The 56952-nt window shown below is 72.0% G+C and carries 52 protein-coding genes (2 of these 52 only partly in view); 20 read left to right on the top strand and 32 right to left on the bottom strand.

Features of this window, described 5'->3' with window-relative positions:
• Together pepN and ACIHAR_RS06535 are read right to left on the bottom strand one after the other, a co-directional pair.
• Nucleotides 1-2253: the 5' portion of an aminopeptidase N gene (pepN, locus tag ACIHAR_RS06540; protein WP_365468886.1), read on the bottom strand. Its footprint begins 261 nt before the window's first position; 2253 of the gene's 2514 nt are visible here — the first part of the coding sequence; the start codon lies at nt 2251-2253; its stop codon lies off the left edge, out of view.
• A 167-nt stretch (nt 2254-2420) separates the two neighbouring features.
• Nucleotides 2421-2759, bottom strand: coding sequence for a chorismate mutase (locus ACIHAR_RS06535; RefSeq protein WP_365468889.1), 339 nt, complete (start codon nt 2757-2759; stop codon nt 2421-2423).
• Nucleotides 2760-3474: 715 nt separating this feature from the next.
• On the opposite strand from ACIHAR_RS06535, the gene ACIHAR_RS06530 reads away from it, so the two are divergent.
• On the top strand, nt 3475-4362 hold the full coding sequence (locus tag ACIHAR_RS06530; RefSeq protein WP_365468892.1) for a hypothetical protein: 888 nt from the start codon (nt 3475-3477) through the stop codon (nt 4360-4362).
• Nucleotides 4363-4367: 5 nt separating this feature from the next.
• Here the strand turns inward: ACIHAR_RS06530 and ACIHAR_RS06525 are convergent, their stop codons facing one another.
• The 5 genes from ACIHAR_RS06525 to ACIHAR_RS06505 form a co-directional block, all read right to left on the bottom strand.
• Nucleotides 4368-4973, bottom strand: coding sequence for a TetR/AcrR family transcriptional regulator (locus ACIHAR_RS06525; RefSeq protein ID WP_365468895.1), 606 nt, complete (start codon nt 4971-4973; stop codon nt 4368-4370).
• Between the two features lie 45 nt (nt 4974-5018).
• Nucleotides 5019-5747 carry a vWA domain-containing protein gene (locus tag ACIHAR_RS06520; RefSeq protein WP_400017360.1) on the bottom strand — a complete coding sequence of 243 codons (729 nt, stop codon included), beginning with the start codon at nt 5745-5747 and terminating at the stop codon, nt 5019-5021.
• Nucleotides 5748-5893: 146 nt separating this feature from the next.
• A complete protein-coding gene (locus ACIHAR_RS06515; protein ID WP_365468901.1) occupies nt 5894-7357 on the bottom strand; it encodes a glutamate synthase subunit beta in 1464 nt (487 codons plus the stop codon).
• The gene (gene gltB, locus ACIHAR_RS06510) at nt 7350-11948 is read right to left on the bottom strand and encodes a glutamate synthase large subunit (RefSeq protein WP_400017357.1); all 4599 of its coding nucleotides are present in this window, start codon (nt 11946-11948) and stop codon (nt 7350-7352) included. Before gltB ends, ACIHAR_RS06515 begins: the two co-directional genes overlap by 8 nt.
• 382 nt (nt 11949-12330) lie before the next feature.
• Nucleotides 12331-13062: a VIT1/CCC1 transporter family protein gene (locus ACIHAR_RS06505; RefSeq protein WP_365468907.1), complete on the bottom strand. Its 732-nt coding sequence runs from the start codon at nt 13060-13062 to the stop codon at nt 12331-12333.
• A 268-nt stretch (nt 13063-13330) separates the two neighbouring features.
• Here ACIHAR_RS06505 and ACIHAR_RS06500 point away from each other — a divergent pair, with 268 nt between their 5' ends.
• From ACIHAR_RS06500 to ACIHAR_RS06470, 7 genes are all read left to right on the top strand, one after another.
• The gene (locus ACIHAR_RS06500; protein WP_400017355.1) at nt 13331-14353 is read left to right on the top strand and encodes an ADP-ribosylglycohydrolase family protein; all 1023 of its coding nucleotides are present in this window, start codon (nt 13331-13333) and stop codon (nt 14351-14353) included.
• Between the two features lie 782 nt (nt 14354-15135).
• Nucleotides 15136-16419 carry an ADP-ribosylglycohydrolase family protein gene (locus ACIHAR_RS06495; RefSeq protein ID WP_400017400.1) on the top strand — a complete coding sequence of 428 codons (1284 nt, stop codon included), beginning with the start codon at nt 15136-15138 and terminating at the stop codon, nt 16417-16419.
• Between the two features lie 197 nt (nt 16420-16616).
• Nucleotides 16617-17756 carry an ADP-ribosylglycohydrolase family protein gene (locus ACIHAR_RS06490; protein ID WP_365468968.1) on the top strand — a complete coding sequence of 380 codons (1140 nt, stop codon included), beginning with the start codon at nt 16617-16619 and terminating at the stop codon, nt 17754-17756.
• Nucleotides 17744-19111: an ADP-ribosylglycohydrolase family protein gene (locus ACIHAR_RS06485; RefSeq protein ID WP_400017353.1), complete on the top strand. Its 1368-nt coding sequence runs from the start codon at nt 17744-17746 to the stop codon at nt 19109-19111. Before ACIHAR_RS06490 ends, ACIHAR_RS06485 begins: the two co-directional genes overlap by 13 nt.
• Nucleotides 19108-20001, top strand: a complete 894-nt coding sequence (gene rbsK / locus ACIHAR_RS06480; RefSeq protein ID WP_400017351.1) for a ribokinase — start codon at nt 19108-19110, stop codon at nt 19999-20001. The genes ACIHAR_RS06485 and rbsK overlap by 4 nt, the downstream gene beginning before the upstream one ends.
• The gene (locus ACIHAR_RS06475; protein WP_365468919.1) at nt 19998-21212 is read left to right on the top strand and encodes a CoA transferase; all 1215 of its coding nucleotides are present in this window, start codon (nt 19998-20000) and stop codon (nt 21210-21212) included. Before rbsK ends, ACIHAR_RS06475 begins: the two co-directional genes overlap by 4 nt.
• Entirely contained in the window at nt 21209-22018 is an 810-nt protein-coding gene (locus ACIHAR_RS06470) for an HpcH/HpaI aldolase/citrate lyase family protein (RefSeq protein WP_400017348.1), read from the top strand. Before ACIHAR_RS06475 ends, ACIHAR_RS06470 begins: the two co-directional genes overlap by 4 nt.
• Before the next feature lie 78 nt (nt 22019-22096).
• On the opposite strand, the gene lgt is transcribed toward ACIHAR_RS06470, so the two are convergent.
• From lgt to hisI, 11 genes are all read right to left on the bottom strand, one after another.
• Nucleotides 22097-23128: a prolipoprotein diacylglyceryl transferase gene (gene lgt, locus ACIHAR_RS06465; RefSeq protein ID WP_400017346.1), complete on the bottom strand. Its 1032-nt coding sequence runs from the start codon at nt 23126-23128 to the stop codon at nt 22097-22099.
• A gap of 82 nt (nt 23129-23210) precedes the next feature.
• On the bottom strand, nt 23211-23987 hold the full coding sequence (locus tag ACIHAR_RS06460; RefSeq protein WP_365468928.1) for a thioredoxin domain-containing protein: 777 nt from the start codon (nt 23985-23987) through the stop codon (nt 23211-23213).
• Between the two features lie 164 nt (nt 23988-24151).
• Nucleotides 24152-24970 (bottom strand): tryptophan synthase subunit alpha, encoded by an 819-nt coding sequence (gene trpA / locus ACIHAR_RS06455; protein ID WP_400017343.1) that lies wholly within the window; start codon nt 24968-24970, stop codon nt 24152-24154.
• Entirely contained in the window at nt 24967-26250 is a 1284-nt protein-coding gene (gene trpB, locus ACIHAR_RS06450) for a tryptophan synthase subunit beta (RefSeq protein ID WP_400017341.1), read from the bottom strand. Before trpB ends, trpA begins: the two co-directional genes overlap by 4 nt.
• Nucleotides 26251-26354: 104 nt before the next feature.
• A complete protein-coding gene (gene trpM, locus ACIHAR_RS06445; RefSeq protein WP_365468937.1) occupies nt 26355-26528 on the bottom strand; it encodes a tryptophan biosynthesis modulator TrpM in 174 nt (57 codons plus the stop codon).
• A gap of 21 nt (nt 26529-26549) precedes the next feature.
• On the bottom strand, nt 26550-27359 hold the full coding sequence (gene trpC, locus ACIHAR_RS06440) for an indole-3-glycerol phosphate synthase TrpC (protein WP_365468940.1): 810 nt from the start codon (nt 27357-27359) through the stop codon (nt 26550-26552).
• A gap of 139 nt (nt 27360-27498) precedes the next feature.
• Nucleotides 27499-27945, bottom strand: coding sequence for a DUF2752 domain-containing protein (locus ACIHAR_RS06435; protein ID WP_365468943.1), 447 nt, complete (start codon nt 27943-27945; stop codon nt 27499-27501).
• Between the two features lie 82 nt (nt 27946-28027).
• Nucleotides 28028-28279 carry an HGxxPAAW family protein gene (locus ACIHAR_RS06430; RefSeq protein WP_365468945.1) on the bottom strand — a complete coding sequence of 84 codons (252 nt, stop codon included), beginning with the start codon at nt 28277-28279 and terminating at the stop codon, nt 28028-28030.
• 158 nt (nt 28280-28437) lie between these two features.
• The gene (locus ACIHAR_RS06425) at nt 28438-29088 is read right to left on the bottom strand and encodes a TIGR02234 family membrane protein (protein ID WP_365468948.1); all 651 of its coding nucleotides are present in this window, start codon (nt 29086-29088) and stop codon (nt 28438-28440) included.
• A 71-nt stretch (nt 29089-29159) separates the two neighbouring features.
• Nucleotides 29160-30638 (bottom strand): anthranilate synthase component I, encoded by a 1479-nt coding sequence (locus ACIHAR_RS06420; RefSeq protein ID WP_400017336.1) that lies wholly within the window; start codon nt 30636-30638, stop codon nt 29160-29162.
• A gap of 11 nt (nt 30639-30649) precedes the next feature.
• Nucleotides 30650-31051 carry a phosphoribosyl-AMP cyclohydrolase gene (gene hisI / locus ACIHAR_RS06415; protein WP_400017334.1) on the bottom strand — a complete coding sequence of 134 codons (402 nt, stop codon included), beginning with the start codon at nt 31049-31051 and terminating at the stop codon, nt 30650-30652.
• A gap of 82 nt (nt 31052-31133) precedes the next feature.
• Between hisI and ACIHAR_RS06410 the strand changes: the two genes are divergently transcribed.
• Both ACIHAR_RS06410 and ACIHAR_RS06405 read left to right on the top strand, forming a co-directional pair.
• Nucleotides 31134-31769 carry a TIGR03085 family metal-binding protein gene (locus ACIHAR_RS06410; RefSeq protein WP_365468956.1) on the top strand — a complete coding sequence of 212 codons (636 nt, stop codon included), beginning with the start codon at nt 31134-31136 and terminating at the stop codon, nt 31767-31769.
• A gap of 11 nt (nt 31770-31780) precedes the next feature.
• Nucleotides 31781-32179: a VOC family protein gene (locus ACIHAR_RS06405; RefSeq protein ID WP_365468959.1), complete on the top strand. Its 399-nt coding sequence runs from the start codon at nt 31781-31783 to the stop codon at nt 32177-32179.
• Nucleotides 32180-32400: 221 nt separating this feature from the next.
• Here the strand turns inward: ACIHAR_RS06405 and hisF are convergent, their stop codons facing one another.
• Genes hisF through hisD form a run of 8 tightly spaced genes read right to left on the bottom strand, consistent with a single transcriptional unit; the run spans nt 32401 to nt 38099 of the window.
• Complete coding sequence (gene hisF / locus ACIHAR_RS06400) at nt 32401-33156, bottom strand: imidazole glycerol phosphate synthase subunit HisF (protein ID WP_400017330.1); 756 nt, start codon at nt 33154-33156, stop codon at nt 32401-32403.
• Nucleotides 33153-33557 (bottom strand): RidA family protein, encoded by a 405-nt coding sequence (locus ACIHAR_RS06395; RefSeq protein WP_365472487.1) that lies wholly within the window; start codon nt 33555-33557, stop codon nt 33153-33155. The genes hisF and ACIHAR_RS06395 overlap by 4 nt, the downstream gene beginning before the upstream one ends.
• Entirely contained in the window at nt 33554-34279 is a 726-nt protein-coding gene (gene priA / locus ACIHAR_RS06390) for a bifunctional 1-(5-phosphoribosyl)-5-((5-phosphoribosylamino)methylideneamino)imidazole-4-carboxamide isomerase/phosphoribosylanthranilate isomerase PriA (RefSeq protein WP_365472490.1), read from the bottom strand. Before priA ends, ACIHAR_RS06395 begins: the two co-directional genes overlap by 4 nt.
• Nucleotides 34276-34920 carry an imidazole glycerol phosphate synthase subunit HisH gene (hisH, locus tag ACIHAR_RS06385; RefSeq protein WP_384651379.1) on the bottom strand — a complete coding sequence of 215 codons (645 nt, stop codon included), beginning with the start codon at nt 34918-34920 and terminating at the stop codon, nt 34276-34278. The genes priA and hisH overlap by 4 nt, the downstream gene beginning before the upstream one ends.
• A complete protein-coding gene (locus ACIHAR_RS06380) occupies nt 34917-35081 on the bottom strand; it encodes a hypothetical protein (protein ID WP_365472495.1) in 165 nt (54 codons plus the stop codon). The genes hisH and ACIHAR_RS06380 overlap by 4 nt, the downstream gene beginning before the upstream one ends.
• Nucleotides 35078-35671, bottom strand: a complete 594-nt coding sequence (gene hisB, locus ACIHAR_RS06375; RefSeq protein ID WP_015661105.1) for an imidazoleglycerol-phosphate dehydratase HisB — start codon at nt 35669-35671, stop codon at nt 35078-35080. The genes ACIHAR_RS06380 and hisB overlap by 4 nt, the downstream gene beginning before the upstream one ends.
• Nucleotides 35668-36777, bottom strand: coding sequence for a histidinol-phosphate transaminase (locus ACIHAR_RS06370; protein ID WP_365472498.1), 1110 nt, complete (start codon nt 36775-36777; stop codon nt 35668-35670). The genes hisB and ACIHAR_RS06370 overlap by 4 nt, the downstream gene beginning before the upstream one ends.
• Nucleotides 36774-38099: a histidinol dehydrogenase gene (hisD, locus tag ACIHAR_RS06365; RefSeq protein ID WP_365472501.1), complete on the bottom strand. Its 1326-nt coding sequence runs from the start codon at nt 38097-38099 to the stop codon at nt 36774-36776. Before hisD ends, ACIHAR_RS06370 begins: the two co-directional genes overlap by 4 nt.
• Before the next feature lie 180 nt (nt 38100-38279).
• Here hisD and ACIHAR_RS06360 point away from each other — a divergent pair, with 180 nt between their 5' ends.
• From ACIHAR_RS06360 to ybaK, 4 genes are all read left to right on the top strand, one after another.
• Nucleotides 38280-39857, top strand: coding sequence for an oxidoreductase (locus ACIHAR_RS06360; RefSeq protein ID WP_400017325.1), 1578 nt, complete (start codon nt 38280-38282; stop codon nt 39855-39857).
• A 291-nt stretch (nt 39858-40148) separates the two neighbouring features.
• A complete protein-coding gene (locus ACIHAR_RS06355) occupies nt 40149-41186 on the top strand; it encodes a hypothetical protein (RefSeq protein ID WP_400017323.1) in 1038 nt (345 codons plus the stop codon).
• 11 nt (nt 41187-41197) lie between these two features.
• Entirely contained in the window at nt 41198-41938 is a 741-nt protein-coding gene (locus tag ACIHAR_RS06350; RefSeq protein WP_400017321.1) for an LON peptidase substrate-binding domain-containing protein, read from the top strand.
• 20 nt (nt 41939-41958) lie between these two features.
• Complete coding sequence (gene ybaK, locus ACIHAR_RS06345; protein ID WP_400017320.1) at nt 41959-42462, top strand: Cys-tRNA(Pro) deacylase; 504 nt, start codon at nt 41959-41961, stop codon at nt 42460-42462.
• A 566-nt stretch (nt 42463-43028) separates the two neighbouring features.
• On the opposite strand, the gene ACIHAR_RS06340 is transcribed toward ybaK, so the two are convergent.
• The 4 genes from ACIHAR_RS06340 to ACIHAR_RS06325 all read right to left on the bottom strand — a co-directional run bounded on the left by ACIHAR_RS06340 (nt 43029) and on the right by ACIHAR_RS06325 (nt 46948).
• Nucleotides 43029-43712, bottom strand: coding sequence for an AAA family ATPase (locus ACIHAR_RS06340; RefSeq protein WP_400017319.1), 684 nt, complete (start codon nt 43710-43712; stop codon nt 43029-43031).
• A 34-nt stretch (nt 43713-43746) separates the two neighbouring features.
• Nucleotides 43747-44571 (bottom strand): ABC transporter permease, encoded by an 825-nt coding sequence (locus tag ACIHAR_RS06335; RefSeq protein ID WP_365472518.1) that lies wholly within the window; start codon nt 44569-44571, stop codon nt 43747-43749.
• A gap of 73 nt (nt 44572-44644) precedes the next feature.
• Nucleotides 44645-45619 carry an ABC transporter ATP-binding protein gene (locus ACIHAR_RS06330; protein WP_365472521.1) on the bottom strand — a complete coding sequence of 325 codons (975 nt, stop codon included), beginning with the start codon at nt 45617-45619 and terminating at the stop codon, nt 44645-44647.
• 108 nt (nt 45620-45727) lie between these two features.
• On the bottom strand, nt 45728-46948 hold the full coding sequence (locus ACIHAR_RS06325) for an NYN domain-containing protein (protein ID WP_365472524.1): 1221 nt from the start codon (nt 46946-46948) through the stop codon (nt 45728-45730).
• Between the two features lie 223 nt (nt 46949-47171).
• Here ACIHAR_RS06325 and ACIHAR_RS06320 point away from each other — a divergent pair, with 223 nt between their 5' ends.
• Nucleotides 47172-47339 (top strand): hypothetical protein, encoded by a 168-nt coding sequence (locus ACIHAR_RS06320; protein ID WP_365472527.1) that lies wholly within the window; start codon nt 47172-47174, stop codon nt 47337-47339.
• Between the two features lie 120 nt (nt 47340-47459).
• Here the strand turns inward: ACIHAR_RS06320 and dnaE are convergent, their stop codons facing one another.
• A complete protein-coding gene (gene dnaE / locus ACIHAR_RS06315; RefSeq protein WP_400017316.1) occupies nt 47460-50999 on the bottom strand; it encodes a DNA polymerase III subunit alpha in 3540 nt (1179 codons plus the stop codon).
• 204 nt (nt 51000-51203) lie between these two features.
• On the opposite strand from dnaE, the gene ACIHAR_RS06310 reads away from it, so the two are divergent.
• From ACIHAR_RS06310 to ACIHAR_RS06295, 4 genes are all read left to right on the top strand, one after another.
• Entirely contained in the window at nt 51204-52544 is a 1341-nt protein-coding gene (locus tag ACIHAR_RS06310; protein WP_365470846.1) for a DUF2252 domain-containing protein, read from the top strand.
• Nucleotides 52545-52629: 85 nt separating this feature from the next.
• The gene (locus tag ACIHAR_RS06305; protein WP_400017313.1) at nt 52630-53325 is read left to right on the top strand and encodes a hypothetical protein; all 696 of its coding nucleotides are present in this window, start codon (nt 52630-52632) and stop codon (nt 53323-53325) included.
• Between the two features lie 144 nt (nt 53326-53469).
• Nucleotides 53470-54282: a thioredoxin domain-containing protein gene (locus tag ACIHAR_RS06300; protein WP_365470852.1), complete on the top strand. Its 813-nt coding sequence runs from the start codon at nt 53470-53472 to the stop codon at nt 54280-54282.
• Between the two features lie 147 nt (nt 54283-54429).
• Nucleotides 54430-56112: an alkaline phosphatase D family protein gene (locus ACIHAR_RS06295; RefSeq protein ID WP_400017311.1), complete on the top strand. Its 1683-nt coding sequence runs from the start codon at nt 54430-54432 to the stop codon at nt 56110-56112.
• Between the two features lie 3 nt (nt 56113-56115).
• Here ACIHAR_RS06295 and ACIHAR_RS06290 read toward each other — a convergent pair whose 3' ends face one another.
• Nucleotides 56116-56688 carry a dienelactone hydrolase family protein gene (locus tag ACIHAR_RS06290; RefSeq protein ID WP_365470857.1) on the bottom strand — a complete coding sequence of 191 codons (573 nt, stop codon included), beginning with the start codon at nt 56686-56688 and terminating at the stop codon, nt 56116-56118.
• Nucleotides 56689-56810: 122 nt separating this feature from the next.
• On the opposite strand from ACIHAR_RS06290, the gene ACIHAR_RS06285 reads away from it, so the two are divergent.
• Nucleotides 56811-56952, top strand: the beginning of a protein-coding gene (locus tag ACIHAR_RS06285; RefSeq protein ID WP_400017308.1) for a mechanosensitive ion channel family protein. 977 nt of this gene lie beyond the right edge of the window; the window shows 142 of its 1119 coding nt (coding positions 1-142); the start codon lies at nt 56811-56813; its stop codon lies beyond the right edge, outside the window.

The following is a 56952-nucleotide window of genomic DNA, read 5'->3' as shown; positions in this document are numbered from 1 at the left end:
GAAGCCCTGGGCGGTGGCGGTGAAGAGGTAGTTGGAGAGGTCGTCGCTCTCGAACATGGCCGCCCACGCGGTGCGCTTGGCCTCCGGGTCGGGGAGGGCGGCACGGCAGCGTGCCGCGCCCTCCTGACCGGTGGCGGAGGGGTCGCGGTCGAGTTCCGCGGCGATCGTGGTCTCGTCGGTGGCGCCGAGGACGGCGAGCCGGGCGAGGACGCGCCAGCGCAGGTCGGGGTCGAGTTCGGGGCCGCCGGGCACGGTGCCCTCGGCGAGCCAGGCGGCGATGGTTTCGGGGTGCGCGGCGACGTCGATGAAGTGGCGTACGGCGATGAGGCGCAGGCCGGGGTGGTCGCCGTCCTCGGTGCGGCGGATGAGGTCGCGGCACAGGGAGGAGAGGGTGGCGAGGGCCGCGGGGCGTTCGGCGGCGGTGACGTAGCGGTCGGCGACCTGGGTGGAGGCGAACGCGAGGACGCCCTGGACGAGCGCGAGGTCGGTCTCGTGCGGGAGGTGGGTGCGGGCGATCTCCAGGAAGGCGGCGGGGGGCATCGGGGGTTCGGTGGTCGCTCCCCGATGAGTACTGCCGCCGTCGCGGACGGCGTCGCGCAGGGCGTTCCAGACGACGGCCCGGGTCAGCGGGTCGGGCACGTGGCACAGGCCGGTTCGGAGGGTTTCGAAGGACGCGGGGTCGAAGCGGACCTTGGCGTAGGTGAGGTCGCCGTCGTTGAGGAGGAGCAGGGCGGGGCGCTTGCCGATGGGCTGCGGTTCGCTCTGCGGGAGGTCGAGCTCGCGGCGTTCGCGCAGGGTGAGGCTGCCCTCGTCGGCGAGGTCGCGGTCGTAGAGGCCGACGGCGATGCGGTGCGGGCGGCTGCCGGCGCGGTCCACGGTGAGGGTGCAGGTGCCGGCGTCGGTCGTGACGGTGGGGGTGAGGGTGTCGACGCCGGTGGTGCGCAGCCATGCGTCGGCCCAGGCGTGGACGTCGCGTTCGGTGGCGCCGGCGAGGGAGTCGATGAAGTCGGCGAGGGTGGCGTTGGCGAACTTGTGGCGGGCGAAGTGGGCGTTGATGCCGGCCAGGAAGTCCTTCTCGCCGAGCCAGGTGACGAGCTGGCGCAGCGCGGAGGCGCCCTTGGCGTAGGAGATGCCGTCGAAGTTGAGGAGGGCGGAGGCGGTGTCCTCGACCTTCTCGGGGGCGACGGGGTGGGTGGAGGGGCGCTGGTCGGCGTCGTAGCCCCAGGCCTTGCGGACGACGCCGAAGTCGACCCAGGTGTCGGTGAAGCGGGTGGCCTCGGTGAGGGTCTGGTAGCCCATGTACTCGGCGAAGGACTCGTTCAGCCAGATGTCGTCCCACCAGCGCAGGGTGACGAGGTCGCCGAACCACATGTGGGCCATCTCGTGGGCGATGACCATGGCGCGGGTCTGGCGTTCGGTGTCGGTGACGGCGGAGCGGTAGACGAACTCGTCGCGGAAGGTGACGAGGCCCGGGTTCTCCATGGCGCCGGCGTTGAACTCGGGGACGAACGCCTGGTCGTAGGAGTCGAAGGGGTAGGGCTCCTCGAACTTCTCGTGGTAGCGGTCGTAGCACTGGCGGGTGATCTCGAGGATCTCGTCGGCGTCCGCGTCCAGGTAGGGGGCGAGGGAGCGGCGGCAGTGGATGCCGAAGGGCAGGCCGCGGTGCTCGGTGCGGACGGAGTGCCAGGGGCCTGCGGCGACGGCGACGAGGTAGGTGGAGATCAGGGGGGTGGGCGCGGCCTGCCAGCGGCCGTCGCCGAGGTGTTCGGTGATGCTGTTGGCCATGACGGTCCAGCCCTCGGGGGCGGTCACCCTGAGCTCGAAGACGGCCTTGAGGTCGGGCTGGTCGAAGGCGGCGAAGACGCGCTGGACGTCGTCCATGAACAGCTGGGTGTAGACGTACGTCTCGCCGTCGGTGGGGTCGGTGAAGCGGTGCATGCCCTCGCCGGTGCGGGAGTAGCGCATGCTCGCCTCGATGCGCAGTTCGTGTTCGCCGGCGGGGAGGTTCTTCAACGGCAGCCGGTTGCCGTCGAGGGTGTCCGGGTCGAGGGGCTCGCCGTCGAGGGTGACGGAGCGCAGGTCGGCCGGCTTGAGCTCGACGAAGGTGTCCGCGTCCGTGCGGGCGGTGAACCTGATCGTGGTGTCGGAGTCGAAGGTCTCGTCCCCGGTCGTCAGATCGAGGTTGATCGTGTAGCGGTGGACGTCGATGAGCTTGGCACGGGTCTGCGCTTCGTCGCGCGTCAGTACGGACATGCAGGCCATGCTGCCTGATGGCGTCGGCGGGGCACAGGGGCGGATCGGTACGTGCTGTTTGTCCTTGCGGGGTGGAGGGTTCGGGGGGCGGGGCCCGGTGTCGGGTGGGGGGCGGGGCCCTGGGGACGGGTGCGGGTCCGGGGCTCGGGGTGCGGGGGCCGTTGTCGTCAGGGGCGGGTGTGGACGGCGTCCTCGGCGATGCGCTCGTGGTGGCGGATCACCTCGGCGATGATGAAATTGAGGAACTTCTCGGCGAAGGCCGGGTCCAGCTTGGCGTTCTCGGCGAGGGTGCGCAGGCGGGCGATCTGGCGGGCCTCCCTGGCCGGGTCGGCCGGGGGGAGCTGGTGGCGGGCCTTGAGGTGGCCGACCTGCTGCGTGGCCTTGAAGCGCTCGGCGAGCATGTGGACTACGGCCGCGTCGATGTTGTCGATGCTGTCGCGGAGGCGGGCGAGTTCCTCGAGGACGGCGGGGTCGACGGTGTCGGGTCCGGTGTTGCTGGTGGTCATGGGGGTTCACCCTAGTGGCTTGCCGTGTGGGAGCGGTTGCCTGCGGCGGCGGGCGGGGGGCCTGCGGGGTGGTGGGTGGGTCGGGGTCGTGGGGGGGGGGGGGGGGCGGCCCCGGGGGGGGGGGGGGGGGGGGGGGGGGGGGGGGGGGGGGGGGGGGGGGGGGGGGGGGGGGGGGGGGGGGGCCCCCGGGGTCGTGGCGGTGCGGCGAGCCCGTCGCCGGTTGGGCGTACGGCCGCTTGCCGGAATTGGCTGCCCTTGGCCGTGCAACGCTACGCGACGGACTGCGCCGCACCGCCACGCCCCACTCCCCGCCACTGGCGGCTGCGGGAGCGTGCCGCGTGCGCTGCGGTCCCGTGGTTCGGTCCGATGCGAGGGCGGCTGCGGGAGCGTTTCGGCTGCGCGCCGGCGCCACGACCCGCTCCAGCCGGAGGGCGAGTGCGGGAGCGTCCGGGCTGCGCGCCGGCGCCATGAGCCGTCCCGCCTCCGGGCGGCTGCGGGAGCGTTTCGGCTGCGCGCCGGCGCCACGACCAGCTCCAGCCGGAGGGCGAGTGCGGGAGCGTCCGGGCTGCGCGCCGGCGCCATGAGCCGCGGGCCGGTGCGAGGCGTTCGGCGCCGCGCGCCGGTGCCATGACCGGTCCGGCTGCCGGTGGTCCGGCGTGTGGGTGGGGAGGCTCGTAGAGTGGAGGCGGGTTCGCGGCGTCTTGGGGGTGCGGGCGTGGGCAGCGGTGGAGCGGTCGAGCACGGGTTTCCGCATCTGGAGACGGTGCGGGGCGCCATCACGGCGCTCTACAGGCGGTTGTCCTACGACACCGTCCATCTGTTCGACACGAGTGTGGCGCCGGTCGACGTGGCGTTCTGCGACACCGATGATCTGCATCTGGGGGCGCAGCGGGTGGCGCGGGAGCTGGTGCGGCACTTTCGGCTGCCGGACGCGCGGATGGTCGTGGGGTTCCGGAAGATGACGTACGCGGCGAACGTGGAACTGGCGGCGGGGCCCGAGTACTTCGTGGAGCTGAACGACCGGTTCCGTACGCATCGGCGGGACATCGGGGCGGCGCTGGCGCACGAGATCACGCATGTCTTTCTGCATCGGCTGGATCTCTCGTTCCCGGGCACGCGGGACAACGAGATCCTGACGGACACGGCCACGACGTATCTGGGGGCCGGGTGGCTGTTGCTCGACGCCTTCCGGGAGGACGCGGACTCGTCGCAGAAGCTGGGGTACCTGACTCCGGAGGAGTTCGGGTACGTGCTGGCCAAGCGGGCGGGGGTGTTCGGGGAGGATCCGTCGGTGTGGTTCACCAGTCCGCAGGCGTACACGGCGTATGTGAAGGGGCGGGAGCGGGCTCGGCTGGATGAGCAGCAGCCGCCGTTGACGGGGGCGGGGTGGGCCGGTCGGCGGCGTTACGCGCGGGATCGGCGCCATGCGCAGGATCGGCGGCCCGTGGCTGCCGGGGACGTTCCGTACGCGTTCGACGCGCGCGAGCCGCTGCGGGTGTCGTTTCCGTGCCCGACCTGTCATCAGCGGATCAGGGTGCCGGTGCGGGGGCGGGTGCGGGCGCGGTGTGCGCTGTGCAGGACGGTGCTGGAGTGTGACACGTAGGACGGTTATGCGCTGATGCCGTCCAGCACCATCGTCAGGTACTGGCGGGCGATCTCCTCGGGGCTGTGGTGTCCGCCGGGGCGGTACCAGGAGGCGGCGACCCAGACGGTGTCGCGCACGAAGCGGTAGGTGAGCCGGACGTCGAGGTCGGAGCGGAAGACCCGGTCGGTGATCCCGCGCTCCAGTGTGGACAGCCACGCCTTCTCGAACCTGCGCTGCGACTCGGCGAGGAACGCGAACCGGTCCTGCGCCACGAGCTGCTTGCTCTCCTTCTGGTAGATCGCGACGGCGGCGCGGTGCCGGTCGATCTCCCGGAACGACTCGGTGACCAGCGCTTCGAGGGTCTCGCGGGGTCCGAGCCCGGCGTCCAGGACGGTGTCGTAGCCGTCCCAGAGCTCGTCGAGGAAGGTGCGCAGGATCTCTTCCAGCATCGATTCCTTGGAGTCGAAGTGGTAGTAGAGGCTGCCCGCGAGCATGCCCGCGTGGTCCGCGATCTTGCGCACGGTGGTGGCGTTGTAGCCCTGCTCGGCGAAGACCTCGGCGGCGGTGTCGAGGATTTCGCGGCGGCGGGCGGGCGCGGCGGTCACCTGGGGCTTCTTCTTGGTAGGCACGCGCACATTCTCGCCTTCCGCCTCGGGCTGCCGGCGGACACCGCCTCACCGGTCATGACGGACGATGCCCTGCGCGCGGGCGGCCACCAGCCATTTCGGGAACTCCCCGACGAGCCGGTCGTAGAGCTCGGTGTCGGAGACCTTCCGGGGATCCGCACCGGCGTGGAAGAAGCCGGCGTTGTCGACGATCCGTTTGTCCGGGACGGACAGGTCGTCGAGTTTGCGCAGGTATTCGAACTGCCGGCTGCCCGGGTCGCCGAAGCCGATGAACTGCCAGAACAGCGGCAGTTTGGCGGCCTTGCACAGGTACCGCTCGGCGGCGAGTTTGTTGATCGGGCCGCCGTCGGTCTGGAAGACGACCAGTGCGGGAGCGGTGGAGCCGCTGTCGAGGTAGTGGTCGATGACGGCGTCCATCGCCAGGTGGTAGCTGGTCTTGCCCATGTGGCCGAGGCCCGCCACGATCCGCTCGATGCGTCCCCGGTGGTCGGCGAGCGCGATGTCGGTGACGGCGTCGACGTCCGTGGAGAAGAAGACGACCGGGACCCTGCCGTCGTCGTCGAGGTGCGCGGACAGCCCGAGCACCCGGTCGGCGAGCGCCTGCACACTGCCGTCCTTGTAGTACGGCTTCATGGACCCCGAGTAGTCGACGACGAGGTAGACGGCGGCGCGCAGGCCGTCCAGGCCGTGTTTCGTGAGGGAGACCCCGGCGGTCTTGTAGAGGCTGACCAGCGTGGGTGCCGTCTCCTCCATCTTTGTGAGACTGATCGCCGCCATGCCGTGCCCCCCTCGTGACCGTCCTGGAGGCGAAGATTACCGCTCGTGGACATGCGACGGCGCCTGCCCGGTCGTCCGGTCGGGGACAGTGGGGCAGGCGCCGTCTGTGTTCCGTACGCCGTTGTACGGGACGTTCTGGGGGGCCGTCAGACCATCAGTGCGCGGTCCGTCGGGCGGATCGGCGCCGGCAGGTCGCTGGCGCCGGTGAGGAAGCGGTCGACGCCGCGGGCGGCCGAGCGGCCCTCCGCGATGGCCCAGACGATGAGCGACTGGCCGCGGCCGGCGTCGCCGGCGACGAAGACGCCCGGCACGTTGGTCTGGAAGTCGGCGTCGCGGGCGATGTTGCCGCGCTCGTCGAGGTCCAGGCCGAACTGGTCGACCAGGCCGTTCTCACGGTCGGTGCCGGTGAAGCCCATGGCGAGGGTGACCAGCTGGGCGGGGATCTTGCGTTCCGTGCCCGGCTTCGGGGTCAGCTTGCCGTCGACGAACTCGACCTCGGTGAGGTGCAGCCACTGGACGTTGCCGTCCTCGTCGCCTTCGAAGTGGGTCGTGGAGACGGAGTAGACCCGCTCGCCGCCCTCCTCGTGCGCGGAGGTGACCTTGTACAGCATGGGGAAGGTCGGCCAGGGCTGGGCGACCGGGTGCCGCTCGTCGTTCGGGCGGGGCATGATCTCCAGCTGGGTGACGGAGGCCGCTCCCTGGCGGTGGGCGGTGCCCACGCAGTCGGCGCCGGTGTCGCCACCGCCGATGACGACGACGTGCTTGCCCTCGGCCGAGATGGGCGGGGAGACGTAGTCGCCCTCCTGGACCTTGTTGGCCAGGGGGAGGTACTCCATCGCCTGGTAGACGCCCTTGAGTTCGCGGCCGGGGACCGGCAGGTCGCGGGCGGTCGTCGCGCCGGCGGCGATGACGATCGCGTCGTACCGCTTCTTCAGGTCGGTCGCCTTGAGGTCGCGGCCGATCTCGACGCCGGTGCGGAAGCGGGTGCCCTCCGCGCGCATCTGCTCGATACGGCGGTTGATGTGCCGCTTCTCCATCTTGAACTCGGGGATGCCGTAGCGGAGGAGGCCTCCGATGCGGTCCGCGCGCTCGTAGACGGCGACCGTGTGGCCGGCGCGGGTGAGCTGCTGGGCGGCGGCGAGGCCCGCCGGGCCCGAGCCGATGACGGCGACGGTCTTGCCGGACAGGCGCTCGGGGATCTGCGGGGCGACGTCCCCGGTCTCCCACGCCTTGTCGATGATCGAGACCTCGACGTTCTTGATGGTGACCGGCGGCTGGTTGATGCCGAGCACGCACGCCGATTCGCACGGTGCGGGGCACAGGCGGCCGGTGAACTCCGGGAAGTTGTTCGTCGCGTGGAGCCGCTCGGAGGCGGCGCCCCAGTCCTCGCGGTAGGCGTAGTCGTTCCACTCGGGGATCAGGTTCCCCAGCGGACAGCCGTTGTGGCAGAACGGGATGCCGCAGTCCATGCACCGGCTGGCCTGCTTGCTGATGATCGGCAGCAGCGAGCCCGCGACGTAGACCTCGTTCCAGTCCCTGACGCGCTCCTGCACGGGGCGGGTCTTGGCGACCTCGCGGCCGTGGTTGAGAAAGCCCTTGGGATCAGCCATTGGTCGCCGCCTCCATCATCTTCTCGGTGATCTCGGTCTCGGAGAGACCGGCTCGCTCGGCGGCGTCCTTGGCGGCGAGCACTGCCTTGTACGTGCTGGGGATGATCTTGCTGAAGCGCTGCACGGACGCGTCCCAGTCGGCGAGCAGCTTCTCGGCGACGGTGGAGCCGGTCTCCTCGGCGTGGCGGCGCACCACGTCGTGCAGCCACTGCTTGTCCGTGTCGTCCAGGGCCTCGATGGCGCCGAGGTTGCCGACGTTGACGTTGTCGCGGTCGAGGTCGATCACGTAGGCGACACCGCCGGACATGCCGGCCGCGAAGTTGCGGCCCGTCTCGCCGAGGACCACCGCGTGACCGCCGGTCATGTACTCGCAGCCGTGGTCGCCCACGCCCTCGGAGACGACCGTCGCGCCGGAGTTGCGGACGCAGAAGCGCTCACCGGTGCGGCCGCGCAGGAACAGCTCGCCGCCGGTCGCGCCGTAGGCGATGGTGTTGCCCGCGATGGTGGAGTACTCGGCGAGGTGGTCGGCGCCCCGGTCGGGACGGACGATCACCCGGCCGCCGGAGAGGCCCTTGCCGACGTAGTCGTTGGCGTCGCCCTCCAGGCGCAGCGTGACGCCGCGCGGGAGGAAGGCGCCGAAGGACTGGCCCGCGCTGCCGGTGAAGGTGATGTCGATGGTGTCGTCGGGCAGACCGGCCCCGCCGAACTTCTTGGTCACCTCGTGGCCGAGCATGGTGCCGACCGTGCGGTTGATGTTGCGGATGGCGACCTGGGCGCGCACCGGCTGGGCGTCGGTCGCCGAGTCGGCGGCCAGGGCGTCGGCGGCGAGCTTGATCAGCTCGTTGTCGAGGGCCTTCTCCAGGCCGTGGTCCTGGGCGACGAGCTGGTGGCGCACCGCGCCCTCGGGCAGCTCGGGCACGTGGAACAGCGGCTCCAGGTTCAGGCCCTGCGCCTTCCAGTGGTCGACCGCGCGGGTGACGTCGAGGGCCTCGGCGTGGCCGACGGCCTCCTCGATGGAGCGGAAGCCCAGCTCGGCGAGGAGTTCGCGGACCTCCTGGGCGATGAACTGGAAGAAGTTCACCACGTACTCGGCCTTGCCGGTGAACCGGTCCCGCAGCGTCGGGTTCTGGGTGGCGATGCCGACCGGGCAGGTGTCCAGGTGGCAGACGCGCATCATGACGCAGCCGGAGACGACGAGCGGCGCGGTGGCGAAGCCGAACTCCTCGGCGCCGAGCAGCGCGGCGATGACCACGTCACGGCCGGTCTTCAGCTGGCCGTCGGTCTGCACGACGATGCGGTCGCGCAGTCCGTTGAGCAGCAGCGTCTGCTGGGTTTCGGCGAGGCCGAGCTCCCAGGGGCCGCCCGCGTGCTTCAGCGAGGTCAGCGGGGAGGCGCCGGTGCCGCCGTCGTGGCCGGAGATGAGCACGACGTCCGCGTGGGCCTTCGACACACCCGCGGCGACCGTGCCGACGCCGACCTCGGAGACCAGCTTGACGTGAATCCGCGCCTGCGGGTTCGCGTTCTTCAGGTCGTGGATCAGCTGGGCCAGGTCCTCGATGGAGTAGATGTCGTGGTGCGGCGGCGGGGAGATCAGACCGACGCCCGGGGTCGAGTGACGGGTCTTGGCGACCCACGGGTAGACCTTGTGGCCGGGGAGCTGGCCGCCCTCGCCGGGCTTGGCGCCCTGGGCCATCTTGATCTGGATGTCGTCCGCGTTGACCAGGTACTCGGACGTCACGCCGAAGCGGCCGGAGGCCACCTGCTTGATCGCCGAGCGGCGCACCGGGTCGTACAGGCGCTCCGGGTCCTCGCCGCCCTCACCGGTGTTGGACTTGCCGCCCAGCTGGTTCATGGCGATGGCGAGGGTCTCGTGCGCCTCCTTGGAGATGGAGCCGTACGACATGGCGCCGGTGGAGAAGCGCTTGACGATCTCGGAGACCGGCTCGACCTCGTCGATGGAGATCGAGGGACGGTCGGACTTGAAGCCGAACAGTCCGCGGAGCGTCATCAGGCGCTCGGACTGCTCGTTCACACGGTCCGTGTACTTCTTGAAGATGTCGTAGCGGCCGGTGCGCGTGGAGTGCTGGAGGCGGAAGACCGTCTCCGGGTCGAACAGGTGCGGCTCGCCCTCGCGGCGCCACTGGTACTCGCCGCCGATCTCCAGGGCGCGGTGGGCCGGCGCGATGCCGGACGCCGGGTACGCCTTGGCGTGGCGGGCGGCGACCTCCTGGGCGATGACGTCGATGCCGACGCCGCCGATCTTGGTGGCGGTGCCGTCGAAGTACTTCTCGACGAAGGTCTCGTCGAGGCCGACGGCCTCGAAGACCTGGGCGCCGCGGTAGGAGGCGACGGTCGAGATGCCCATCTTGGACATGACCTTCAGGACGCCCTTGCCGAGGGCGTAGATCAGGTTGCGGATGGCCTTCTCGGGCTCGAGGCCGTTGAGGAAGGTGCCCGCGCGCAGCAGGTCCTCGACGGACTCCATCGCCAGGTACGGGTTGACGGCGGCGGCGCCGTAGCCGATCAGCAGGGCGACGTGGTGGACCTCGCGGACGTCGCCGGCCTCGACGAGCAGGCCCACCTGGGTGCGCTGCTTGGTGCGGATGAGGTGGTGGTGGACGGCCGCGGTGAGCAGCAGCGAAGGGATCGGCGCGTGCTCGGCGTCGGAGTGGCGGTCCGACAGGACGATCAGGCGGGCGCCGTTCTCGATGGCGGCGTCGGCCTCGGCGCAGATCTCGTCGATGCGCGCGGCGAGGGCGTCACCGCCGCCGTGCACCCGGTACAGGCCGGACAGGGTCGCGGCCTTGAAGCCGGGCATGTCGCCGTCGGCGTTGATGTGGATGAGCTTGGCCAGCTCGTCGTTGTCGATGACCGGGAAGGGCAGCACGACGGAGCGGCAGGAGGCCGCGTTCGGCTCGAGCAGGTTGCCCTGGGGGCCGAGGGAGGAGCGCAGCGAGGTGACGAGCTCCTCGCGGATCGCGTCCAGCGGCGGGTTGGTGACCTGCGCGAACAGCTGGGTGAAGTAGTCGAAGAGCAGCCGGGGGCGCGAGGAGAGCGCGGCGATCGGCGAGTCGGTGCCCATCGAGCCGATCGGCTCGGCGGCCGACTTGGCCATCGGCGCGAGGATGACGCGCAGCTCTTCCTCGGTGTAGCCGAAGGTCTGCTGGCGGCGGGTGACCGAGGCGTGGGTGTGCACGATGTGCTCACGCTCGGGCAGGTCGCTCAGTTCGATCTCGCCGGCCTCGAGCCACTCGGCGTAGGGCGCCTCGGCGGCGAGCTGGGCCTTGATCTCGTCGTCTTCGATGATGCGGTGCTCGGCGGTGTCGACGAGGAACATCCTGCCGGGCTGCAGGCGGCCCTTGCGGACGACCTTGGCGGGGTCGATGTCGAGGACGCCGACCTCGGAGCCGAGGACGACGAGGCCGTCGTCGGTGACCCAGTAGCGGCCGGGACGCAGACCGTTGCGGTCGAGGACGGCGCCGACCTGGGTGCCGTCGGTGAAGGTGACGCAGGCGGGGCCGTCCCAGGGCTCCATCATCGTGGAGTGGAACTGGTAGAAGGCGCGGCGGGCCGGGTCCATGGAGTCGTGGTTCTCCCACGCCTCCGGGATCATCATCAGCACGGAGTGCGGCAGCGAACGGCCGCCGAGGTGCAGCAGCTCCAGGACCTCGTCGAAGGAGGCGGAGTCGGAGGCGTCCGGCGTGCAGACCGGAAAGATGCGCTCGATGGCCTTGTCGTCGGAGCCGAAGAGGTCGGAGACGAGCTGCGACTCGCGGGCGCGCATCCAGTTGCGGTTGCCTTTGACGGTGTTGATCTCACCGTTGTGCGCGACGAAGCGGTAGGGGTGGGCGAGCGGCCAGCTCGGGAAGGTGTTGGTGGAGAAGCGCGAGTGGACCAGGGCGACGGCCGAGGCGAAGCGGCGGTCGGACAGGTCGGGGAAGAACGGCTCGAGCTGGCCGGTGGTCAGCATGCCCTTGTAGACGATGGTCCGCGCGGACAGCGACGGGAAGTAGACGCCGGCCTCGCGCTCGGCGCGCTTGCGCAGCACGAACGCCTTGCGGTCGAGGGCGATGTCCTTGCTCGAGCCGTCGGCGACGAAGATCTCCCGGAAGGCGGGCATCGTCGAGCGCGCGGTGGCGCCGAGGAGTTCGGGGGCGACGGGGACCTCGCGCCAGCCGAGGACGGTGAGGCCCTCCTCGCCGGCGATCGTCTCGATCTGCGAGACGGCTTCGGCCGCGGTGTCCTCCGGCAGGAAGGCGATGCCGACGGCGTAGGCGCCGGCCTCGGGCAGCTCGAAGCCGGCCACCTCACGGAAGAAGGCGTCGGGGACCTGGGTGAGGATGCCCGCGCCGTCGCCGGAGTCCGGCTCGGAGCCGGTGGCGCCGCGGTGCTCGAGGTTGCGCAGAACGGTCAGCGCCTGCTCGACCAGCGTGTGGCTCGCCTCTCCGGTGAGGGTGGCCACGAAGCCGACGCCACAGGCGTCGCGCTCGTTGCGGGGGTCGTACATACCCTGCGCAGCAGGGCGAGCATCCATGAAGGACCAGTTTCGGCCATTCGTGGAGTGCTGGGACGGCTGGCGCGGCGTACGCATCGGCTCTCCCGTCGTCGTCAAGTGGCATATGCAGATTGCCGAGGGACGACGTTGGCCCTCTGCGTGAGTGCAAAATTTCGTGCAGGTTACATGATGGAGCGGTTCTCGGGAACCGGATACTCCGTTCCAACATGCGGACGCCGCGGGGTGCGACGGGTGCCGCGCACAACGGCTCGAAGTGTGTGGGGACCGAACCGGACGAGATCGATCAGATCGGGTGTCCATCGGTCCGAGGGGGGCGGGAGGGGCGTCTTCGCCCACCCCGCGAGTGCGCCCCAGGCGTCATTGCCCACAGCGCTTACGGCTCATGCCCAGTGGTTAAGCGGCCGAAACCAGGGAGTAACGGCTACTTATGCGGCCCAACGCATAAGTACCAGTCGACCTATCCTACGGCCGTTCCGAAGAAACTGCCCAGGGCGTACGTCACACCGGCCGCGGCGCCGCCGAGCGCGAGCTGACGCAGACCGCTGAACCACCAGGTGCGCGCCGTCACCTTGGCCACGACGGCGCCGCACAGGAAGAGTCCGAGCAGCGCGAGCAGCACGGCCGGCCAGAGCGCCTGGGCTCCCAGCAGGTAGGGCAGGACGGGCAGCAGGGCGCCGAGGGCGAAGGAGCCGAAGCTGGAGACGGCGGCGACCGTCGGCGACGGCAGATCGCCGGGGTCGATGCCCAGCTCCTCCCGGGCGTGTATCTCCAGGGCCTGCTCGGGGTCACGGGAGAGCTGCCGCGCGACCCGTCGGGCGAGATCCGGCTCCACGCCCCGCGCCTCGTAGAGCGCGGCCAGCTCGGCCTCCTCGTCCTGGGGGTGCTTCCTCAGCTCACGACGTTCGACGTCGAGCTCGGCCTCGACCAGCTCGCGCTGGGAGGCGACGGAGGTGTACTCGCCGGCGGCCATGGAGAAGGCGCCGGCGGCCAGGCCCGCGAGGCCGGTCAGCACGATGGTCTGCTGAGCGACCGCCCCGCCGGCGACACCCGTCATCAGGGCGAGGTTGGAGACCAGGCCGTCCATCGCGCCGAAGACGGCGGGGCGCAGCCAGCCGCCGTTCACATCCCGGTGCGTGTGGTTGTCACGGTGCGCTTCGTGCAGCGCGGCCTCGGTTTCGATGATGGCCATACGTCCCCCAGAAGCTAAGGCAAAGCTAACTTTGGATTGGTTCTACTTTTTTACAACGCCCAGAGTACGCTCGACATTTCCCCGTCACCAGCAAGGAAAGGCTCCCCTCACCTGCGGCTTTACCGTCGAATGCTCATACGATCAAGGAGTCGCACAGATGTCGACCGGGTGACATGGGGGCACCCGAGGCTCGGGTCAACCGCCGACGGTGGGACACATCCGCAAAGGGCTCCGCGCCCGGGCGGAACCCCCCTCAGGAAGGCCCCGTATGGCATCGATCGCCTGCATCCCACCGGTCCCGGCGCCGGGGGACGCCGTCGAACTCCGCGAACGGGCCCGCGGCGCACTGCTCGGCCTCGCCGTCGGAGACGCCCTCGGCGCACCGGCCGAGAACATGAAGCCCTCGGAGATCCGCGCCCGCTGGGGCCGCATCACCGGTTACGTCAGCGAGAAGCCGGCCGGCACCGACGACACCGAGTACGCGATCTTCTCGGGCCTTTTGCTGGCCCGCCACGGCTCCGCGCTCACCCCGGCCCACGTCGAGGCGGCCTGGCACGAGTGGATCGCCGACCGCGCCGAGGGCCCCTTCCGCGGAGCGGGATTCAGCGAGCGCGGCACCCTGGAGAACCTGCGACGGGGCCTGGCCGCCCCCATCTCCGCCCAGCACCGGCACGCCTGGAGCGACGGCCTCGCCATGCGCGCGGCCCCCTTCGGCGTCTTCGCCGCCGGCCGCCCCACCGAGGCGGCCCGCCTGGTGGCGATCGACGGCTCGGTCAGCCACGACGGCGAGGGCATCTACGGCGGCCAGGCGGTCGCGGCGGGCGTGGCGGCGGCGATGGCGGGCGCACCGACGGTCGCGGTGGTCGCCTCCGCGCTCGCCGTCGTCCCCGACGACTCGTGGACGGCCCGCTCCCTGCGCCGCGCGGTGGCGGTCGCCCACCGCGGTGAACGCGCGGTCCGCTCGGCGGTCGTGATCGGCGGCTACCCGTGGACCGACCTCGCCCCCGAGGCCGTCGCCCTCGCCTTCGGCGCGTACGCGGCGGCCGACGGCGACTTCACGCAGGCGGTCCTCACGGCAGTGAACATGGGCCGCGACGCCGACACCACGGCGGCGGTGGCCGGCGCCCTGGCCGGCGCGACCCGGGGCGAGTCGGCCATCCCGGCGGAGTGGGCGGCGGCCATCGGTCCGGCGCGCGGCAGCTGCCTGCCCTCGATGGCGGGCCACCACGTGCTGGACGTGGCCGAACTCCTGACCACTCCCGCACGCCAGGCCACGGAGGCACACTCATGAGGCCGCCGGGGCCCTTGGAGGAGGGCATGGCGCTGGGGGCGAGCGAGGCACCGGCCCCGGCGGAGCCGAGCGCGGCGACGGCGGAGCCGAGCGACGCGGCCACCGCGGCGGAGCCGCAGGCCCTCGCCGACCAAGCGGAGTCGTGCGAAGTGACGACCACGGCGCAGCCGCACGCCCTCACCGTCCCGGCGGAGCCGGGCGCCGCGACCATCACGACGGAGCCGAGCCCGGCTACGACAACCACCGCGGAGCCACACGCCCTGTCCGTCTCGGGGCGGCCACACGCCCCCACCATTCCGGCGAAGCCGGGCGTCGCGACCATCACGACGGAACCGAGCGCGGCTACGACAACCACCGCGGAGCCACACGCCCTGTCCGTCTCGGGGCGGCCACACGCCCCCACCATTCCGGCCAAACCACACGCCTCCACCCTCCCGGCCGAGCCGCACGCCCTCACCGCCCCGGCGAAGCCGAGCGAAGTGACCACCACGACGGAGCCGAGCGAAGTCACCACCACGACGGAGCCGAGCGAAGTCACCACCACGAGGGAGCCGAGCGAAGTGACCACCACAGCGGAGCCGCACACCCTCTCCATCTCTTCGCAGCCACAGGAAGCCACCACCACGGCGCAGCCACACTCCCCCACCATCCCGGCCAAGCCCCACGCCCTCACCGCCCCGGCAAAACCGACCGAAGTGACCACCACGACGGAGCCGAGCGAAGTCACCACCACGACGGAGCCGAGCGAAGTCACCACCACCGCGGAGCCGGGTGAAGCCCTGATCACGGCCGAGCCGCACGCGCCCGCGGCCACCGGTGGCCGGGACGTCCCGCAGGCGCCGCCCGCACCCGGCGGTGATCGCGGCACGACCGGTGTGAGGGGAAGCGGCGACCGGGCCGAAGGCGAAGCCGAGGCCGAGGACGAGCAGCCGGCCCCCCGCCCCCGCACTCACCCGCACCGGGTGGAAGGTCTCCTGCTGGGCCTGGCCGCAGGCGACGCCGCCGGCTGGCCCGCCGCCCGCCACCGAGCCGCCCGCATGCCGGACTGGACCCGCCGCCTCACCCGTGAGCTGGACACCTTCGCCGAACAGAACGCCACCACCACCCTCCCCGTCCCCATCGCCCTCAACCAGCCCCCCGAACCCCTCCGCCTCGGCCCCTCCGACGACGCGGAGTGGGCGGCCTTCGCCGCGGAAGCCGTCCTGCGCGCCGGCGACGACAGCGTCCTCGGCGACCTCAGCCGCGAACGCCGTACCCGCGCCGCCATCGACCTCACCTGGAACGCGATCGCCAGTGAGGTCGCCGCGGCGGCCGACCGAGCCCCGGAGGTCGAGTCGGCCGTACTCCCCCTGCGCGCCCGCATCTCCGTCCGCGCCGGCCTCGGCAACCTCGCCACCGGCCTGCGCCCGCCCGCCACCGGGCACGACAACCCGCACTACTTCGACGACGCGGCCTGCGTACGCGCCTGCGTGCTCGCCGTGGCCCACCCGGGCGACCCGGGTTCCGCCGCGGACCTCGCCGAGTTCGACGCCCGCTACACCCAGGACGGCGACGGCGTGCACGGCGCCCGCGCGATGGCGGCGGCCCTGGCGCTCGCGCTCGTCGGCGCGGACGCCGCGACCTGCGTGGCCTCGGCCCTCACCGAACTCCCCGAGGAGACGGAGATCGGCCGCAACGCCCGTCACGCGCTCGAGCTCGCCCACGACGCCGAGAGCGCCTTCGCGCTGGTCCCCCTCCTGGAACACCAGATCGTCGACCACGTCTACAGCTACGGCATCGCCGCCGCCGAGACCGTCCCGGTGGCCCTGGCCCTCGCCCTGGCGTCCGGCGGCCGTATCGCCGAAGCCGTACCGGCGGCGGCCTGTCTGTCCCGGGTCGCGGACTCGGCCCCCGCCCTCGCGGGCGCCCTGACCGGCGCCCTGGGCGGCGGCGAGGCGATCCCGGCGACCTGGCGCGACACCTGCCGCACCCTCTCCGGCTGCGCCCTCCCCCGCCTCACCGGCACCGACCTGGTGGAACTCGCCGAACTCCTGGAAGCCACACAACCGGCCCCACCAGGAGGATGATTCGGGGCATGACACCCAAAGCGGAAGAACGTCACAGGGGGGCCGGTACAGCCGGTACAGCCGGTGGAGCCGGTGGAGCCCGAGGAGCCCGAGGAGCCGGCGGAACCGCACGAACCGAAGCGGCCGGAGCAGTACAAGCGGCCGCTGCAACGGCTGGAACCGCCGGAACCAGAGGACATGGAGGGGCCGCCGGCACGCTGGAGGAGCGGGTCACCGGAGCCCTCGTCGGCGCGGCCGTGGGCGACGCCCTCGGCGGCCCGGTCGAGGGCTACTCCCCCGACCAGATCCTCCGACGCCACGGCGGCCGCGTCCACGGCATCGTCGGCCCCTGGAACGGCGACGACTGGCGCACCGCCCGCCCCATCGCCCCGTACCACAAGGGCGACGGTCACGTCACCGACGACACCTTGATGACCCACGCGCTGATCAGGGTCTACGCCACGGTCCGCGACCACCTGGACGCCTACGCGATCGCCGACCACCTGGTCCCCGACCTGATCACCACCCCGCGCTGGATCCCCGAACTGGAGACCGAGGCACTCCCCCTGCACCGGGTCTTCCTGGCGGAGAAATGGCTGGTGACGAGGATCCACTACGGCCATGTCGACCCCCGCGAGGCGGGCGTCGGCAACATCGTCAACTGCGGCGCGGCGATGTACACGGCCCCGGTCGGCCTGGTCAACGCGGCCAACCCGCCGGCCGCCTACGCCGAGGCGATCGACCTCGCGGGCGCCCACCAGTCGTCGTACGGCCGTGAGGCGGCGGGGGTCTTCGCGGCGGCCGTGGCGGCGGCCTGCGCGCCCGGGGCCACCGCCGACTCGGTGGTCGCGGCGTGTCTGTCCCTGGCCAAGGACGGCACACGGACGGCGATCGAGAAGACCGCCGAAGTGGCGGCCCGGCACACGGACTTCGAGTCGGCCCTGACGCCGCTCCGCGAGGCGGTGGCACCCTACGACACGGTGGGCCCCGACTACCGCGCCCCCTCCCTGGCCGCCCGCCGCCCGTCCCGCCTGCACGCGATCGAGGAACTCCCGGTCGCCCTGGGCATGGTGCTGGTCGCCGGCGGCGACTACCGCCACGCCGTCCTGGGCGCGGTGAACTACGGCCGCGACTGCGACTCGATCGCGACGATGGCCGGCGCGCTGGCCGGCGCCCTCGGTTCGGCCGTCCCCGACGACTGGTCGAAGCAGGTGGCGGAGGCGAGCCGCCTCGACCTGTGGGCGCCGGCGCGAACGCTCACCGAGGTGACCCGGGAGGTCTTCGAGAAGGACCTCCGTCGCCGCAGGGCCCATGAGCAGGCGTTCGCCGGGATCGGAGGTCACGCGTGCTCCGACTGACCTGGGTCCAGCCGGAGGACCTCCTCGGCCACGAGCTGCGCCAGGCGGCCCAGGACGGCCGTGAACCGTCGGCGATCGCGTCCCGGTGGAGGGCGGCGGGCGGCTGGGAGGCCCCGGAGCGGGCGGGAGCCTCCCCTCGGCGCGCCTCCCGCTACCTCCGACTCCTGGCGGAGGACCTGCTGGACGAACTCGCGGACCTGCCCAGCAGGCTGGCGGAGGAGGAGCCCACGGACCTGGAGAGGATCAGGTCGCTGTGCCCGCAGTGGCCGGGGAAGGGGGATGCCCGTCGGGCGGCGCCCGCCCGGGAGCGCCTGGAGGCGGCCTGGCTGGGCAGGGCCGCGGGCTGCCTGCTCGGCAAGCCGGTGGAGAAACTCCCTCTGGACGGTATCCGCGCCCTCGCCGCGTCCACCGGCAACTGGCCCCTCACCACCTACTTCACCGCCCGGGGAGTCCCCCCGGACCTCCTCGAGACGTATCCCTGGAACCGCCGCTCGGCGCACACCTCCCTCGCCGAGAACATCGACGGCATGCCCGAGGACGACGACCTCAACTACCCCCTCCTCAACCTCCTCCTGCTCCGCCGCCACGGCAGGGACTTCACCACCACCGACGTGGCGCGGCTCTGGCTGGACGAACTCCCGGCCGGCCGGACCTTCACCGCGGAGCGCCTCGCCTACCGCAATCTCCTCTCCGGTATCGAACCCCCGCACACCGCCCGCCACCGCAACCCCTTCCGGGAATGGATCGGCGCCCTCATCCGCGCAGACGTCCACGGCTGGACCCATCCCGGCGACCCGGCCGCCGCCGCCGAGCAGGCCCACCGCGACGCCACCCTCACCCACACCGCCAACGGCGTCTACGCGGCGATGTTCACGGCGGCCGCCGTCGCCACCGCGGCCACCGGCGCCCACGACGTCCACACCTGCCTGCGCACCGGCCTCACGGTCGTCCCGCCGCGCTCCCGCCTGGCCCGGGCGGTCACCCACGCCGTCCGGCTGGCGCGGACCCACGAGGACTTCGACGCGGTCGTGGACGAACTCCACGCCACGTACTCCCCCACCCACCACTGGGTGCACGCGGTCCCCAACACCGCGCTGCTGGCCGCCGCCCTCACCCACGCCGACGGCGACTTCACCGGCTCCATCTGCCGTGCGGTCTCCGGCGGTTGGGACACCGACTCCAACGGCGCCACCGCCGGCGGCATCGCCGCCCTGCTGGCCGGCGATCCGGCCGCCCTGCCCGACCGCTGGACGGCCCCCCTCAAGAACCGCCTCGCCACCTCCGTCGCCGACTTCGACGGCACCGGCTTCGACACCCTCGCCCACCTGACCCACCGGGAGGCATCGCGCCCATGACCGACATCGTCGTGCTCGGCAGCACGAACATGGACCTCGTCGCCTACGTCGAGAAGGCACCGCAGCGCGGGGAGACCGTCACGGGACGGGAGTTCCGCACGGTCCCCGGCGGCAAGGGCGCCAACCAGGCCATCGCCGCGGCCCACGCGGGCGCCACCGTCTCGATGATCGGCGCCGTCGGCAACGACCCCCTCGGCACCCGCCTGCGCTCCACCCTGGAGCACTCCGGTGTGAACACCGACCACCTGCGCACGGTGGAGGGCCCCTCCGGCACCGCGCACATCGTCGTGGACGACGAGGGCGGCAACGCCATCGTCGTCGTTCCCGGCGCGAACGGCACCGTCGACCATCTCGTCCCCGGCGACGAGGGTCTCATCGCCTCCGCCGACGCGCTGCTGCTCCAGTTGGAGATCCCCCTCGCGGCGGTCGTGGCAGGCGCCCGCAAGGCCCGCGCCCACGGCGTCCGCACGATCCTCACCCCCGCCCCCGCCCAGCCGCTGCCCGCCGAACTCCTCGACGCCACCGATCTGCTGGTGCCCAACGAGCACGAGGCCGCCGCCCTCACCGGCCGCACCGACCCGCGCGAGGCCGCCCTCGCCCTCCTCGACAGCGTGCCGGAGGTCGTCGTCACCCTCGGCGCGGCCGGCAGTCTGTACGCGGCTCGCGGCACCGAACCCCTGACCGTGCCCGCGCCGCACGTCACCGCCGTGGACTCGACCGGCGCGGGCGACACCTTCGTCGGCGCCCTCGCGGTGGCCCTGGGCGAGGAGCGTCCCGTGCGGGAGGCGCTGGCGTGGGCGGCAGCGGCCGCGGCACTCTCCGTCCAGCGGCAGGGCGCGTCGGCGTCGATGCCGTACCGCTCCGATATCGAGAAGCTGTACGCGTCATGACCAGGCCCTCAGCGAAGCCCCCGGTGCGGCCGCCGCTGCACGGCCTGCGCGTCCTCGACCTGGCCACCCTCTTCGCCGGCCCCCTCGCCGCCACCATGCTCGGGGACTTCGGCGCGGAGGTCGTCAAGGTCGAGCACCCGGAGAAACCCGACCCGTCCCGCGGCCACGGCCCGGCCAAGGACGGCGTCGGCCTGTGGTGGAAGATCCTCGCCCGCAACAAGCGCACGATCACCCTGAACCTCTCCCGGCCCGGCGGGCGCGCCACCCTTCTGCGCCTCGCCGCCACCGCGGACGTGATCATCGAGAACTTCCGCCCCGGCACCCTGGAGAAGTGGGACCTCGGCTGGGAGGAACTCTCGGCGGCCAACCCCCGCCTGATCCTCACCCGGGTCACCGCCTTCGGCCAGTTCGGCCCCTACGCCCACCGCCCCGGCTTCGGCACCCTCGCGGAGGCGATGAGCGGCTTCGCCGCGATCACCGGTGAACCGGACGCACCCCCGACCCTCCCGCCCTTCGGTCTCGCCGACTCCATCGCGGGTCTGGCGACGGCGTACGCGGTCATGACGGCCCTCGCCGCCCGTGACCGCACGGGCGAGGGCCAGGTCGTCGACATGGCGATCATCGAGCCGATCCTCACCGTCCTCGGACCGCAGCCCCTCTGGTACGACCAGCTCGGCTACGTCCAGGAGCGCACCGGGAACCGGTCCGCCAACAACGCCCCCCGCAACACCTACCGCACGGCGGACGGCAGTTGGGTCGCCGTGTCGACCTCGGCCCAGTCGGTGGCGGAGCGCGTGATGCGGCTGGTCGGCCGCCCCGACCTGATCGACGAACCGTGGTTCGCGACGGGCGCCGGCCGCGCCGCCCACGCCGACGTTCTGGACGCGGCGGTCGGCCGATGGATCGCCGCCCACACCCGCACCGACGTCCTCGCCGCCTTCGAGAAGGCGGAGGCGGCCGTCGCCCCCGTCCAGGACGTCCGGGACGTGCTCACGGACCCCCAGTACCAGGCCCTCGACACGGTCACCACCGTCGACGACCCCGAGCTGGGCCCGATCCGCATGCAGAACGTCCTCTTCCGCCTCTCCTCGACCCCCGGCGCGATCCGCTGGGCCGGCCGCCCGCACGGAGCGGACACCGAGGCGGTCCTCGCCGAACTGGGCCTCACCCCCGCCGACCTGGCCGCCCTGCGCGCGGAGGGCGCCCTGTGATCCACCCGCTGACCTGGCTGTACGTCCCCGGGGACCGCCCGCATGTCGTCACCAAGGCCCTGTCCTGCGGAGCGGACGTCGTCGTGATCGACCTCGAGGACGCGGTGGCCCCCGACCGCAAGGAGTACGCCCGCACGGCCACCGCCGAGCTGCTCTCCGCGGCGCAGCCGGTCCCGGTGCACGTGCGGATCAACGCCCTGGGCGGCCCGCTCGCCACCGCCGACCTCGAGGCCGTGGCGGCCCTCCCCGGCGTGTCCGGCCTCCGCCTCCCGAAGGTGACGTCCCCCGCCCAGATCACCGGTATCGCGGGCAGCGCCCCGGGCCCGCTCTACGCCCTCCTGGAAACGGCCCTCGGCGTCGAGCACGCCTACGCCATCGCCGCCGCTCACCCGTCCCTGCGCGGCATCTCCCTGGGCGAGGCGGACCTCCGTGCCGACCTGGGCATCCGGGAGGACGCGGGACTCGACTGGTCCCGCTCCCGGGTGATCGTGGCCGCGCGGGCGGCGGGGCTGGCGCCCCCACCGCAGTCCGTCCACCCCGACATCCGTGATCTGGAGGGCCTGGCGGCCTCCTGCGCCCACGGCCGTACCCTCGGCTTCCTCGGCCGCGCGGCGATCCACCCGCGCCAGCTCCCCATCATCGAACGGGCCTATCTGCCCACCCAGAGGGAGATCGAGGAGGCGGAGACGATCGTCAAGGCGGCGGCGAACGAACCGGGTGCCCAGGCTCTCCCCGACGGCCGTTTCATCGACGCGGCGGTGGTCGCGGCGGCGCAGCGGACCCTGTCGCTGGCCCGCCGGTTCTGACGCCGGCCCGCCCCGCCGCCCGTACACGACGAGGGCGCCCGGCAGACCCCGGGCGCCCTCGTCGTCGTACGACCGCCGTCAGCTCTTCTTGGCCGCCGACTCGGCCTCGGCCGCGACTTCGGCTTCGTCCTTCGCAGCCTCGTCCTTCGCAGCCTCGTCCTTCGCCGCTTCGTCCTTCGCCGCTTCGTCGGCGTCTTCTGCGGCGTCCGCGTCCGCCTTCGCGCCGGACGACGCGCCCTCGTCCCGTGCGCCGGCCTCGGTCCCGCCGTCGGCTTCCGCGTCGCCGCGGGAGGCGGTGTCCGGCTCGACGACCGCTTCGCGCCCCGGCCGCTTCTTGGCCGACACCACGAAGTACGCGACGGCGAGCAGCAGCACGACCAGCGCGGTCCAGTTGTTCAGCCGCAGGCCCAGGAGGTGGTGGGCGTCGTCCACGCGCAGGTACTCGATCCAGAAGCGCCCGGCGCAGTACGAGGCGACGTACAGCGCGAACGCCCGGCCGTGACCCAGCTTGAAGCGGCGGTCCGCCCAGATCACCAGCAGCGCGACGCCGATGCACCACAACGACTCGTAGAGGAAGGTCGGATGGTAGTAGCCCGGCACCCGGCCGTCCGCCGAGGACGTGATGTGCAGGGCCCAGGGCAGGTCGGTCTCCTTGCCGTACAGCTCCTGGTTGAACCAGTTGCCCCAGCGGCCGAACGCCTGGGCGAGGGCGATGCCGGGCGCGACGGCGTCGGCGTACGCGGGCATCGGAATGCCGCGACGGCGGCAGCCGATCCATGCGCCCAGCGCGCCGAGGGAGATCGCGCCCCAGATACCGAGGCCGCCCTCCCAGATCTTGAAGGCGTCCACCCAGTCACGGCCCTCGCTGAAGTACAGCTCGTAGTCCGTGATCACGTGGTAGAGGCGGCCGCCGATCAGGCCGAAGGGCACGGCCCAGACAGCGATGTCGGCCACCGTGCCGGCCCGGCCGCCCCGGGCGATCCAGCGCTTGTTGCCGAGCCAGACCGCGGCGAAGACGCCGATGATGATGCAGAACGCGTAGCCGCGCAGCGGAACGGGGCCGAGGTACAGCACCCCGCGCGACGGGCTCGGAATGTAGGCAAGTTCCATGGCAAGGTTGACGCTACCCTGCCGCACCGGGCCCACGGTGGGCAGCCCGGCTACGGCTCCATAACGGGCCGGGGAGATCGACTCACCCCTGGTCGGCCTCCTCCACCATCTGCTTGAGCTTCTCCGGCGTCATCGTCTGGTCCTGGTAGATGTTCTTGCCGTTGAGCAGCACGGTCGGCGTGCCGGTGAAACCGCCCTTCTGGAAGGCCTCGTTGGACTTCGCGACCCAGCTGTTGTGCGTGCCCTTCTCGACACAGGTGCGGAAGGCGGGCGTGTCGAGGCCGTCGACCTTGGCTGCCAGGTCGACGAGGGTGCTGTTCTTCGCGAAGGCGTCGTCGGACTCGCGGGGCTGGTTCTGGAACAGCACGTCGTGGTACTGGGGGAACTTGCCGACGTCCTGGGCGCAGGCGGCGGCGTTGGCCGCGTCGCGGGAGCCGGTGCCGCCCACCATGCCGTCGATGAGGGTGGCCAGGCGGTACTCCACCTTCAGCTTGCCGGCGCCGGTCAGCTCGTGGATCGTCGAGCGGTAGCGGTCCTCGAAGGCCTTGCAGGCCGGGCAGCGGAAGTCCTCCCACACCGTGAGCGTCGACTTGGCTGCGTCCTTGCCGACCGGGATGACGAGGGCGTCCTTGCCCTGCGCGCCGGAGGGCGCCACGACCGGGCCCGCGTTGTCACTGCTGTCGTCCTTGCCGGCGTTCCCCGCGACGAGGCCGACGACCGCCGCGAGGCCCAGCACGCACACGACGCCGGCGGCGACGATCAAGGTCCGGCGCCGCCGCTCCGAGGCCTTCTGCTTCTCACGCTCGACCGCCAGCCGCTCCCTGGCGGTGCGCTTCCCTTCACGATTCTTCTCGCTCACACCCCCAGAACGAACCGGGGAGGCGCAGCGCGCCTCCCCGGTCCCAGGTCCACCCGTTCGAGTGAGTCAGGTGACTCGTACCGATGTGTCCGCTATGACTGTTATGACTGTCGTTCTGTGTACGACTGCCGCGCTGTGACGACTTTCGTCACGAAAGCGGCCGCTCAGGCCTTCCTGCGCACGCCCTTCGCCAGCTCACCGGCGAGCGCACGCACCGACTCGATGCCGGCCGCGTGGTCCGGGGCGTCCAGCATCCGCTTCACGAAGGCCGAGCCGACGATCACGCCGTCGGCGAATCCGGCGACCTCGGCGGCCTGTTCGGCGTTGGAGACGCCGAGGCCGACGCAGACGGGCAGGTCGGTGCCGGTGGCGCGGGTGCGCTCGACCAGGTCCTGGGCCTGTGCGCCCACCGACTCACGGGTACCGGTGACACCCATCAGCGAGGCGGCGTAGACGAAGCCGCTGCCCGCGGCGGTGATCTGCGCGAGCCGCTCGTCCTTGCTGCTGGGAGCCACGACGAAGACCGTCGCGAGGCCGTGCTTCTCGGCATGCTCCCTCCACAGCGCCGACTCCTGCACGGGCAGGTCGGGCAGGATCGCCCCGGCCCCGCCCGCCTCGGCGAGCTCGGCCGTGAACCGCTCGACGCCGTAGCGGTCGATGGGGTTCCAGTACGTCATGACGAGCACCGGCTTGCCCGTGGCCCGGTGGGCCTCGCGGACCGTCCGCATGACGTCGGCGATCCTGACTCCGCCCCGCAGGGCGACGTCGTCGGCGGTCTGGATGACCGGGCCGTCCAGCACGGGGTCGCTGTGCGGCAGGCCCACCTCGACGACGTCGGCGCCGCCGTCCAGGACGGCCTTGATCGCCTCGATGCCGCCGTCCACGGTCGGGAACCCGGCCGGGAGGTAGGCGATGAGCGCCGAGCGCCCCTCGGTCCTGGCGCCGGCGAGGGTGTCCGACAAGAGCTGGATGTTCCCGCTCACTTGGCGTCCCCCTCGATCTCGGCGGTTCCGGAGGCGTCCTCGGCGACCTCCGCGTCGGTGTCGTACAGGCCGAAGTAGCGGGCGGCCGTGTCCATGTCCTTGTCGCCGCGGCCGGACAGGTTGACCACGATCAGCCCGTCCTTGCCCAGCTCCTTGCCGACTTCCAGGGCGCCGGCCAGCGCGTGGGCGCTCTCGATGGCCGGGATGATGCCCTCGGTGCGCGACAGCAGGCGCAGCGCCTGCATGGCCGCGTCGTCGGTGACCGCGCGGTACTCGCCGCGGCCGGAGTCCTTGAGGTAGGAGTGCTCGGGGCCGATGCCCGGGTAGTCCAGACCGGCCGAGATGGAGTACGGCTCGGTGATCTGGCCCTCGTCGTCCTGGAGGACGTAGGAGCGCGAGCCGTGCAGGATGCCGGGCTCGCCGGCGGTGAGGGTGGCCGCGTGCTCGCCGGTCTCCACGCCGTGGCCGGCGGGCTCGCAGCCGATCAGCCGCACGGAGGCGTCCGGGATGAAGGCGTGGAAGAGGCCGATCGCGTTGGAGCCGCCGCCGACGCAGGCGATGGCCGCGTCGGGGAGGCGCCCGGCGCGCTCCAGGAGCTGGCGGCGGGCCTCGACGCCGATGACGCGGTGGAAGTCGCGGACCATCGCGGGGAAGGGGTGGGGCCCCGCGACGGTGCCGAACAGGTAGTGGGTGCGGTCGACGTTGGCGACCCAGTCGCGGAACGCCTCGTTGATGGCGTCCTTCAGGGTGCGGCTGCCGGACTTCACCGCGACGACCTCGGCGCCCAGCATGCGCATGCGGGCCACGTTGAGGGCCTGGCGCCGGGTGTCGATCTCGCCCATGTAGATGGTGCACTCGAGTCCGAAGAGCGCGCAGGCGGTGGCGGTGGCGACGCCGTGCTGGCCGGCGCCGGTCTCCGCGATGACGCGCGTCTTGCCCATGCGCTTGGTGAGCAGCGCCTGGCCGAGCACGTTGTTGATCTTGTGGGAGCCGGTGTGGTTGAGGTCCTCGCGCTTGAGGAACACCCGGGCGCCACCGGCGTGTTCGGCGAACCGGGGCACCTCGGTGAGGGCGCTGGGCCGACCGGTGTAGTGGACGAGCAGGTCGTCGAGCTCACGGGCGAACTCGGGGTCGTGCTTCGCCTTGTCGTACTCGACGGCGACCTCGTCCACGGCGGCGACGAGGGCCTCCGGGATGAACTTGCCGCCGAAGGCGCCGAAGTAGCCCTCGGCGCTGGGGACTCGACCTTCGGGGTCGGGGATGAAGAACTCGCTGGGCATGCGGATACCTCACGGTGAGTTGTGGGATGCACTAATCGCCGTGGGGGCGGGGCTTTCCGGCGGCCGCGGGCCGTCCGTGGTGTGATGCGCAGTTCCCCGCGCCCCTATAGGGCGCGCTGCCATCGACGGCCGTTCACCTGCCCGGGTTCGTCGCCGATCACGTAGCGGACCCGTCTGCCGTGCACCCTGCGCGCGGGCGCGCGGCAGCCGCGGGGCCTGCAGCCGCGCGCGAGGCGGGCGTACGGGTCCCTGGTCGCCAGGGTGATCGAGACGGTCATCGGGGCCAGCCTAGCGAAAAATCAGTCCCGGCCGTGCCGCAGGGCGGGGTGCTCGCCCGCCGCGACCAGGTCGGCGACCGCCGTCTTCGGGTCGCGTCCCGTCACCAGGGACTCGCCGACCAGGACCGCGTCGGCGCCGGCGTTGGCGTACGCGATGAGGTCGTGCGGTCCGCGGACGCCGGACTCCGCGACCTTGACGATGCGGTCGGGGATCTCGGGGGCGACCCGCTCGAAGGTGGAGCGGTCGACCTCGAGGGTCTTGAGGTTGCGCGCGTTGACACCGATGATCTTGGCGCCCGCGTCCACCGCGCGCTCGACCTCCTCCTCGTCGTGCACCTCCACGAGGGGGGTGAGACCGATGGAGACGGCGCGCTCGATCAGCGACTCCAGGGCCGGCTGGTCGAGGGCGGCCACGATCAGCAGCGCGAGGTCGGCGCCGTACGCGCGGGCCTCCCACAGCTGGTACGAGGTGACGATGAAGTCCTTGCGCAGGACGGGGATGTCCACGCGCGCGCGGACCGCCTCGAGGTCGGCGAGGGAGCCGCCGAAGCGGCGCTGTTCGGTGAGGACGGAGATGACGGCGGCGCCGCCCGCCTCGTAGTCCGCGGCCAGCCCGGCCGGGTCGGCGATCGCGGCCAGCGCGCCCTTGGAGGGGCTGGAGCGCTTGACCTCGCAGATCACCTTGACGCCGTCGCCCTTCAGCGCGGCGACCCCGTCCTTGGCGGCGGGAGCCTTAGCCGCGCGCTCCTTGAGCTCGTCGAGGCTGACGCGCGCCTGCCGCTCCGCGAGGTCGGCACGGACTCCGTCGATGATCTCGTCGAGCACACTCACGCGAGCGGCCCCCTTCCAGACGGTTGACAGTTCGAGCGACCAGTGGAAAACGATGGTCCCTGCGATGGTATCCGCAGGAGCGCGAAGGCCTCGCATCCGGTCGACGCCGGTCCCACCACCTGGACGTTCCGTCCGCCGATCAGGGACGCAGCCAGCCGCCGAACGGCAGGTTCCGGACAACCGTGAAGACCAGGAGCAACACCCCCAGAGACCACAGGTGCACGGGCCGCGGGTCGAGCCGCGGCGGGCGGCCGCGGGCCGCGCGGACCACCCAGACGGTCCACAGCACCGCGAAGCCCAGGTAGGCGGCGACGGCGAGCGCGTTGTCGTGCAGGGCGGCCGTGAAGTCCCCGTGCACGAAGGCGTGCGCGCTGCGCAGTCCGCCGCAGCCGGGGCAGTACAGGCCCGTGTGGCGCAGCATGGGGCAGACCGGGTAGTGGCCGGGCTCGTTGGGGTCGACGGTGCCGACGTAGGCGAAGGCCCCGGCGGCGGCCGCGAGGATGCCGGCGGGCACGGCGAGGCGGCCCAGGACGGTCCCCGGGTCGGACGGTGTCACGCTCTGACGGTCGGGGTTCACGCCTCGCATTGTGCCCCGGTCGGAGCTCCACGCGCGCGTGAGGGGCGGCCGGTGCGCTCACCGGCCGCCCCTCACGGCGTCGTACGGGGATTCAGCTCTCGACGCTGACCGGCGCCGTCCGGCCCGTGACCTGGTGCACGGGGCGAACCTGCTTCGGCTGGCCGAGGCCCATGCCGCGCATGATCATGCCGACGACACCGCCGAGAAGCACGATCGCCATGCCCGCCCAGAAGCCGAGCGGCTCGGCCATGACCATGAACGCGCCCGCGACGCAGAAACCGATGAAGGCGATGGTGACACCGGTCCATGCGGCCGGGGTGTGTCCGTGGCTGCTGCCCGCCATGACTTGCTCCTCGTTGCTGTCTGTGATGCGTACGTGCTGTACGTGTCCGAGCCGAAGGCTCGCCGTCCATTGTCCCGTACCTGTGGGCGTACTTGGCGCGGGGGGCGGTTTCCGGGGACGTCTGATTCACCACATCGGGAACCGCCGGGTGATCGTCGTCAGGCCGGGTCCGCGCCCGTGGGGTCCTCGCCGCGGTCCAGGGCCTTCCACATCTCCTCGGGCCGGTCGGGGTCGACGGGCCGGTTGCCGCGCCGGGACCGGGGCGCGCCGCCCCGCTCGTAGCGGCCGGACATGCCGGGCCACAGACGGCCGTAGCGCAGGGCGAGCAGGCCGGCCAGGAGGATCAGGGCGCCACCCGCCGCCGCGGCGTAGGGCCAGGCGGTGTGGCTGAGCGAGGCGACGGTGGCGGAGGTGTCGCCGGAGGCCTGGGCGGCCTTCTCGTCGAGCGCGGAGCTGTCGGAGGCGCCGAAGAGGGCCGCGGCGACGATGCCGGCGCCGGAGAGCGCGAGGACGGCGGAGACCGCCAGGCGGCCCGCCCTGCGGACGGCGAAGACGGCGACGAGCGCGGCGAGGCCCACTATGGCGAGCGCCGCGGGGACGCCGGTGACGTCGCTGCCCTTGGCGGTCAGGGTGAAGGCGCCGCCGGCCACCGTCGCCGTGCCCTCCGACCAGCGCTGCCGGGTCGCGAGCAGGGCCACGGCCGCGCCCAGCGCACCGAACAGCAGGGCGAGGGCGAGACTCCGGCGGCCGGACCGGGCGGGGGCGGCGGCTTCGGAACGGGGGTGAGGTACAGCAGTCACGTAGACCACTATCGCCTGAACCCCGGGCGAAACGTCACCCGGGGTTCACGTGAGAAGCGCCCCACTCCCGCCGGAAGGGCCTACGCGCCCAGGCGGTTGGCCGTGTGCACCGCGCGCAGCACCGCCGCCGCCTTGTTGCGGCACTCCTGGTCCTCGGCGACCGGGTCGGAGTCGGCGACGATGCCGGCGCCGGCCTGGACGTAGGCGGTGCCGTCCCGGAGCAGGGCCGTGCGGATGGCGATGGCGGTGTCGGAGTCGCCGGCGAAGTCCAGGTAGCCCACGCAGCCGCCGTACAGGCCGCGGCGGGACGGCTCGAGTTCGTCGATGATCTGCATCGCGCGGGGCTTGGGCGCGCCGGAGAGGGTGCCCGCGGGGAAGCAGGCGGTGAGGACGTCGAAGGCCGTGCGGCCCGGCGCGACCCTGCCGGTCACCGTCGAGACGATGTGCATGACGTGGGAGTACCGCTCGATGGACATGAAGTCGACGACCTCCACCGAGCCGGGCTCGCAGACGCGGCCGAGGTCGTTGCGGCCGAGGTCGACGAGCATGAGGTGCTCGGCGCGTTCCTTGGGGTCGGCGAGCAGTTCGTCGGCGAGGGCCTGGTCCTCCTGCGGGGTCGCCCCGCGGTGCCGCGTCCCGGCGATGGGGTGGACCATGGCCTGCCCGTCCTCGACCTTGACCAGGGCCTCGGGCGAGGAGCCGACGACGTCGAAGCCGTCGAAGCGGAACAGGTACATGTACGGGGACGGGTTGGTGGCCCGCAGCACGCGGTAGACGTCCAGCGCGCTCGCCGTGCAGGGCGTCTCGAAGCGCTGGGAGGGGACGACCTGGAAGGCCTCGCCCGCGCGGATGCGCTCCTTGATGTCCTCGACGGCCTCCTGGAAGTCGGGGCCGCCCCACAGGGCGGTGTACTCGGGGAGTTCGGAGGGCGGGAGGACCGCGGGCGGCTGGGCCACCGCGCGGGAGAGGTCCGCCTCCATGGCGTCGAGGCGGGCGACCGCGTCCGCGTGGGCCTCGTCGACGCCCGTGTCGAGGTCGTTGTGGTTGATCGCGTTGGCGATCAGCAGGACGGAGCCCTCCCAGTGGTCCATGACGGCGAGGTCGCTGGTGAGGAGCATGGTCAGCTCGGGGAGCCCGAGGTCGTCGCGCTCTCCGGGGCCGATCTTCTCCAGGCGGCGCACGATGTCGTAGCCGAGGTAGCCGACCATGCCGCCGGTGAAGGGCGGCAGCCCCTCCTGGTGCGGTGTGTGCAGGGCCTCGATGGTGGCGCGCAGGGCGGCGAGCGGGTCACCGCCGGCGGGGACGCCGACGGGCGGGGCGCCGAGCCAGTGGGCCTCGCCGTCGCGGGCGGTGAGGGTGGCGGCGCTGCGCACGCCCACGAAGGAGTAGCGGGACCACGAGCGGCCGTTCTCCGCGGACTCCAGCAGGAAGGTGCCGGGGCGCTCGGCGGCGAGCTTGCGGTAGAGGGCGACCGGGGTGTCGCCGTCGGCGAGGAGCTTGCGGGTGACCGGGATGACCCGTCGGTCGGTGGCCAGCTTGCGGAACGTCTCGAGGTCCATGGCGGCTGACCTTACTGATCCAGCGACGGTGCGCCGGAATCGGCGCCGCCCTCGACGGCCTTGAGCACGTCCTCGTCGAAGCAGGTGCGCGCGCCGGTGTGGCAGGCGGCGCCGATCTGGTCGACCTGGACCAGCACGGTGTCGGCGTCGCAGTCGAGGGCGACGGACTTCACCCACTGGAAGTGGCCGGAGGTGTCGCCCTTGACCCAGTACTCACGGCGGCTGCGGGACCAGTAGGTGCAGCGGCCGGTGGTGAGGGTGCGGTGCAGCGCCTCGTCGTCCATCCAGCCGAGCATCAGCACCTCACCGGTGTCGTACTGCTGGGCGATGGCGGGGAGGAGCCCGTCCGGGCTGCGCTTGAGGCGCGCGGCGATCTCCGGGGCGAGGCTGCTTCGAGGGGGCGTGCTGGTCATGCCTGCCATTGTGCCGCGCGGGAGAGGCGGAGCCGGTGGCCGTCCACTGTCCGGACCCCCTACGCGGTCGTAGGCTGACCGCATGTCGACTTTCGCCAAGCGTGAACGGCTCCTCCTCGCCGACCTCTTGGAAGCCGTCGGGCCGGAGGCCCCGACTCTCTGCGAGGGCTGGCAGACCCGCGACCTCGCCGCGCACGTCGTGGTGCGCGAGCGCCGGCCGGACGCCGCCGGGGGCCTGTTGATCAAGCAGCTCGCGCCGCGCCTGGACAAGGCGATGGAGGAGTTCGCCGCCAAGCCGTACGAGGAGCTGATCCAGCTGATCCGTACCGGTCCGCCGCGGTTCTCGCCGTTCCAGCTCAAGCAGATCGACGAGGTGTCGAACACGGTCGAGTTCTACGTCCACACCGAGGACGTCCGGCGCGCCGAGCCGGACTGGACGCCCCGTGAGCTGGACCCGGTCTTCCAAGACGCCCTGTGGTCCCGTCTGGAGCGCACGGCGCGCCTGATGGGCCGCGGCATGCCGACCGGCCTGGTGCTGCGTCGCCCGGACGGCCGTACGGCGGTCGCGAACCGCGGCACCCCGGTGGTGACGGCGACCGGCGAGCCGTCGGAGCTGCTGCTGTTCCTGTACGGCCGGCGGAGCGCCGCCCGGGTGGACCTGGTGGGCGACGCGGACGCGATCGAGAAGCTGCACGGCAGCAAGCAGCTCGGATTCTGAGAGGCCGAACCATGATCAAGGTCGCCATGACGAGCGTGTACGTCGACGACGTGGCCGAGGCGCACGCCTTCTACACCGACGTCCTGGGCTTCGAGACCCGCCTGAACATGGACCTCGGCGGCGGCACGCTGTTCGTCACCGTGGGCGCGGCCGAGGGGGCCCAGCCGGACCTCCAGTTGCTGCTGGAGCCGGGCCAGGGGCCCATCGCGGAGCCGTACCGCAGGGCGCTGCGGGAGGCGGGGCTGCCCTGCATCGTCTTCTCCGTCGACGACATCGAGGCCGAGTACGAACGGCTCAGCGGGCTCGGGGTCCACTTCCCCCAGGGGCCGCAGGAGCAGGGGCCGGTGATCACGGCCGTCCTCGACGACACGGTCGGCAACTACGTGCAGCTGGTGCAGGAGAAGGGCTAGGAACCGCCCGTCCGGCCGCGCCACCGCCCGTCCGGCCGTGCCGCCCGACGGCCGGGGTCCGCCTCGCTGTCCACCCGGGCGGGCCCGGTGCGTGCGGTCGCGAGGCGGAGGAGGGCGTCCCGCCGCCCCGGGGCGGAGTGCCGGCATGGGCGGGCCCCGGCCACCAGAGGAGACCGGGGCCTGCGCGAGGGCCTACCGGTGAGGCCTCGGCGGTCGCAGGGTCACCGCACCGGGTGGCCCGCCTCCCGCAGGGCGTGCTTCACCTCGCCGATCCGCAGATCGCCGAAGTGGAAGACGGAGGCGGCCAGGACGGCGTCCGCGCCCGCCTCGACGGCCGGCGGGAAGTCCGCGAGCTTCCCTGCGCCGCCGGAGGCGATCACCGGGACCGTCACGTGCTTGCGGACGGCGGTGATCATCTCGAGGTCGTAGCCGTCCTTGGTGCCGTCCGCGTCCATCGAGTTCAGCAGGATCTCGCCGGCGCCCAGCTCGGCGGCCCGGTGTGCCCACTCGATGGCGTCGATGCCGGTGCCCTTGCGGCCGCCGTGGGTCGTCACCTCGAAAGAGCCCGACGCGGTGCGGCGGGCGTCGACCGACAGCACCAGCACCTGGCTGCCGAAGCGCTCGGCGATCTCCTTGATCAGCTCCGGACGGGCGATGGCCGCCGTGTTGACGCCCACCTTGTCGGCGCCGGCCCGCAGCAGCTTGTCCACGTCCTCGGGGGTGCGCACCCCGCCGCCGACGGTGAGCGGGATGAACACCTGTTCGGCGGTGCGGCGCACCACGTCGTACGTGGTCTCGCGGTTGCCCGACGAGGCGGTGATGTCCAGGAACGTCAGCTCGTCGGCGCCCTCGGCGTCGTACACCTTGGCCATCTCGACGGGGTCGCCCGCGTCGCGCAGGTTCTGGAAGTTGACGCCCTTGACGACCCGCCCGTTGTCCACGTCCAGGCAGGGGATGACTCGGACCGCCAGGGTCATGACTTCACGGCTCCTCTGAATGCTTCCAATTCCACTGAGACCAGGATGCGGGGATCGATGAAGCCCTCCACGACCAGCAGGGTCGCGGCCGGGCGCACGGCGTCGAAGATCTCCTTGTGGGCACGGCCCACCTCGTCGACGTCCCGTGTGTGCGCCAGGTGCATCCGGGTCCTGACCACCGACTCGGGGCCCAGCCCGAACTCGGCGATCGCCTCCAACGCGTTGGTGAAGGCCACTTTGGCCTGCTCGTACGGGTCGCCCTCCCCGTACAGCACCCGGCCCTTGAAGGACGTGGTGCCCGCCACCAGCACCATGTCGCCCGCCGCGACGGCGCGTGCGAAACCGAAACTCTCTTCCCAGGGACTTCCGCTCTGCACACGCCGTACGGCTTCGGACGTCATGACGACACAGCCTCCAGGGCCTCTTCCAGGGTGAACGCCTTCGCGTACAGGGCCTTCCCGACGATGGAGCCCTCGACACCGAGGGGCACCAGTTCGGCGATGGCGCGCAGGTCGTCCAGGGACGACACGCCGCCGGAGGCCACGACCGGGCGGTCGGTCGCCGCGCAGACGTTCTTCAGCAGCTCCAGGTTGGGGCCCTGCAGCGTGCCGTCCTTGGCGATGTCGGTCACGACGTAGCGCGCGCAGCCCTCCTTGTTGAGACGCTCCAGCGTCTCGTAGAGGTCGCCGCCGTCGCGGGTCCAGCCGCGGCCGCGCAGGGTCGTGCCGCGGACGTCGAGGCCGACGGCGATCTTGTCGCCGTGCTCGGCGATGACCTTGGCGACCCACTCCGGGGTCTCCAGGGCGGCCGTGCCGAGGTTGACCCGGGTGCAGCCGGTGGCCAGGGCCGCGGCGAGGGTGTCGTCGTCGCGGATGCCGCCGGAGAGCTCCACCTTGATGTCCATCGCCTTGGTGACCTCGGCGATCAGCGCCCGGTTGTCGCCGGTGCCGAACGCGGCGTCGAGGTCCACCAGGTGCAGCCACTCGGCGCCCGCCCGCTGCCAGGCGAGAGCGGCCTCCAGCGGGGAGCCGTAGGAGGTCTCGGTGCCGGACTCGCCGTGCACGAGGCGGACGGCCTGGCCGTCGCGGACGTCGACGGCGGGAAGGAGTTCGAGCTTGCTCACAGGGTTCCGATCCAGTTGGTGAGGAGCTGGGCTCCGGCGTCGCCGGACTTCTCGGGGTGGAACTGCGTGGCCCACAGGGCGCCGTTCTCCACGGCGGCCACGAACGGCTTGCCGTGCGTCGACCAGGTCACCTTGGGGGCGTGCATGGTCGGGTTGTGCGTCTCCAGGGACCAGTCGTGGACGGCGTAGGAGTGCACGAAGTAGAAGCGCGCGTCCGCGTCCAGGCCGGCGAACAGCTCGGAGTCGGCCGGGGCGTCCACGGTGTTCCAGCCCATGTGGGGGACGATCTCGGCCTGGAGCGGCTCGACCGCGCCCGGCCACTCGTCGAGGCCCTCGCTCTCCACGCCGTGCTCGATGCCGCGCGCGAACAGGATCTGCATGCCGACGCAGATGCCCATCACCGGGCGGCCGCCGGACAGCCGCCGGTCGATGATCCAGTCCCCGCGCGCGTCGCGCAGGCCCTTCATGCAGGCGGCGAAGGCGCCGACGCCCGGCACCAGCAGGCCGTCGGCGTTCATGGCCTTGTCGAAGTCACGGGTGATCTCGACGTCGGCCCCGGTGCGCGCCAGGGCGCGCTCGGCGGAGCGGACGTTGCCGAAGCCGTAGTCGAAGACGACGACCTTCTTGTTCACGGCGTTCAATTCCACACCTCCAGCCGCATGACGCCGGCGACGAGGCACATCGCGGCGCCGATGGAGAGCAGCACGATCAGGCCGGCCGGCATCTTCTGCTTGACGAAGGAGATGATGCCGCCGACGAGGAAGAGGCCCACGACGATCAGGATGGTCGACAGGCTGTTCACAGCGCGCCCTTCGTGGACGGGAGGATGCCCGCCGCGCGCGGGTCGCGCTCGGATGCGTAGCGCAGGGCGCGGGCCAGTGCCTTGAACTGGCACTCCACGATGTGGTGCGCGTTGCGCCCGTAGGGCACGTGCACGTGCAGCGCGATCTGGGCCTGGGCGACGAAGGACTCCAGGATGTGCCGGGTCATCGTGGTGTCGTACTCGCCGATCATCGGCGCCATGTTCTCGGGCTCGGTGTGCACGAGGTAGGGGCGGCCGGATAGGTCGACGGTGACCTGGGCGAGGGACTCGTCCAGCGGGACCGTGCAGTTGCCGAAGCGGTAGATGCCCACCTTGTCGCCGAGGGCCTGCTTGAAGGCGGCGCCCAGCGCGAGGGCGGTGTCCTCGATGGTGTGGTGGGAGTCGATGTGCAGGTCGCCCTCGGTCTTCACGGTGAGGTCGAACAGACCGTGCCGGCCGAGCTGGTCGAGCATGTGGTCGTAGAAGCCGACGCCCGTCGACACGTCGACCTTGCCGGACCCGTCGAGGTCGATCTCGACGAGGACCGAGGTCTCCTTGGTCACTCGCTCCACGCGTCCCACGCGGTTCATGTGCTCTGCTCCTTCTTCAGTTCACGGACCGCGTCGAGGAACGCGTCGTTCTCTTCAGGGGTGCCGGCGGTGACCCGCAGCCACCCGGGCACGCCGTTGTCCCGGACCAGGACGCCCCGGTCGAGGATCTTCCGCCAGACGTCGTGGGCGTCGGCGAACCGCCCGAACTGCACGAAGTTGGCGTCGGAGGCGGTCACCTCGTAGCCGGTCGCCAGCAGTTCGGAGACCAGCCGGTCCCGCTCCGCCTTGAGCTGCTCGACGTACTTCAGCAGCGTGTCGGTGTGCTCCAGGGCGGCCAGCGCGGTGGCCTGGGTGACGGCCGAGAGGTGGTACGGCAGCCGGACGAGCTGCACGGCGTCCACCACCGCCGGGTGCGCGGCGAGGTAGCCGAGCCGCAGCCCCGCCGCGCCGAAGGCCTTCGACATCGTCCGTGAGACGACGAGATTCGGCCGACCTTCGAGCAGCGGCAGCAGCGAATCGCCGTGGCTGAACTCGATGTACGCCTCGTCCACGATCACCATCGAGGGCTTGGCGGCCTGCGCGGCCTCGTACAGCGCGAGCACCGTCTCGGCCGGGACGGCGGTGCCGGTGGGGTTGTTGGGGGTCGTGACGAAGACGACGTCCGGCCGGTTCTCCGCGATCGCCTTCTCGGCCGCCGCCACGTCGATGGTGAAGTCCTGGTGGCGCGGGCCGGAGATCCAGCCCGTCCCGGTGCCGCGCGCGATGAGCCCGTGCATCGAGTACGACGGCTCGAAGCCGATGGCGCTGCGGCCGGGCCCGCCGAAGGTCTGCAGCAGTTGCTGGATGACCTCGTTGGAGCCGTTGGCCGCCCAGACGTTAGCCCGACCGACCTCGTACCCGGACGTGTCCGTCAGGTACTCGGCGAGCCGGGTGCGCAGCTCGACGGCGTCCCGGTCCGGGTAGCGGTTGAGGTTCCGGGCGGCCTCGCGCACCCGCTCGGCGATCCGCTCGACCAGCGGCTCGGGCAGCGGGTAGGGGTTCTCGTTGGTGTTCAGCCGTACGGGGACGTCCAGCTGGGGCGCGCCGTAGGGGGACTTGCCGCGCAGCTCGTCCCGTACGGGGAGATCGTCGATTCCGAAGCTCACTTGCTCGTCGGTACCTTCCACCCGAACCTTGCCTTGATCGCCGCGCCGTGCGCGGGCAGGTCCTCCGCCTCCGCCAGCGTCACCACGTGGTGCGCGACCTCGGCCAGCGCGTCCTTCGTGTAGTCGACGATGTGGATGCCGCGCAGGAAGGACTGGACGGACAGACCGGAGGAGTGGCAGGCGCAGCCGCCGGTGGGCAGGACGTGGTTGGATCCGGCCGCGTAGTCGCCGAGGGAGACCGGCGCCCAGGGGCCGATGAAGATCGCGCCCGCGTTCCTCACCCGGTCGGCGACCGCGGCGGCGTCGGCGGTCTGGATCTCCAGGTGCTCCGCGCCGTACGCGTCGACCACACGCAGGCCCTCTTCGATGCCGTCGACGAGCACGATCGCGGACTGCTTCCCGGACAGGGCCGGGACGATCCGGTCGTCGATGTGCTTGGTGGCCTCGACCTGCGGCTGAAGCTCCTTCTCGACCGCGTCCGCGAGCTCGGCGGAGTCGGTGACCAGGACGGCGGCGGCCAGCGGGTCGTGCTCGGCCTGGCTGATCAGGTCGGCGGCGACGTGGACGGGGTCGGCCGTGGAGTCGGCGAGGACCGCGATCTCGGTGGGGCCGGCCTCGGCGTCGATGCCGATCTTGCCGGTGAAGTAGCGCTTGGCGGCGGCGACCCAGATGTTGCCGGGCCCGGTGACCATGTTGGCGGGCGGACAGGACTCGGTGCCGTACGCGAACATCGCGACGGCGGTGGCGCCGCCGGCCGCGTAGACCTCGTCGACGCCGAGCAGCGCGCACGCGGCGAGGATGGTCGGGTGCGGCAGGCCGCCGAACTCGGCCTGGGCCGGGGAGGCGAGCGCGATGGACCCCACGCCGGCCTCCTGCGCGGGCACGACGTTCATCACCACGGAGGACGGGTAGACCGACCGGCCACCGGGCGCGTACAGCCCGACGCGCTCGACCGGAACCCACTTCTCGGTCACGGATCCGCCGGGCACGACCTCGGTCGTGTGCGTCTCACGGCGCTGTGCGCGGTGGACGAGACGGGCGCGGCGGATGGACTCCTCCAGGGCCGCGCGCACGGCCGGGTCGAGTTCCTCCAGGGCGCGGGTGAGGGCCGCGGCGGGCACCCGTACCTGGTCGAGCCGGACGCCGTCGAACTTCTCGGCGAAGTCGATCAGCGCCGCGTCGCCCCGATGATGCACGGCCTCGCAGATCGGACGCACCTTCTCCAGGGCGGTCTGAACGTCGAAGTCGGCTCGGGGCAGCAGGTCGCGCAGGGCGGGGCCCTCGGGGAGGGCGTCGCCGCGCAGATCGATTCGGGAGATCACGTCGTCAATTCTCTCAGACCGGGATCGGACGTCGTCCGCGCGTATCAATGGCTGATACAGAACGTGGCCGAATCCGGAAGATCGCCTTCACCGATAGCGTTCGGGGCGTCACTCACCGGGCATGAACGGTTGTGCGAGGCCCGGGGCGCACAGCCCTGGCCGCGAGGAGGACTGAACAGCGTGACGGAGGGGGCCGGCTTCGACGCCGGGGACCTGCCGGACGACCTGACCGCCGCCGAGGCCGGCATGTGGCAGGCCTTCCGCAACGGCAGCGTGTACGACCTGAGCAGCGGCGACGCGGTCGTCGACGACCCGCACGGCGGGCATCCGTGGGGCGAGGCGCGGACCGTGCGGGCGCGGATAGTGGCCTGGCTGCTGCTGGACGGACCGCCCGCGCTGGCGGGCCGGGTGTCCTCGCTGAAGCTCGTCGGCGTGCAGATCAACGGCACGCTCGATCTCGCGGGCGGCACGGTGGAGCCGTACGTCGAGCTGAAGCGCTGCCGCTTCGAGCGGGACGTGCTGTTGCCGGAGGCGCGGGTGACGACCCTGCGCATGGTGGACTGCTCGGTGCCGCGGCTCGAGGCGGCCCGTCTGCAGACGGAGGGCGACCTGCACCTCCCGCGCTGCCGCTTCCACAACGGCGTCCGCCTCACCGACGCCCACATCGGCACGGACCTGCTGCTCAACCAGGCGATCGTCTACCGCGACCGCACCGGCCGCTCGATCGCCGCCGACGGCCTGACCGTCGGGCAGGACCTCCAGGCGGAGATGCTCGAGTCGCACGGTGAGCTGCGGCTGCGCAGCGCGAAGATCGGCGTCTCGCTGAGCCTGCGCGGGGCCCGGCTGGCCAACCCGTACACCCGGTTCGCGCTCAACGCACCCCAGCTGACCGTGGAGCGCTCCCTGTACCTGACCCCGGCCGGCGTCGGCGGCCAGGCGCTCAGCGGCACCACTCCCGCGCGCGGGACACGCGTCCAGCGCTTCGAGTGCCGGGGCGGGGTGCGCCTGGACGACGGGCGGTTCGGGGACGCCATCGACCTGGAGCGGGCCCGGTTCTCCTTCACCGACGAGCAGGAGCTGTCGCTGCGCCGGGTGCAGACGCCCGAGCTGCGCTTCCTCGGGGAGCGGCCGCAGCGCGGCAAGGTGGTGCTGTCGGGCGCGCGGGTGGTCAACCTCGTGGACCGCGCGAGCGCCTGGCCGGGCCCCGGCAACCTGCACATGGGCGGCTTCGCCTACGAGAATCTCGTCCCGCAGGGCCCGTTTCCGCTGGCGGAGCGGCTGGACTGGGTGGCCGCCGCGACGGCCGAGTACAACCCGGAACCGTACGAGCGGCTGGCGGCGGTGCTCCGGGCGGGCGGGGAGGACGAGGACGCCCGCGAGGTGCTGCTCGCCAAGCAGCGCCGGCGCCGCGAGACGCTGCCGCCGGCCGCGAAGCTCTGGGGGTACGCGCAGGACTGGACGGTGGCCTACGGGTACCGGCCGGGCCGGGCCGCGGTGTGGATGGCAGTGCTGTGGGCGGCGAGCTCCCTGGCGTTCGCGCGCGCCGATCATCCGCCCGTCAACCCGCAGGGGCACCCGCCCTGGAACCCGGCCCTGTTCGCCCTCGACCTGCTGCTGCCCGTGATCGACCTGGGCCAGGTCGGCCAGTGGCGGCTGCACGGCGGCTGGCAGTGGTTGCAGGCGGCGATGATCCTGCTGGGCTGGGTCCTGGCGACGACGGTGGCGGCGGGGGCGACACGGCTGCTGCGGCGCGGCTGACGCCGGGCGGAGGTCGACGCGGGGCGACGGCTGACACCGAGTGACGGCGGTCACCGGCCGCGGTCGACGCAGGGGGACGGCTGACACCGGGTGGCCGTCGACACCTGGTGGCGGTCGACACCGGGTGACGGTGGGGTCCGGCCGCCCTCGGAAGACCCGGCTCGCCACCCCGGACAGTTGTTGAGCAGCCGTCACCTTTTACCTGCCCTTGACCCGACGGCGTACAACTTTCCACAGGTTCGCGCCACCCACTGGCGCATCGCCGACCTGCGCCTTTTCAATGGCGAAACCATGGCTCTGCTGCCCCCCTTCATCCGAGCCCCGAGGACGACCCTGTCCCGGCAGGCGCGGACCGCCGCCCCCCACCCCGTCGCAGGGCTGCCGGCCGACGACGAGGTGCTCCTCGACGTGCCCGACGACCGCCTCGGACCCGCGCTGGTCGCGGCCGGGCGCGGCACGTACGAGGCCGCCGCGGATCTCCTGGCCGGCACCCGCGAGCGGGCCGAGTGGGAGTACCGCGACCGCTACGCCACCCGCCTGGCGTCCTTCGCCGACGCGCGCCCGGAGTGGTTCCAGGAGTGGCGCGCCGCCGCCCCGCGCGACCCGGACGTCCTGCTGGTCGTCGCCCAGCTCGCGGTGGACCGCGCCTGGCGCTCGCCCGCCCGGGCCGAGCTGCTGCGCGAGGTCAGTCCGCTGATCACGGCGGCCGCGCAGAGCGACGTCCGCGACCCGGTGCCGTGGCGGATCGCCCTGGACCACGCGCGTGGCACCCGCGCGGGCCACAAGTACTTCGGCGAACTGTGGGAGGCGGCGGTCCGGCGGGCCCCGCACCACTACGGCTGCCATGTGGCCGCCAAGCGTTACCTCGCCGAGTCCTGGCACGGCTCCCACCGCGAGTGCTTCGACTTCGCCGACCGGGCCGCCCAGGACGCCCCGGCGGGCCGGCTCGTGCAGGCGCTTCCCGTGCGGGCGGCCTTCGCCTACCTCACCGACGGCTGCGGGCCCGAGGTGCCGCGCGAGCGCCTCGACGCGGCCGCCGACCGGGCGATCGACCTCTCCGCCCGCTTCCCGGCGTCCGACCCCTGGCCCGCCCAGATCCGCAACCTGCTGACCTACGTCCTGGTCCGCCTCGACCGCCGTGAGGACGCCCTCGCCCAGCTGCGCCTGATCGGCCCGTACGCCACGTCCTTCCCCTGGGGACAGCTGTCCGACGATCCGCTGGGGCACTTCCTCGCGGTGCGCGAGGCGGTGTGCTCGGGACTGCCCTGGCAGGCCCTGGGGCAGCCGCGGAACGGACACGGGGAACCGACCAGGCCCGGGGACCACTAGGCTTCTGCGCCGTGACCACCGTCCACCTGCCCCTCTTCCCCCTGAACTCGGTGCTCTTCCCGGGACTCGTGCTTCCGCTCAACGTCTTCGAGGAGCGCTATCGCGCCATGATGCGCGATCTGCTGAAGACGCCCGAGGAGGAACCGCGCCGGTTCGCCGTCGTGGCGATCCGCGACGGCCACGAGGTGGCGCCCAGCGCCCCGGGCATGCCCGACCCGACCGCGCTGCCCCGGCGCGGGCCCGCGGCCGGATTCGGCGACGCCCCGGCCAAGGCGTTCCACGGCGTCGGGTGTGTCGCCGACGCGGCGACGATCCGGGAGCGGGCCGACGGCACCTTCGAGGTGCTGGCGACCGGCACGACCCGGGTGCGGCTGCTGTCGGTGGACGCGTCGGGCCCGTACCTGACGGCGGAGCTCCAGGAGCTGCCGGAGGAGCCGGGCGACGAGGCGGGCGCGCTCGCGGAGGGCGTGCTGCGGGCCTTCCGCCAGTACCAGAAGCGGCTGGCGGGCGCCCGCGAGCGCTCCCTGGCCACCGGGGCGGACCTGCCGGACGAGCCGTCGGTCGTCTCGTACCTGGTGGCCGCCGCGATGATGCTGGACACCCCGACCAAGCAGCGCCTGCTCCAGTCCCCGGACACCGCCTCCCGCCTGCGCGACGAGCTGAATCTGCTGCGCGCCGAGACGGCCATCCTGCGTAGCCTGCCCTCGCTGCCCGCGGCGGACCTCACCCGCGGGCCGACGAGTCTCAACTGACGTCACTCCAGAAGGCCCGAATGGCGAAGAAGACGAAGAAGCAGCAGCAGTCCGGCGGGACGCCCGCGACGGTGGCCCTGACCGCGGCGGGCGTGGACTTCACCGTCCACTCCTACGACCACGACCCGAGCCACCCCTCCTACGGCGAGGAGGCGGCCGAGGCGATGGGCGTCTCCCCCGACCGGGTCTTCAAGACCCTCGTCGCGGACGTCGACGGCGTCCTGACCGTGGCGGTCGTACCGGTCGCCGGCTCCCTGGACCTGAAGGCCCTGGCGTCGGCGGTCGGCGGCAAGCGCGCCGCCATGGCGGACCCGGCCCTGGCGGAACGCACCACGGGCTATGTCCGCGGCGGCATCTCCCCGCTCGGCCAGCGCAAGAAGCTGCCCACGGTCCTCGACGACTCCGCGAGCGTTCACACCACGATCTGCGTCTCGGCGGGCCGGCGCGGGCTGGAGGTCGAACTCTCCCCCGCCGACCTGGCCCAGCTCACCACAGCGGTCCTGGCGCCCATCGGGCGTGCGTGAACCCTCGACGAACGGCCAGTCCTCGGTTAAGCAAAGAGGACATGTCGAAGAAGACGCGGAAACGCAAGTGGCGGGTCAGAAAGCGCCGGTGCAACCACGGCCGACGACCCGCCTAGGCCGTCGGCGGACTGCGTGTCGGGCAGCGCCGCCTGATGCCGGGCGAGCGAACACGGCCCGGGCGAAGCCGCAAGCGGAAGATCGCCCGGGCCGCCGCCCCCGAGGCGGGCGCGGGCGGGACGCGAAGGTGCCCGGGGCCGAGCGACCGCCGGCGCGCCGGGCCGCAGGGCGCGGCTCCGAGCGGCGGCCGCACCGCCCCGAGGCCCTCGACGCACGTGCGGCGAAGGCCGGCGCGCCGGGCCGCAGGGCGCGGGTCCAGCGGCGGCCGCACCACACCGAGGCCCTCGCGGCGCGTGCACGGAACCGTCTGCCCGGAGCAGCGCGGCTGATCAGTACGGCGCCGCTTCCGCGTCCTGCCCCGACGCCCCCTCGTACCGTCCGCGTCCTACCCCGACGCCCCCTCGTACCGTCCGCGTCCTGCCCCGACGCGCTCTCGTACCGTCCGCGTCCTACGCCGACGGACCCTCGTGCGGCTTCGGGTACGGGGCCTGCGGTCCGTACGCCTCGGGGTCCCGGGGGCCGAACAGGGCCGTGAGGCCGAGGTGGACCAGCAGGGCGGCCAGGGACCAGGCCAGCAGCGCGCCCTTCGCGCCCAGCTTGAGGGGCGCCGAGAACGTCACGCCCTTGCCCGCCGCCTTCGCCTGGGCGAGCACGTCCTGGGAGGGGCCGAGCCAGACGCCGAGGCGCCAGGCGAGGAGCGAGCCGAGCAGGCCGCCGAGGGCCAGCGCCACCACCAGCAGCACGCCCCCGCGCCGCCGCCACGCGAACACCGCCAGCGCGCTGACGGCGCCGCAGGCCATGGCCAGCAGACTGAACGTTCCGTCCACGCCGATGGCCTGCTCGCCCTCGGTGTCCTTGAAGTAGACGACCCAGTTGCCGTCCATGACGTCCCCGACGAGCGGCACGCGCGGCGCGAGCCACGTCCACAGCAGACCGAGCAGCATCCCGCCGAGCGCGACCAGCACCGTGATCACGGCGGCTTCCCGCAGTTCGGTCTTCATCCCGGGGCCGTCCTGTCCGTAGGCGGCGTGGGGCGCGGCGGCCGAGCCCGCGTACCCGCCCGGCGCCTGCGGCCAGGCATGCTGCGGGGGCGGTTCGTGCGGGGGCGGTGGGGGAGTCAGCGGTGCGGTCACCCTGACATCGTGCCAGGCGTGCCTGTGCGGCGCGTCATCGGACGGCGGCCCGCCGGTACGCCCAGGTGGCGACGGCCAGGGAGACGACGCCGACGCCGGCGCAGACCGCGAGGTTGCCGAGGACGAACGCCCAGTCCGGGCTCGCGCGGAAGGTCCGGGCGAAGGCCTCGACGCCGTACGTCGACGGCAGCAGGTCGCGGGCGAAGCGCACCGGTTCCGGCATCCGGTCGGGCGGCAGCACGCCCAGCAGCAGCGCCGCCGACATGCCGAGCTGCCCCAGCACCGTCGCCAGCTCCGGCCGGGGCGCGAGCAGGCCGAAGGCCGCGCCGAGGCCGGACAGCGCGGCGCCCGCCAGCGGGATCACCGCCGCGAGCACCCACAGGTGGGTCAGCGGCAGACCGAACAGCACGCAGCCGAAGACGGCCGTCACGAGGGTCCCCGGCACGGTGAAGGACGCGTACGCGCCCGCCGCGCCGAGCACCACGGCGGCGGGCGGCACCGGGAGCGTCGCGTAGTGGTCCAGGCCACCGCTCGCCCGCAGCTGCCCGAAGTACTGCGCGAGCAGGTTCAGCGCGACGAAGGCGACGACGAGGACCGCGGAGCCGGCCACCACGGCCTCGGCCTCACGCCCGCCGTCCACGACCCCCCGCATCATGATCAGGATGCCGACCGACTGGAAGGTCGCCACGAACAGCAGCGGGATGCGCGCCACGCGCGCGCGGGACAGCTGCGCCCGGTAGACGGCCACCAGCGACGGCCACAGCCGCGCACGCGGCCCCAGCTCGGCCGCCGCCCGGACCGGCTGCTCTTCCACGGCCAGGACGCTGCCCGGCAGAACCTCTGCGGGTACGACACTCACGTCGCGCTGCTCTCCCTCTCGGAGTTCATTCCGTCGGTCGTCCTGTTCGGTACGGATGCGATGGCTGCGCTGCTCAAACCCTCACCAGTCCCTGCCGAGCCGCGCCGCCCAGTGCCAGGTAGACGTCCTCCAGGCTCGGGGTGGCCAGCGTGAAGTCGTCCAGGGCCGAGAAGGCGGCCCCGCCGGTGACGGTCGCGACGACCGCGCGGGCCTCCTCGGGGGCCAGCCGCAGGGTCCACCGGCGGCCGGACTCCACGGCCCGCTCGCGCAGCGCGGCGACCTCGGGCACGTCCAGCGGCGCCCGCTCCCGCCACACCAGCTCCACTCGCACCTCGCCCGCGACCTGCTCCTTGAGCCCCGCGGGTGTGTCGCAGGCGATGACCCGCCCCTTGTCGAGGACCGCGACCCGGTCGAGCACGGTCTCGGCCTCGATGACGTTGTGGGTGACGAGGAGCACGGTCGTCCCGCGCTCCGCCCGCCGCCGGTCCACGGCGCTCCACACGGCCCGCCGTGCGACGGGATCCATGCCGGTGGTCGGCTCGTCCAGCACCAGCAGGGGCCGCTCCCCCACCAGCGCGGTCGCGAAGCAGGCCAGCCGCCGCTGTCCGCCGGACAGCTTCCGCAGCGGCCGCCCGGCGAGCGGGGTCAGTCCGAGCTCGTCCAGGACCGCGTCCCGCTCGCGGCGCGCCTGCCGTACGTCGAGACCCCGCAGGCGTCCGGTGGTCTCGGCGGCGAGGGAGACCGTGAGGTCGTCCAGGGCGGTGGACTCCTGGCCGAGGTAGGCGAGGATGCGCGCGGCCCGTTCCGGGTGGCGCACGATGTCGTGTCCGAGGATCTCCACGCTGCCCGTGTCGGGCCGCATCAGCCCGGTCACCTGCCGGACCAGGGTGGATTTGCCGGCGCCGTTCGGGCCGAGCAGCCCGAAGATCTCACCGCGGCGGACGTCGAGCCGTACGTCGTCGGTGGCGCGCACCTCGGGTGTCGCGGGGGTGCCGCGCCGGGCGCGCACCGCCGGATAGGTCTTGGTCAGGCCGCGCACGGCACACACGACCTCGTCCCTGTGCCGAGTGGTCGGTGCCGCGCGCGTATTCACAAGGGACGAGACTACGGGGTCGGCGACCCCCGCTTGCCGTCGGGGGCGTCCCGAGTGCCCGGTTCAGTCCCCCGCGGGGGCGTGCTCCGCCGCCGTCCGGACGTCGATCTCGCGCCAGAAGCCCGCCCGAATGGCGTAGCGGTCGTGCTCGTCGATCTGGTCGTCCTTGTGTGCGAGCAGCCCGAAGCGGGCCGCGTAGCGCAGCAGCTCGCCGTCGATGCGGTGCGGGATGCGCGGATACATCCCGGACAGCTTCTGCAGGTGGTTCTGGTCGCCGAGCCGTTCCATCCACCGCCGGGCGAAGACCTGCCCGACCTCGTACGGGTCGCCGCCGACGGTGGTGATGTCCTCCTCGCGGTCCGCCCACCGCTGCTCGGCGGTGGTGAGCTGGGCGAGCGTGGGCATCGAGGCGGCCTCGGAGGGCTCGGCGGCGACGCCGGGCCGGTCGACCCAGCCTTTGTCGGAGGACCAGCGCAGGGTGGCGGTCGAGGGGTGCTGGACGGCGTGGGCGCCGGGCGCGCGCAGCGCGGCGAGGTCCTTGGGGGTGGGGACGCCCTTGGGGGCGGGGACCCGCTCCTGCGGGGCGTCGCCGTCGGCCGAGGGAGCGGGGGTGTGCTCCCTCTCCTCGGTCCTCCGCTCGGCGGCGGGGCCGAGCGCCGAGTCGGGCAGCGGCGCGGAGAGGATCGCGGCGATCTCGGGCCGGGGTGCGGGCGGTGGCGCGCAGACCCCGCCGAGGTCCTTGGCGCGGACGGCCTTGGTGATCCACGTACGGTCCAGGACGCGCCGCTCGTCGGCCTCGGCGACCAGGTCCTCGGACTGGTTGTAGTCGCCGTCGGCGGCCTGGACGGCCCACAGGTGGACGGCGACGCCGTGCTCCTTGGCGGCCATCATGCCGGGCAGCAGGTCGCCGTCGCCGGTGACGAGGACGACGTCGGAGCAGGCGCGGTTGCGTGCCAGTTCGGTGAGTTCGGCGTGCATGGCGGCGTCGACGCCCTTCTGCGCCCAACGGCCGTCGCTGCGGGTCAGGGCGCCCAGGCGGACGGTGACCCGGGGCATCACGCGCAGCCTGCGGTGCTCGGGTTGGGGGACGCGGTCGGGGGCGCCGTCGAACCAGTAGATGCGCAGCAGGGGCCGTTCCGTGTCGGACTCGGCCTGTTCCCGCAGACCCTGGACGAGGGCGGAGTGGTCGACGGTGATCCGGGACCGCGACGGCTCTCCTGCGAGGAGACTCGCGGCGGCCCCCAGCAGATACCCGGCGTCCACCAGGACGATGCAGCGGTCCACACGACTCACCCTCTTCCTGGGAGGTTTGCTTCGGGCTTGCTTCGAGTCTGCCCGACTGCGCGGGGGTTAACGGCCGGAACTCGATCTTCGGCGTGGCGTTTCGGGGCCGTGCGCCCCGACAAGCCTGTCACACAGGGTAATTATCCGAAATGCGCCTTGAGTCAGCCTATGTGAATCTGATCCCGGCCCTGGCCCCTAGACCCCCAACAGGAGGCAGATCCCCATGGCCAAGAACAAGAACCGTGACCGTAAGCAGCCGCACGCCGAGCGCACCCCGCAGACGGCCCAGCCGTCCACGATGGAACCCCAGGACGAGCAGCACGTGACCCAGGTGACGGCCGGTGACGCCGCCCGCGGCAAGAGCCGCGGCAAGCGCTTCGGCCACAACTAGCATCCGCGTCAAGGGCGCTTGAGCCCGGCGCATGCCGAGGGGCGCACCCGAGTGGGGTGCGCCCCTCATGTGTTTCCTCACCGGGCGTCAAGCGCCCTGCGCCCGGCCCGCGTCCTCGGCTCAGCCCGCCAGGCAGGACGGCCCGAGCAGCACCTTGAGGTCGCCGAACAGCGCCGGGTCGGGCTTGACCCGGTGCCGGTCCAGCCGCAGCACGGTCGTCCGGGTCGGGCCCTGGAGCTTGATGCGGACCTCGCTGTCGCCCTTGTGGTGGGTGAGGATCTCGCCGAGGCGGCTGACCATCGGCGGGGTCACCTTCATGGCCGGGATGGTCAGGATCACGGGCGCGTTGGTGCCCGCGGCGGACAGGTCCGGGACCATCAGCTCCATCGCGACCAGGCGCGGCACGTCCTCCCGCTTGTCGAGGCGGCCCTTGACGAACACCACGGCGTCCTCGACGAGTTGGGTGGACACCAGCTGGTAGGTCGCCGGGAAGAACATGCACTCGATGGAGCCGGCCAGATCCTCGACGGTGGCGATCGCCCAGGCATTGCCCTGCTTGGTCATCTTGCGCTGGAGGCCCGAGATGATGCCGCCGATGGTGACCACCGCACCGTCCGCGTGCTCACCTCCGGTGAGCTGGGCGATACCCGCGTCGGCCTTGTCGGACAGCACGTGCTCCAGGCCGAAGAGCGGGTGGTCCGAGACGTACAGACCGAGCATCTCGCGCTCCTGCGCGAGGAGGTACGTCTTCTCCCACTCGTCGGCCGTGAACTCGACGTCGAGGCCGAAGCCGGGTTCGCTGGTCTGCTCCTCGCCCATGCCGCCGAAGAGGTCGAACTGTCCCTCGGCCTCCTTGCGCTTGACCGCGACCACGTTGTCGATCATCGGCTCGTACTGGGCCGTCAGCCCCTTGCGGGTGTGGCCCATCGAGTCGAAGGCGCCGGCCTTGATCAGGGATTCCGTGGTCCGCTTGTTGCAGACCACCGCCTCGACCTTGTCGAGGTAGTCGGGGAAGGACGTGTACTTCCCCTTCGCCTTGCGGGTCTTGATGATCGACTCGACGACGTTGGTGCCGACGTTGCGCACGGCGGAGAGGCCGAAGAGGATCACGTCGTCGCCCTGCGCGGCGAAGTTCGCCTCGGACTCGTTGACGTTCGGCGGCAGCACCCGGATGCCCATGCGGCGGCACTCGTTGAGGTAGATCGCCGACTTGTCCTTGTCGTCCTTGACGGACGTCAGCAGGGCGGCCATGTACTCGGCGGGGTGGTTGGCCTTGAGGTAGGCGGTCCAGTACGAGACCAGTCCGTACGCGGCGGAGTGGGCCTTGTTGAAGGCGTAGCCGGCGAAGGGGACCAGCACGTCCCACAGGGCCTGGATGGCCTCGTCGCTGTAGCCGTTCTTCTGGGCGCCGGCCTGGAAGATGGTGAAGTTCTTGGCCAGTTCGTCGGGCTTCTTCTTGCCCATCACGCGGCGCAGGATGTCGGCCTCGCCGAGCGAGTAGCCGGCGATGATCTGGGCGGCCTTCTGCACCTGCTCCTGGTAGACGATCAGGCCGTAGGTGACGTCCAGGACCTCCTTGAGCGGCGCCTCCAGCTCGGGGTGGATCGGCGTGATCTCCTGCTGCCCGTTCTTGCGCAGGGCGTAGTTCGTGTGGGAGTTCATGCCCATCGGGCCCGGGCGGTACAGGGCCGACACGGCGGAGATGTCTTCGAAGTTGTCCGGCTTCATCAGGCGCAGCAGGGAGCGCATGGGGCCGCCATCGAACTGGAAGACGCCGAGGGTGTCGCCGCGCTGCAGCAGTTCGAAGGTCGTGGGGTCGTCGAGCGGGAGGCCGAGGAGGTCGATGTCGATCCCCTTGTTGGCCTTCACCATCTTGACGGCGTCGTCCATGATCGTGAGGTTGCGCAGGCCCAGGAAGTCCATCTTCAGCAGGCCGAGCGACTCACAGCTCGGGTAGTCCCACTGGGTGATGGTCACGCCGTCGGTGTGCCTCACCCAGACCGGGACGTGCTCGGTGATGGTCTCGCTGGACATGATCACGCCGGCGGCGTGCACACCCATCTGCCGGACCAGGCCCTCCACACCGCGGGCGGTGTCGATGACCTTCTTCACGTCCGGTTCGTTCTCGTACATCGACCGGACCTCGCCCGCCTCCGAGTAGCGGGGGTGGCTGGGGTCGGTGATGCCGGAGAGCGGGATGCCCTTGCCGAGGACGTCGGCGGGCATGGCCTTGGTGATGCGGTCGCCCATCGCGTACGGGTAGCCCAGCACGCGCGCGGAGTCCTTGATCGCGTTCTTGGCCTTGATGGTGCCGTAGGTGCCGATCATGGCGACCTTGTCGGCGCCGTACTTCTCCGTCACGTACCGGATCACCTCGACGCGCCGGCGCTCGTCGAAGTCGATGTCGACATCCGGCATGGAGACGCGCTCGGGGTTGAGGAACCGCTCGAAGATCAGACCGTGGGGGATCGGGTCGAGGTCGGTGATGCCCAGGGCGTACGCGACGATCGAGCCGGCCGCGGAGCCTCGGCCGGGGCCGACGGCGATGCCGTTGTTCTTGGCCCACATGATGAAGTCGGCGACGACGAGGAAGTAGCCCGGGAACCCCATCTGGATGATGACGTCCATCTCGTACTCGACCTGCTTCTGCCGGTCCTCGGGGATGCCGCCGGGGAAGCGGCGCTCCATGCCGCGGCGGACCTCCTCCTTGAACCAGGTGACCTCGGTGTAGCCCTCCGGGATGTCGAACCTGGGCATCAGGTCGCGCTTCTCGAACATGCCCGTGGTGTCGATCTGCTCGGCCACCAGGAGCGTGTTGCGGCAGCCCTCCTGCCAGGCGTCCGAGGAGTCGATGGCGTACATCTCGTCCGTGGACTTCAGGTAGTAGCCGGTGCCGTCGAACTTGAAGCGGTCGGGGTCGGAGAGGTTCTTGCCGGTCTGGATGCACAGCAGGGCGTCGTGCGCCCCCGCCTCGTGCGCGTACGTGTAGTGCGAGTCGTTCGTCACCAGGGGCGGGATGCCGAGCTTCCTGCCGATGTCGAGGAGGCCGTCGCGGACGCGGCGCTCGATCTCGATGCCGTGGTCCATCAGCTCCAGGAAGTAGCGGTCCTTGCCGAAGATGTCCTGGTAGTCGGCGGCGGCCTTGAGGGCCTCGTCGTACTGGCCGAGGCGCAGCCGGGTCTGGAGCTCGCCCGAGGGGCAGCCGGTGGAGGCGATGAGCCCCTCCGACCACTGGGAGATGGTCTCCTTGTCCATGCGCGGCCACTTCTGCAGCCAGCCCTCGGCGTACGCGTCCGAGGAGAGCCGGAAGAGGTTGTGCAGACCCGTCTTGTTCGCCGCCCAGATCGTCTTGTGGGTGTAACCACCCGAACCGGAGACGTCGTCCTTCTTCTGGTGCGGCTGGCCCCACTGGATCTTGCGCTTGTTGCGCCGCGACTCGGGCGCGACATACGCCTCGATCCCGATGATCGGGGTGATTCCGGCCTTCTTCGCGGAGTGGAAGAAGTCGTACGCCCCGTGGAGGTTGCCGTGGTCGGACATGGCGATGTGCGTCATGCCCATCTCGTTGCACGCGTTGAACATGTCCTTCAGCCGCGCGGCACCGTCCAGCAGCGAGTACTGGGTGTGGACGTGCAGGTGCGTGAACGGCGGCTTCGACACGGCGTGGCCTCCAAGGGAAACACTCGACGACAGGGGCGCGGACAGTCCGGGGGTCAGCGTCGAAGTCTATGCCTCGGCACTGACACCCGGAGGCCTCACCCGCGTACCTTCACAGCGGGGGGTGCGGGCACTTTCGCACGCGCCCGCCCGTTGGACGCGACAGAAACGCTGTCGTACACGTCAGGCACCAGGAGGCACCCCGCGATGTCGGTCCCGCAGCTCAACGACGAGCCTCGCGGCGAGGAGATCCTCGCCGTCTTCGACACCGCCTTCGGCGCGCTCCTGGCCGCCGACCCGGCCGCGTTCCGTGTGAAGTTCCGCAAGATGGCGGCCTCCGCGTTCGCGTTCTACCGGGGGACGGCGTGCCTCTTCTACCACGACCTGACCGCGGGCGGTGAGTTCGGCGCACGGCGGGGCGGGCCGTTCCTGGACGAGCGCACCTCGCGCGTGTGGATCCACGGTGACCTCCACGCGGAGAACTTCGGCACGTACATGGACGCCACGGGCCGCCTGATCTTCAACGTCAACGACTTCGACGAGGCCTACGTCGGCCCCTTCACCTGGGACCTCAAGCGCTTCTCCGCCTCGATCGCCCTCATCGGGTACGCGAAGGCGCTCGGTGACGGCCAGATCACCGACCTGGTGGAGGTGTACGCCGGCGCGTACCGCGAGCGGATCCACGCGCTGGCCACCGGCGCCAAGGACGACGAGGTGCCGCCCTTCACCCTGGACACCGCCCAGGGGCCGCTGCTGGACGCGCTGCGCGACGCCCGCTCCCTGACCCGTTTCGGGCTGCTGGAGTCGATGACGGAGATCCGCGACTTCGAGCGCCGTTTCGCGCCGGGCGGCGGTTCCATCGAGCTGGACGCGGCCACCCGCTACAAGGTGCTGGCGGCCTTTGACGGCTATCTGGAGACGCTGCCGGAGACCTCGCTGGCCCGCCCGGACTCCTACCGCGTGAAGGACGTCGTCGGCCGCCGGGGCATCGGCATCGGCTCCGCCGGCCTGCCGTCGTACAACATCCTGCTGGAGGGGCACAGCGACGCGCTGGAGAACGACGTCGTGATCTACATCAAGCAGGCCCAGACCCCCGCCGTCTCCCGGCACGTCACCGACCAGGCGATCCGCGACTACTTCCAGCACGAGGGCCACCGCACGGTGATCTCCCAGCGCGCCCTGCAGGCGCACGCCGACCCGTGGCTGGGCTGGACCGAGCTGGACGGCGCGGGCCAGCTGGTCGCCGAGGTCTCGCCGTACGCGGTGGACCTCGACTGGGGCGACATCGACGACCCGGAGGAGATCGCGGCGGTCGTCGCCGACCTCGGCAGGGCCACGGCCGCGATGCACGCGGCGGCGGACGACACCTCCGGCGAGTCCCTGGTGCCCTTCTCCACCGAGCGGGCCATCGACGCGGCCATCGCCGCCGACGAGGAGGGCTTCGCGCCCCTGCTGGTGGACTTCGCGCACACCTACGGCGCACGCGCGCGTGCGGACCACCAGATCTTCGTCGACCTCTTCCGCAACGGCCGGATCCCGGGTCTGTGACGGGCCGGGGATCCGTAACGAATAGAGCTCGCACAGGGACCCTTTAGGGGTCTCTTACAGGAGCGCGTGACACACTTCCTCCGCTATGGACATATCCGGGACCCGACTCAGAGCCGTACGCGCGGCGCTGTTCACGGCCTTCGTCGTGACGCTCAGCACCGCGTCGCACGTCCTGCTGTCCCGGGCCCCGCTGCCGCTCAACACGGTGGCCGCCGTCGCGGCCGCCGTGTTCGTCCTCGCGTACGCCCTCGCGGGCCGCGAGTGCGGCTTCGGCCGGATCGCCGCCCTGCTGATCCCGCTGGAGCTGGCGGCCGACACGATCTTCACCACCGGCCAGCACGTCTGCTACGGCCGGGTGGGCGGCCCGGTCGCCGGCCCGCTGGCCTCGGTGGGCTGGGACGTGCTGTGCGGCGACGGCACCAAGGTCGGCACACCGCTGGCCCAGGTCACCGGCACCGACCCCGACAAGCTCGGTGGCCTGCTCGCCCACGCCGACCCGGCCACCGCCTGGCTGCTGCTCGGCGCCCATGTCTCCGTCGGGCTCGTCGCCGCCGCCTGGCTGCGCCGGGGCGAGCGGGCCCTGGCCCAGCTGCTGCGGGCGGCCGCCGCGACCACGTTCCGGCCGCTCATGCTGGCCGTCGCCGCCGTGACCGTGCGACGCGCCCCGGCGACCGGCCGCCTGCCGCGGGCCACGCGCCGCGCGGTCGCCGTCCGCGACCGGATCCTCGTGCACTCCCTGGGACGGCGTGGACCGCCGAGCCTGGCCGCCGCCCTCGGCTGAGCGGCCCCGCGTCGAGCGGCGCCCTCACCTCGAGTGACCCCGTGTCGAGCCGCCTCCGGCGGCGCGTCGACGACCTCTGAGCACGAACAGTCCACACACGTATTCAGCGCACTCCTGTGCGCGTCCCCCATGGAGAACACCCACATGAGCAAGCGGAACAGCCAGGCGGCGAAGACGGCGGCCCGGGAGCGGCTGCGCCTCGAGCGTGAGCGCCAGGCCAAGAAGGCCAAGATCAAGCGGCAGGTCATCGTGGCCTGCTCGGTGGTCGGCGTGCTGGCGGCGGCCGGCGGCATAGGGTACGCCGTCGTCCAGGCCAACCAGCCCGGCTACTGGGAGGAGGCCGCGAAGGCCAAGCTGGTCAAGCCGGCCAACACCACCGGCGAGAACGGCACGACCGTCGTCATCGGCAAGAGCACCGCCAAGAAGACCCTCGTGATGTACGAGGACCCGCGCTGCCCGGTCTGCGCGCAGTTCGAGCAGACCGTCGGCGCGACGCTGAAGGCGGACTACGACGCCGGCAAGTACAAGATCCAGTTCGTCGGCGCCACCTTCCTCGACCGGAGCCTGACGGGCGAGGGTTCCAGGAACGCGCTGAGCGCCCTGGGCGCGGCCCTGAACGTCGGCCCCGAGGCGTTCCTCGAGTACAAGACCGCGCTGTACTCGGCGAAGTGGCACCCCGAGGAGTCCGACGACAAGTTCAAGGACGACAGCTATCTGATCAAGGTCGCGGACACGGTCTCCGCGCTGAAGGGCAACACGAAGTTCCAGAACGCCGTCAAGGACGGCACGTTCGACAAGTGGGCGCTGGAGATGTCCGAGACGTTCGACGACAGCGGAGTGTCGGGCACCCCGACGCTGAAGATGGACGGCAAGGCGCTGACCGGTCCCAACGGCAAGAACGCGCCGATGACGGTCGCCGACTTCAACACCGCGGTCGAGGCGGCCCTCAAGGCCTGACCCCGGGTCAGGTCCGGTTCCCGGCCGGTCGCGACCGGGTCAGGTCCGCCGTCCGGCCGGGGTCCGATCCGACGCCGATCCGAAGAGCGGGCGAACTTTTGTCAGTTCGCCCGCTCTTTGTCGTACTGGTCAGTAATCTGATCGCCCGTGACCAGTCGATACAGATCAACAGAGAGCACGCACGCGCTGCCGGGCCGCGCCAACCCGCTTGCCCCGCGCCGCCGTACGGTCGTCAAGGCCGCAGCCGCCACCGCGGCCCTGGCCGGACCGCTCACCGCCGCCCTGCCCGCCCGTGCCGCCGAGGAGGCCCCGGCCTTCCTGCACGGCGTCGCCTCCGGCGACCCGCTGCCCGACGGCGTCCTGCTGTGGACCCGGGTGACGCCCACCGCCGAGGCGACACCCGGCTCCGGACTCGGCCCGGACACCGAGGTCGAGTGGGTCGTCGCCGAGGACAAGGCGCTGACCACCATCGTGGCCAAGGGTTCCGTCACCGCCACCGCCGCCTCCGACCACACCGTCAAGGCCGATGTGCGCGGCCTGCGTCCGGCCACCGACTACTGGTTCCGCTTCTCGGCCGGCGGAACCGACTCTCGGGTGGCGCGTACCCGCACCGCGCCGGCGGCGGACGCGTCGGTGGCCAACCTCCGCTTCGGCGTGGTCTCCTGCGCCAACTGGGAGGCGGGCTACTTCTCCTCGTACCGCCATCTCGCCGCCCGCGGCGACCTCGACGCCTGGCTGCACCTCGGCGACTACATCTACGAGTACGGCACCGGCCAGTACGGCACGCGCGGCACCGTCGTACGGCAGCACGCGCCCACGCACGAGATCCTCACCCTCGCCGACTACCGCACCCGCCACGGCAGGTACAAGACGGACGCCGACCTCCAGGCCCTGCACGCGAAGGCGCCGGTCATCGCGATCTGGGACGACCACGAGATAGCCAACGACGCGTGGTCGGGCGGCGCGGAGAACCACACGGAGGGCGCGGAGAGCACCTGGGCGGCCCGTCAGGCGGCCGCCAAGCAGGCCTACTTCGAGTGGATGCCGGTCCGCCCGGCGCTCGCCGGCACCACCTACCGCCGTCTGCGCTTCGGCAGGCTCGCCGACCTCTCCCTGCTGGACCTGCGCTCCTTCCGCTCGCAGCAGGTCTCCGTCGGCGACGGAGAGGTCGACGACCCGGACCGCACGCTCACCGGACGCGCGCAGCTCGACTGGCTCAAGGCCGGGTTGAAGGCCTCGGACACCACCTGGCGGTTGGTCGGCAACTCGGTCATGATCTCGCCGTTCGCCATCGGCTCGCTCTCCGCCGACCTGCTCAAGCCGCTCGCCAAGCTGCTCGGCCTGCCCCAGGAGGGCCTCGCCCTCAACACCGACCAGTGGGACGGCTACACGGACGACCGCCGCGAACTGCTCGCCCACCTGCGGTCGAACGCCATCCGCAATACCGTGTTCCTCACCGGCGACATCCACATGGCGTGGGCCAACGACGTGCCCGTGGACGCCGGCACCTACCCGCTGTCCGCCTCCGCCGCCACGGAGTTCGTGGTCACCTCGGTGACCTCCGACAACCTCGACGACATGGTCAAGGTCCCCGAGGGCACGGTCTCCGCGCTCGCCGCCCCGGTCATCAGGGCCGCCAACCGCCACGTCCACTGGGTCGACACCGACCGGCACGGTTACGGCGTCCTGGACATCACCGCCGACCGGGCGCAGATGGACTACTACGTCGTCTCCGACCGCACGAGGGCCGACGCGGCCTCGTCCTGGTGGCGTTCGTACCGCACGCGCAGCGGCACGCAGAAGGTGGAGCGGACCTACGACCCCGTCTGACGGTCACCGGAGGGTGTCGAGGAAGCCGAGCGCCACCCGCCAGGTGGCCTCGGCGGCCTCCTCGTCGTAGTCCGGCAGGTCGGGGTCGGTGTACAGGTGACCGGCCCCGGCGTACCGGTAGATCTCCACGTCGGCGCCCGCTCTTCCCATCTGCAGGTACCAGGCGCTCAGCCAGTCGTCGGTCTCGAAGGGATCCGGTTCGGCGACGTGCAGCTGCACCGGCAGCTCGTCCACCGAGACGTTCGGCGCGAGGTCGGAGGTGCCGTGCAGGAGCAGCAGGCCACGGGCCTTGTCGTCGCCGAGGGCGAGGGTCTGCGCCACGGACGCGCCGAACGAGAACCCGGCGTACACCAGGCCTCTCTCCGAGTAGGGGGCGGCGGCCAGGACGGCCCGCTTCAGCAGTTCGTCCTTGCCGATCTCCTCCTTGTGGGCCGTGCCCTCCTCGACCGTGTCGAACGTGCGCCCCTCGAAGAGGTCCGGCGTCCACACCTCGTGCCCGGCGGCGCGCAGCCGGTCCGCCGCCGCGCGCACCGCGGGGCGCAGTCCATAGGTCGAATGGAAGAGCATGATGTTCATGGGGCCATGGTGCCAGCCGGCACCGACAACACCACACCAGCCGGGCTCCGCACCACCGCGCGTGTGCCTCTTCACAGAAGGCACATGTTCATGACCCGGCAGACCCGGTTACGTTCGAAGGCATGGAGAACCTACTCCGCCCATTGATCGTGGTCGGTGGCGCGGTCCTGCTGACGTTGTTCATCGGCTGGGCCACCGACCGACTGCTGACCCAGGCCGACCGACGTCACCCGGAGACTCCCCTGTGGGGGCTGCTGCGCCGTG

This window comes from Streptomyces sp. NPDC052016 (genome assembly GCF_044548445.1).
Taxonomy (GTDB): domain Bacteria; phylum Actinomycetota; class Actinomycetes; order Streptomycetales; family Streptomycetaceae; genus Streptomyces.
The sequence above is the reverse complement of the archived record's forward strand: the minus strand, read 5'-3'. Positions and strand labels throughout refer to the sequence as shown.

What these genes read in the sequence shown, in the direction of transcription:
- trpM (WP_365468937.1), bottom strand. Translation starts at nt 26,528, where the DNA reads ATGACCGTCTCGATCACCCTGGCGACCAGGGACCCGTACGCCCGCCTC.
- ACIHAR_RS06395 (WP_365472487.1), bottom strand. Translation starts at nt 33,557, where the DNA reads ATGACGTCCGAAGCCGTACGGCGTGTGCAGAGCGGAAGTCCCTGGGAA.
- trpB (WP_400017341.1), bottom strand. Translation starts at nt 26,250, where the DNA reads ATGCCCAGCGAGTTCTTCATCCCCGACCCCGAAGGTCGAGTCCCCAGC.
- ACIHAR_RS06290 (WP_365470857.1), bottom strand. Translation starts at nt 56,688, where the DNA reads ATGAACATCATGCTCTTCCATTCGACCTATGGACTGCGCCCCGCGGTG.
- hisF (WP_400017330.1), bottom strand. Translation starts at nt 33,156, where the DNA reads ATGACCCTGGCGGTCCGAGTCATCCCCTGCCTGGACGTGGACAACGGG.
- ACIHAR_RS06320 (WP_365472527.1), top strand. Translation starts at nt 47,172, where the DNA reads ATGGCCAAGAACAAGAACCGTGACCGTAAGCAGCCGCACGCCGAGCGC.
- ACIHAR_RS06505 (WP_365468907.1), bottom strand. Translation starts at nt 13,062, where the DNA reads ATGGCCATCATCGAAACCGAGGCCGCGCTGCACGAAGCGCACCGTGAC.
- lgt (WP_400017346.1), bottom strand. Translation starts at nt 23,128, where the DNA reads ATGGAACTTGCCTACATTCCGAGCCCGTCGCGCGGGGTGCTGTACCTC.
- ACIHAR_RS06520 (WP_400017360.1), bottom strand. Translation starts at nt 5,747, where the DNA reads ATGGCGGCGATCAGTCTCACAAAGATGGAGGAGACGGCACCCACGCTG.
- ACIHAR_RS06310 (WP_365470846.1), top strand. Translation starts at nt 51,204, where the DNA reads ATGTCGGTCCCGCAGCTCAACGACGAGCCTCGCGGCGAGGAGATCCTC.
- hisB (WP_015661105.1), bottom strand. Translation starts at nt 35,671, where the DNA reads ATGAACCGCGTGGGACGCGTGGAGCGAGTGACCAAGGAGACCTCGGTC.
- ACIHAR_RS06300 (WP_365470852.1), top strand. Translation starts at nt 53,470, where the DNA reads ATGAGCAAGCGGAACAGCCAGGCGGCGAAGACGGCGGCCCGGGAGCGG.
- rbsK (WP_400017351.1), top strand. Translation starts at nt 19,108, where the DNA reads ATGACCGACATCGTCGTGCTCGGCAGCACGAACATGGACCTCGTCGCC.
- ACIHAR_RS06515 (WP_365468901.1), bottom strand. Translation starts at nt 7,357, where the DNA reads ATGGCTGATCCCAAGGGCTTTCTCAACCACGGCCGCGAGGTCGCCAAG.
- ACIHAR_RS06475 (WP_365468919.1), top strand. Translation starts at nt 19,998, where the DNA reads ATGACCAGGCCCTCAGCGAAGCCCCCGGTGCGGCCGCCGCTGCACGGC.
- ACIHAR_RS06305 (WP_400017313.1), top strand. Translation starts at nt 52,630, where the DNA reads ATGGACATATCCGGGACCCGACTCAGAGCCGTACGCGCGGCGCTGTTC.
- ACIHAR_RS06405 (WP_365468959.1), top strand. Translation starts at nt 31,781, where the DNA reads ATGATCAAGGTCGCCATGACGAGCGTGTACGTCGACGACGTGGCCGAG.
- gltB (WP_400017357.1), bottom strand. Translation starts at nt 11,948, where the DNA reads ATGCGTACGCCGCGCCAGCCGTCCCAGCACTCCACGAATGGCCGAAAC.
- ACIHAR_RS06435 (WP_365468943.1), bottom strand. Translation starts at nt 27,945, where the DNA reads ATGCGAGGCGTGAACCCCGACCGTCAGAGCGTGACACCGTCCGACCCG.
- ACIHAR_RS06535 (WP_365468889.1), bottom strand. Translation starts at nt 2,759, where the DNA reads ATGACCACCAGCAACACCGGACCCGACACCGTCGACCCCGCCGTCCTC.
- ACIHAR_RS06410 (WP_365468956.1), top strand. Translation starts at nt 31,134, where the DNA reads ATGTCGACTTTCGCCAAGCGTGAACGGCTCCTCCTCGCCGACCTCTTG.
- ybaK (WP_400017320.1), top strand. Translation starts at nt 41,959, where the DNA reads ATGGCGAAGAAGACGAAGAAGCAGCAGCAGTCCGGCGGGACGCCCGCG.
- ACIHAR_RS06420 (WP_400017336.1), bottom strand. Translation starts at nt 30,638, where the DNA reads ATGGACCTCGAGACGTTCCGCAAGCTGGCCACCGACCGACGGGTCATC.
- ACIHAR_RS06500 (WP_400017355.1), top strand. Translation starts at nt 13,331, where the DNA reads ATGGCATCGATCGCCTGCATCCCACCGGTCCCGGCGCCGGGGGACGCC.
- hisI (WP_400017334.1), bottom strand. Translation starts at nt 31,051, where the DNA reads ATGACCAGCACGCCCCCTCGAAGCAGCCTCGCCCCGGAGATCGCCGCG.
- ACIHAR_RS06355 (WP_400017323.1), top strand. Translation starts at nt 40,149, where the DNA reads ATGGCTCTGCTGCCCCCCTTCATCCGAGCCCCGAGGACGACCCTGTCC.
- ACIHAR_RS06430 (WP_365468945.1), bottom strand. Translation starts at nt 28,279, where the DNA reads ATGGCGGGCAGCAGCCACGGACACACCCCGGCCGCATGGACCGGTGTC.